Raw genomic sequence first — 57,671 nt, forward strand, 5'->3', positions numbered from 1 at the left:
GCCGGCCGGGCCCTTCCCGACCGCCGGCGGGCGCAAGGACCCCTGGATCGTGGGAGATTGCGCGCCCCCTTGACGCCGGCCGGCGGCCGCCCCGGGTCTACCGCCGTCCCACCACGGCGAACCCCAGCAGCAGGACGAAGCCGTCCCGCGCCACGAAGTTCTGCCAGGCGGTCATCGCCCGCAGATACGCGGTCAGGCTGAGCGCGCCCCGCTCGACCAGCGGCAGCAGCCGCTCGGGGGAGAGCTGCGGCGCCAGGGCGTCCAGCCCCACTTCGTCGCTGGTGTAGGCGAACGGCTGCACGGTCACGTCCGTGAACCCGGCGTCCCTGAGGATGCGGGGCAGTCGCCTGGCGATCAGCCGGTCCCCGCCGTCCGCGGACTGCGCGGCGCCGAGGGCGCGGTACGCCTCTTCCGAGAAGCCGGACAGATCGGGCTCCGCCGTCCCCCACAGTCCGGCATCGACGTCGATCACGGCAAGGTGCCCGCCGGGCCGCAGCACCCGGCGCAGTTCCCGGGCGACGCCGATCGGCTCCGGCAGGTGCTGGAAGACGTACCGGGAGAGCACCAGGTCGAACGTCTCGTCCGCGAACGGGGTGTCGCCGACGTCGCCCAGGAACAGTTCCGGTTCCGGTCCGCCCGTCCCGCGGGCACCCGCCCGCTCCAGGAGTCCGGGGTGCGCGTCCAGTCCGACGACCCGGGTCCCCGGCAGCGCGGCACTCAACTCGGCGGTCACCGCGCCGTTTCCGCAGCCCGCGTCCAGCACCGCCCCACCGCCGGAAGGCGCCAGGGGCCGCAGGATGCGCCACTCGTGGGCCCAGGTCAGCGCGGCCTGGTGGTCCAGCCGCGTGACCTCCTGCTCGAAGCCGCCCAGCTCCTCTTCGGGGCGGTAGCTGCGAGCGGCCGGTCCCACCTGCTGTGCCGCGTCATCCATGGCGCCGCTCCACCTGCATCAGCAGGCCGTCACGCGGCCGCAGGGTCACCAGCGCTTCGGGCACGACCGTGGTGCCGGGCGCCTGGGTCAGCCGGAGCCGTTGCAGGACGACCGTCAGCACGAGCATCGCCTCGGTCGTGGCGAACGCCTGCCCGATGCAGACCCGGGGACCCCCGCCGAACGGCAGGTACGAGTGGCCCGCGCGGGCATGCTGCTGCTCGGCCTCGAACCGCTCCGGCCGGTACTCCTCCGGCGCCTCCCAGTGGTCCGGATGCCGGTGCAGCGTCCAGGGGCTGACGCACACCAGCGTGCCGGCGGGGATACGGAGCCCGCCGAGCGTGTCCTCCTCCACCGCGAGCCGGGAGATCAGCCACACCGGCGGGAACAGACGGATGGCCTCGTCGAGGCACTGCCTGGTGTAGACCAGTCCGGACAGGTCCGCGGCGGTCGGCAGCCGTGTACCCACCACCCGGTCGATCTCCTCCCGGACCCGCGCCGCGTGCTCGGGGTGCCGGTCGAGGAGGTGGAGCGTCCAGCTGAGGGCCTTGGCGGTCGTCTCGTGACCGGCCATCACCATGGTCAGGACCTGGTCGTGCAACTCCTGGTCGGAGAAGGCGTTGGCGTGCTCGTCCCGGGCGCCCAGCATCGCGTCCAGCAGGTCCCCGGGGTGCTCGTCGGGGCCGGTCAGCCGCCGGGCACCGATCATGGTGCCGACCACCCGGTCCAGGAAGCCCTTCGCGCCCGTGTACGCCCGGAGCCGGGCCCGGAAGTCCGCGTCCTGGGGCGGGGTCCCGTCGAAGTGGCCGATGAACCGGTTGATGTCGTCGACGGCCTGCCCGAACCCGCGCCCGGCCGCGGTCAGTTCGGAGCCGAGCAGCGCGGAGGCCACCACCCGCAGCGTCAGCGCCGTGAAGTCGTGGTCCACGCGAACGGCCTCGCCCCGGTCGGCCGCCTCGCCCCAGGCGGTGGCCAGATCGACGGCCGCCTCGACCATCAGGCCGTCGAACGACTCGACCGCCACGCGGCGGAAGGACGGCGCGGACAGCCGCCGCTGGCGTTCCCACTGCGCGCCGTTGCTGGTGAGCAGCCCCTTTCCGAGCAGGGGGGTCAGCATGAAGTCGTCCGGCGTGCCGGCCTTGGTGTAGTTGGTGTAGTTGTCCTTGAGAATGTGCTGGACGAGTTCGGGCGAGTTGGCGAACCACACGTTCTGGCCGCGGGTGCGATGGCTGCACAGGTCGCCGTACTCGCTGACCAGGTCCTGCAGAAAGGCGAGCGGGTCCGCGCGGATGCCGGCCAGCTCCAGGTCCTCTGCCGGTCCTGGGGGACGATCGTCGGAGCCGGCTGCCGGGATGACGCCGGACGTGGAGGGGCGGGGCATGACAAATCTCCTTCGGAACGGGCAGGTCGGGGATCACGCGCCCGGCACGACCGGCCACCGGCCACGGCACCGGGCGGTGCCGGGCGCCGGCATGACGGCTCGGAGGCCGCATGCCGGCGCCCGTCGCACCGGCGGGCCGGGCCGGCGGGGCCGGGCAGGCCGCAGGTGGCAGCGGGTCAGGACATCTGCCGCTGGACGAGGCGGTAGAACATGCCGTCCTTGTCCTGAAGCAGCTCGTCCGGGCTGCCGGACTGCACGAGCCGGCCGGCGTCCAGGACCAGCACCCGGTCGGCCCGCATCACCGTCGACAGCCGGTGGGCGATCACGATGCGGCTCGCGTTCAGCCGCCGCATGCTCTGGGTGACGATCTCCTGCGTACGGTTGTCCAGCGCGCTGGTGGCCTCGTCGAAGAAGAGGATGCGGGGCCGGCCGATCAGCGCACGGGCGATCATGAGCCGCTGTCGCTGGCCGGCCGACAGCGTCGTCGCCCCTTCGGACAGGACGGTGTGCATGCCCATCGGCATCCGTCCGAGGTCCTCGTCGAGGCCGGCCATCTCGGCGGCCTCCCAGGCTTCGTCGAGCGAGTAGTTGCCCATGCCGCAGATGTTGGACAGGATGCTGCCGGCGAACAGCTGCCCGTTCTGCAGCACGACACCGCACTGCCGGCGGACGGCCGTCACGTCGAGCGAGGACAGGTCCATGCCGTCGTAGAGGACCGCTCCGGTGGTGGGCTCGTCGAAACCGATCAGCAGCCGCAGCAGCGTCGACTTCCCGCACCCCGTCGGACCGACGATGGCGACGAACTCCCCGGGCCGGGCCTGGAAGCTGACATCGTGCAGCACCGGCGGCGTGTCGTCGTGGTAGCGGAAACTGACGTTGCTGACCTCGATCTCGCCGTAGAGGTCGCCGGGCGACTCCTTGGCCGCCGACACCTCCGGCACCTCGGAGATCACCGGTTGCAGGCCGTCGAAGAGCGGTCCCACGGCCGATGCCATGGTGACGCTTCCGGTGATCTGGATGCAGGCCGCCAGCATCATGCCGTAGGCGCTGTTGAAGGTCAGGAACCCGCTGGTGGACAGCTGGTGGCTGGCCGGGCCGCCGACAAGCGCGAACAGCAGCAACGAGCACACCAGCAGATAGCCGGAGTTGAAGATCGTGACCACGTTCTGCAGGCGGCGGGCACGGGAGGACAGCCGCCTCGATCCGGCGAATCCCAGCGCCCAGTGGGAGAACGCCCGGTCCTCCGCCACGGCGACGCGCAGCTTGGACAGGCCGCCGAGCATCTGGAAGAGGATGCCGGCCAACTTGTGGTCGTGCTCGGTCAGCAGCTTCTGCCACTTGGTCTGCTTGATCCCCACGATCAGGCAGACCAGGCCGCCGCCGAGTGCCAGGGTCAGCGCCATCAGGGCCAGCGGGACGCTGTAGAAGAACAGCAGGCTCATGTTGGTGATGAACATCAGGCAGCCCAGCACCACTTGGGTGGTGATGCCGGACAGCACGTCCCGGATGGTGCTGATGCCCATCGCGGAGTTGCTCAACTCGCCGGTGGAGGTCTTGTTGAAGAAGGAGGTGGGAAGCCGCAACAGCCGGTCCCACACCGCGGCTTGGGCCCGCGCCTCGAAGCGCCCCTCCAGCCGGAGCAACGACAGGTTCTGTACCGCCGACAGGACCGCCGAGAGCAGGGCCGCGGCGAACAGCACCACGCACACCTGCGTCAGGGGCCCCCGGTCCGCATGGGGCACCAGGACGCCGAGCACCTTACCGGTGAGCACCGGGACCAGCAGGCCCAGCAGCGCCGCGCCCAGTCCGAGCCCGATCATCATCGCCGCGTCGCGGGCGCTGCCGCGCAGCCCGAAGCGGATCAAAGCGTTCCGGTCCAGGGGTTCGTCCGGCAGCGGCGGGTAGAACATCCACGCGATCGGCTCCAACCGGGCGGCGTAGGAGCGGCCGACCCTCGTGGTCCTGCCGCCCGGCTCGCGGACCTGGTACCGGCCACGGTGCCAGATCAGTGCCACCGGGGTGCGCTTGCTGACGTTGATGTCTGAGGGGCCGCCCGGCCCTTCGGTGGCATCCGAACCGAGGTGGGCGAAGAGCGGCCCCAGGTCGGTTTTCCACCAGTCGCCGTCCAGGCGGACCTCGCGGGTGCGGAAGCGCGAGGACACCGCGATCCGTTCCACGGGGCCCAGCCGGGAGTCGGATGCCTCCGACGTGGAGGTGCGGGTGACCTCGACGCCCGAGGCGTGCCCGACGACGCGGGCCACCGCCAGATAGGTGTCCTGGTCGGCCGGGTCGAAGTCGCCGCTCCCCGACAGGCGGAACGGGTCGAGCACCGATGCCAGAGCCTGCGAGGAACGCTGGAGCGTCTCGGCGTCCAGCCTCCGCCGCTGGTTCATCTCCCGGCGGGCCGTGGACCGCCGGCTGTGCATCCGATCGGTCAACCGGCGCATGAGAAGGCGCTGCTGGGACAGCACCTCCTCGGCGAAGCCCGGGTCTGCCATGACCTCCGGGGTGCGCAGTACGCCCACCGTCGCGCCGTCCGCGGAGCGCACCCAGTCCGACTCGGTGACCAGGAACCGCTTGGTGACGCCCCGGCCGGGCCAGCCCATGGTGGCGAACGGGTCATGGGCGGGCGGTGCGGACTGCGCGGGGGGCTGTGCGGGGGCGGGAGCCGGGGCAGGGGCAGGGGCGGGCCGGGCGGACCCGCCGGACTCGTCGAAGTCGGTCAGCGCCAGTGCGACGGAACCGCGGATCACCTCGATCCACACCACACCGTCGACCGAGCGCGCCATGGCACCGGGCGGCAGCAGGGCGCGGCGCGACCCGTCGGCGTTGTCCGTCTCCAGCGGGACGAACTCCCGCGGCGGCAGTTCGGTCCGCACCGCGTCGGCCAGTGCCACGAACCCGGCGTCCAGTCCGTCCGCCAGCAGCTTCGCCAGCCGGCTCGCCGGCGCGCCGGCACCGTATCCGACCCGCGGGAGCGCGACGTTGAGCGCCTCGCCCAGCGTGCAGGACTGCACGGCGCCCCCGGGCAGCGGTTTGCCGACCAGGGTCGGCCCGTCCAGCCGGGCGCCGCACAGTACGCTGCCGGTCCCGACCCGGCACAGGAAGGTCCAGCGTCCGCCCTCCTCCTCGCTGGCGGCGAAGAGGTCGAGCATGCCCTCGGTGACGAACCAGATGCGCCCGGGGTCGGCCAGCGCGAAGACGCCGTCGGTCCGGGGGCTGAGGACCGTTGCGAGCTCGGACAGATCCATCGCGTCCGGGCCGTAGTTGATCGAGAAGTGGGATGTGCTCACGGCTTCACTGCTCCCGGATCAGGTCGGCGTACAGTCCCTCTGCCTTGACAAGGGCGTGGTGCGTGCCGCGCTGCACGACCCGGCCGTGATCGAGCACGAGGATCTCGTCGCTGTCCCGGATCGTCGACAGCCGGTGGGCGATGATCACGCAAGCGCAGCCGAGCCGGCGGAGGTTGTCGTCGATGCGTTTCTCGGTCTCCGCGTCGAGGGCGCTCGTGGCCTCGTCGAGCACCATGACGCTGGGCCCGCGCACCAGGGCGCGGGCGATCTCCAGACGCTGCCGCTGACCGCCCGAGAAGTTGGTGCCGCCCTCGGAGACAAGGCTGTTGAGGGTGCCCGGCCGGGAGGCCACGACGTCGTAGACGGCCGCGTCGCGCAGCGCCGCGACGATCCTCTCGTCGGGGATGGAGGTGTCCCACAAGGTGACGTTCTCCCGGACGGTTCCCTCGAAGAGGAAGATGTCCTGGTCGACGAAGGCCACCGAGTTGCCGAGGGTGTCACGGGTGTAGGTCCGGCGTTCCCGGCCGTCGAAGAGGATCTGACCGGACCGCGGCTCGTACAGGCCGGCGATGAGCCGGCTCACCGTGGACTTTCCGCTGCCCGAGCCGCCCACCAGCGCCACCCGCTGGCCGGGCAGCACGGTCAGGTCGAAGTCGCGCAGCAGCGGTTCGCCCAACGGGCTGTAGCCGAAGGTGACATCGATCATCTTCACGCTGGCCACGCTGGTGGGCCGACGGGAGGACTTGCGGGAGGCGGGCCGGCCCGTGCCGGGCTGCCCGTGCGGGTCCTGCGGCACCGGTGGCTGGCCGGGCGCGCCGGCCGGCGCGGCGGCCGAGCCGGTGTCGATCACCTTGTTGGTGAAGTCGGAGGCCAGCGGGAACCGTTCGATGTCCTTGAGCCGGTTGATGTCGGCGGCCACGTCCTGCACCCGCGGCCCCAGGTTGCTCAACTGGGAGACGGGGCGGGTGAAGTTCGTCACCAGCGTCTGGAAGGCGACCAGCAGACCGATCGAGATGTGCCCGTCGATCGCCTTGGTCCCGCCGATCAGCAGGATGCAGCCGCTGTCCACCGCCGCCAGGAACGGTGGTACGACGGCGAGCAGCGCGGTGGGAGTGCCCAGGACCTGCGATCCCGAGGCCACCTTGGCCTGGAAGCCGGCCCAGCGGCCGAAGTAGTCGTTCTCCGAGCCCGACGCCTTCATCGTCTCGATGAGTTGCAGGCCGTTGAACGACGCGGCGGTCAACCGCGCGCGGTCCGCCCGGAGTTTGGACACCGCGTCGCTGCGGAGCCGGGCCACCAGGCGCAGCACCACGATGTTCAGCAGGGCCACCCCGACGCCGATCAGGGTCAGTTGGACGTCGTAGGTCCACAACAGGATCGCGTAGAAGACCACGAGCAGCGCGCTGACCGCCGCGGTCGCCACGTCCCGGGACAGGATCTCGGCGATCCGGTCGTTGGAGGCGACCCGTTGGGAGATCTCCGCCGGGTTGCGCTGGGTGAAGAAGACCACGGGTAGTCGTAGCAGGTGCCGCACGACGCGGGCGGAACTTCGGATCGCCGTCGACGACTCCACCCGCAGCAGATGCGTCTGTTGGAGCAGGGTCAGCACCACTGTCAGCACCGAGGCCGCGGCCATCGCGCCGATCAGCGGGGTGATGAAGGAGTGGTCGCCGTTGTTCAGCACCCGGTCGATGAAGGCCCGGGTGAACGCGGGAACCGCCACGCCGGGGATGATCAGCAGGATGCTGGCCAGGAGCGCGAGCATCAGCGCCCCGCCGTTGCGGCGGTAGCGGGAGTACAGGTCGGTGGAGATGCGCGGGGGACGTCCGCCGCGCCTGAAGTCGGGCCCGCGCTCGAAGGTGAGGACGACGCCGGTGAAGCTCTTGTCGAACTCCTCCATGCTGACCGTGCGCTTGCCGGAGGCCGGGTCGTTGAGGTGGACCACCGGGCGCCCGAGCCGCGTGCCCATGCCCTCGTAGACCACGAAGTGGTTGAAGTTCCAGAACAGGATCGTCGGCGGCCGCAGCTTCTTGAGCTTCTCCACCTCCATCTGCCGGCCGCTGGCCAGCAGGCCGTAACTCCGGGCCGCTCGCAGCAGGTTGACGGCCTTGGCGCCGTCACGGGAGACGCCGCAGGCGGTCCGCAGCTCCTCCAGCTGGACGAAGCGCCCGAAGAAGCCCAGCACCATGCTCAGCGAGGCCGCGCCGCATTCGACGGCCTCCAGCTGGATCACGGTGGGGGTCTTGACGCGCATCCGGTTCCTGGCGCGTTCGCTGCGATCGCGCCGGCGACCGCGGCCACGGGACGGTCCGCCCGGCGCCTTCGAGTCGGCCCTCCGGCCGGGTGCGGGCAGTGGGGGCGTGGATTGAGTCGTCATTTCGGCAACAGCCAATCGATGGGACGCTCACCGGGCAGCCGGCCGTAACCGGTCACCTGGGTCCACGAGTTGATCCGGAACGGGGGGCCCGAAGCCGAGGTCCAGCGGTAGCCGCTGGAGACCTTGGAGTCGGTTTCCAGGTCGACGGTGATGCGGACCGGACCGCCCTTTTTCAGGAGCTGGTTGGACAGCAGCTGGTTCCCGCCCAGGAAGTCCAGCACCTGCTGCTCGGTCTGCGGGAACGCGTCCACGGCGGTGACATGGCCGCGCATCAGGCCGAACGCCTGCGCGGGAGCCGACGACACGTCCATGTCCACGTCGTCGCCGATCTGCAGCTGGCCCGCCTTGTCCGCGGGGGCGAACAGGACGGCCACCAGCCGGTCGTTCTTGCTGTCGGTGCGCTCCACCGTCATGAACGTCGCGCCCGCGTTGACGTACTGCCCGTTGTCGACCAGCAGGGCGATGGTCCGGCCGGAGAAGGGGGCCCGGACGATCTGGGTGGCACCGTGGGCGTCGACCAGCGACAGCACCGGGGCGCCCTTGGTCACCGGGTTCCCGGTCTGGGCGAAGACGTCGGAGACCAGTCCGCTCTGCGGACTCTCGACCTTGGAGACCCCCAGCGGGTGGGTGAGGATGCCCGGTATGTTCACGTTGCGGGCCAGGGAGCCGTTGAAGGACCACACCAGGCCGCCCGCGATGAGCACCGCCACGAGTGCCAGCACCGCCCAGGCCCGCGGCCGGGCCAGGCGCAGGGGGCTGTCCAGGTCGTCGGGTGCGCGCAGGTTCTCCAGTGCCTTACGCCGGAACTCCACTGCCGTCCTCCTCTCCACGGCTGCCGAGCAGGAACTCGCCGACGGTCGACTCGCTCTCCCAGGCCACCCCGGAAGCCGCGGCGAACGCGTCGGAGTCGCCGCCGCCGAGCCCGCAGCCCGCGAGCCCCATCGCGGTGGCGACGCTGTACATCACCTGGTACAGCACCCCCACGTGCTTGAGCACCAGGGCGTAACCCATCGTGGAGTACTTCCACATCACCCGCCCGAAGCGGGCCGTGATCAGCAGCGTCACCTGCGGGGCGGCGGACATCTGCGCGGTCGCGCGGGACATCTCGGTGAGGCGGGTCAGCGCCGGCCCGGGCTCGGCGACGAGTTCCAGCCGGTGCCCCTCGGGGTCGTAGTGGTACAGGCCCGGTGCCACACCGTCCACCTGGTCGATCAGCGGGTAGATCTCCAGCTCGTACGCCCGGCCGCCGGACGGGTAGGGCCGGTCGCCGAGTTGCTGGGAACCGTCGTCGTACTGGGCCCGGTTGCGTGCGCTCCGGTACAGGAACTCGCCCAACTGCGCGGCGGTGAGCGGCGAGGAGCTGTCGTGCAGCCGCAGCGAGTGCCGGTCCTCCAGTACCTCGGTGAGGGTCCGGTCGCTCGCGCGCAACGCCTCCAGGTCCACCCGGGGCAGCTCCACCGAGACGCCCTCGAAGGACGGCCGGACCGCGGGCAGCGGCTCGGCGGTGCCCTTGGCCCAGTACGTGCCGCCGTACGGCATGTCGTGGCGTCCGACGCGGGTACGGCTGTGGAACCACAGCTCGTGCGGCGACCACTGGGCGAAGCGGAAGTCCTCCTCGGCGGCGCCGCTGCGCGGCACCAGGAAGCCGTGCCGGGCCAGGGCGCTCAGCAGCGCGGAGACCACTTCCGGCTGCTCCGGCAGGTGGGTCCGCGCGCTCTCGGTGTCCTGGGGAGCCTGCCCCGGGTCCTGCCGCGCGGGCAGCGAGGCCAGCAGCCCGGCGAGTGCGGGATCGTGCAGTTCGACGGCGACGTGCGCCAGCGGCGACTCCAGCACCATGCCGGTGCCCTCGGCGCGCAGGACGGCGAAGCGCGACATCCGCAGCTCGGCCGGGTCACCGTCGTGCTTGAGAACGGGCGGAACGGCAGGGCCGAGCGGCCGGAACGTCAACAGCGGCTTCCCCGCGGCCTCCAGGGTGACCGCGAGCCAGCCGCCCGCGCGCAGCCGCTGCAGCAGCTTGGGCGTCTTGAGCATGCCGAGCTCGCCCTCGTGGCTCCGGACGACCTCCAGCAGCTCGTCGTTGTCGACCGGCTTGGTGCCGAGCAGTTCGACGGCCGCCGCCAGTCCCGGTGACAGGGCGCCCAGCGAGGTGCCGCGTTGCCCGATGAAGATCTGGGTCGCGCCGCTGGGGACGGGGACGACCCGAGCGCCCGGGTGGAGCCGCAGGAGTTCACCGACCCGCACCGGACCGGGTGCGGGTGGGTGGTTGCTGATGACGCCGGAAGCGTCGGGACCAGTCATGTCATCTCCAGGGAGACTGCGGTGGGGAAAGCCCTGTCACTGGGCAAGGCCATGACGTTCAGGCCGCCGCCCCGGCGGGGGTCCGCTCGGGACGACGGCATGAGAGACGGATCAACGGACCGGCGGGCCGGCAGAGCGGCGGACCGGCAGACCGGGAGACCGGCGGATCAGCGGATCAAAGGAACGGTGGACCGGCTGATCGACGGACCGGCCGATCAGAAGAAGACGCTGCGCGGGTTCATCTGGTCCTCGGCGGTCGGCTCGGACAGCCAGCCCAGCTTCACCGGCACGTCGTAGAGTCGGCCCGGAGCCAGCCGGCGCCAGAAGTGGCGCATGCCCGGGACCATGACCTTGGCGACCTTCAACTCCAGGTCGGGCAGGCTCTGGTCGAGGACGATCACTTCGAGGCCGGCCTTCTCGACCCGCTCGACACCGTTGCGGATGTCCTTGGCCAGGTCGCCGGAGAACAGGCCGGCGTAGGTACTGGCCGACGTGGGGGTGAGGTTCGCGGCCGGAGCGACCCACGGGTCCTGGGCGACCGTCACCTCCTTCAGCCACGCGAGGGTGTCCGGGTCGTCCTCCCAGTAGTCGGTGGAACCGTCCGCGTTGCGGTTGATCACCGCCGGAAGGAACTGGTTGACCTCGGTCAGGGCCCGCAGGACGGCGATCCGCACGTCGAGGTGTGCCCCGAAGCCCAGGAGCACGTCCTCCACCGGGTGGTCGGTCCGGCGCGAGACCGCGGCGAAGGTGGGGATGCCCAGGTCGGTGGTGATGTCCACCACCTCAAGGCTGCGGTTCATGCCGGTGTAGAAGTCGCGCAGGGTGTCGATGTACGGCTCGCCCAGGCTGTCGAGGTCGAAGCCGGGTCGCAGCACCCGGTTGTACCACCACAGGGCGACCGCGTCGCGCTCGGAGATCTCGTAGAACGCCTGCAGGATCGCCTCCTCCAGGGTGTTCCCGGCGGCGTTGCCGTTGCCGTCGCTGAAGCAGTAGAAGTTGTCCACCAGGTCGGGGTGGCCGAACCAGGCGTATCCCGCCGGCACCAGGCGCTCCCGGTCGTGCGTCAGCGACCAGGCCGAGGTCCACTCGATCTCGCGGCTGGTGTCGAACGGGTCCGGCACGATGTGCAGCCGGCCCGCGCCGGTGTGGTTCCACACCTCCCGGCCGGCGTACTGCGCCTCGGAGTACTGCAGCAGGTCGTTGGCGTGCACCGCCAGGTCGGGACCGAGCGCGTCGAAGCTGGCCCGGCGGGTGCGGCGGTCACCGCGCCACACGCCCGAGTACCGCTCGATGGCCTCGCACACTCCGCTGACGCGCGCCTGGATGTCGCTGCGGCCCTTGCCGCCGCTCTGGCCGCGCAGGTTGCGGCGCAGCATGGCCAGGTTGTCGCCGGGCATCGCGAAGTTGTGGCCGGCCGAGTAGCTGTAGGTGACGCCGTTGTCGACGTCGTTGAGCAGCCGCAGCGAGCTGACCGCGCCGGTCAGCCGGCTGATGTGCTTCTCCAGCCGCTTGTAGGTGTCGTCGGGGCGCATCGTCCGGTGCCCGCCGTCCGCGCTGAACTGCACGGTCTGCTCGGTCAGTTCGATCCGGGGGTCGATGTGCAGGACCGCGGGGTCACCGCAGCCGGGACACTGCGGCTGCCGGATCAGCTGGTGGCGCTCGGTGCGCATGGTCGGGACGTGCACCGAGACCAGGACGCCCTGGTGGTCGGACGCTTCGGCCCCGATGATGTTGGCCACGGCGCTGGCGACCAGCTGCGCCGAGAGCCCCACCGACCAGGGGGAGGCCGCCAGCGAGGTGAGGAGCGGAGCGTCGTCGCCGCGCTTGCGCTTGAGGTACGCCTCCACCTGCCGGTTGCCGTCGAGGCGTTGGGCCAGGCAGCGCCAGCATCCGGTGGCCTCCGGCACCATGTACGGGCCGGTCCAGACATCGGCGCCGTTGGGCTTGGCCAGCAGCCAGGGGATGCCGGCTTCGCGCAGGCGGGCGTCCACGGCCTCGAGTTCGGGGTTGCAGTAGTCGTCGGCGAGTACGACGACCATGGTGGGAGCGGCGGCACCGGCCTTGGCGGCGGTGACCGGCCGCACCTTGATGCCGGTGGTCCGCAGCGCGGACACCACCTCCGCCTCGTCCACCGCGCCCACCGAGGTGATCTCCACCTGGGCCTCGTCCAGTCGACGGGCGGCCTCGGCGGCGTCCACTCCCCGGGACTCCCAGACGGCCACCGCGGCGCGGTCGGTCCCGACCGGACCCTCCGCGAGGTGGTTGAACCGCTGGAACTTGCTGATGGCGAAGACGACTTCACCCAGCGTGAATCGGTCGGAGAGCTTCTGGGCTATCTCGGCGATCGTGTGGGTTCCGTCCAGGAAAGGCACGACCTCGGCCACGGCCTTTCCCTGGACCAGGTAGTGGCCTTCCTCCGAAACGAGAAAGACCCGGTCCGAGCCGACGGCCTGCGGGACAAGGTGTGCCTTGAAGCGGGGCAGATCCACCGCGACCTCCAAAAATTATTCGACTTGATCGGACACTTTAATACCCGCCGGGATGGGTAGAGCAAGGAAGTCGAGACGACCGTCGGCTATCTTTTCGGTGCTCGCGACTTCCCCCCGTCGGGGGGCCTTCTTATCTGTAGGGGGGTCCCCTACTAGTCCTAAGGGTCCCCTACTTCAGACCACTCTGAGCTGCGGCAACCGTACGAGGTGGCGGGTTCTGCGGGTGCGGGGAAGGCCGCAAAAAGAATCGGGTCGAAATGCAGAAGAGCGCAGTTGACTTGCGGGGGGTCAGCTCTGGATGATTTCCGCATCAACCCGAAGCTGGTTTGATACCGAAATCGACAAGTAAGGGGTGCTCATGGAGCCCAGGGAAAGGTCGGCATTCGTCAGTGCCTACACCAAGGTGCTGACAGCTGCCTGGTCGAACGAGGACTACGTGTCGCGGCTGCAGGCGGACCCGCGTACCGCGCTGGCCGAACAGGGTCTGGAACTGCCCGCGAATGCCACGGTGCACGTGGTCCGGGATGTCGGCGGCGATCCCGACCTGGAGGCCCAGGTTTCGCTCTGGGGCGCCGGCAAGGCGACCGGCGTCTACGAGCTGAGGGTGCCCGCCTCGCCCCAGATCGAGGACCGCGAACTGTCGGAGGCGGACCTGGAAGCGGTCTCCGGCGGCGACAACACCTACTGCTGCTGCTGCTGCCCCTGCTGCACCTGCACCTGACAGGTTGGGCGTCGCGGCGACCGGTGGAGCCGCGGCGCTCTCCACCTTCGGCCTTCGATCCACCCCCGGCCTTCGTTCCACCTTCGGCCTTTGATCCACCTTCGGTCTTCGATCGCGCACAGCACCAGACAGAGCAGACCCGCGGAACCTCGAGGTGATACCCATGCCCGGACCGGAAGTGATCGGGGTGTCCGGACTACGCAAGTCCTACGGAGCCGTACCCGTGCTGCACGGGGTCGACCTCCACGTGGGACGCGGCGAGATCTTCGGTCTGCTCGGCCCGAACGGCGCGGGGAAGACCACCACGCAGGAGATCCTCACGGGCTTCAGCAGCCGCAGCGCGGGGTCGGTCAGCGTCCTCGGCCAGGACCCCGCAGGCGCGGGGGCGCAGTGGCGCGCCCGGATCGGCATCGTCCCCCAGGACATGGGCTCGTTCGACCAGCTCACCGTCAAGGAGGTCGTCTCCCACTTCGCCTCCCTGTACCCCGACCCCTTGCCCGTCGGCAGCGTGATCGAGCGGACGGGACTCGGCGAGAAGGCGAACGAACGCACCGGCCGGCTCTCCGGCGGCCAGCAGCGCCGCCTGGACATCGCGCTCGGCATCGTCGGACGCCCCGAACTGGTCTTCCTCGACGAACCCACCACGGGCCTGGACCCGCAGGCACGGCGCGTCACCTGGGACCTGATCCGGGCGCTGGCGGCGGACGGCACCACGCTGATGCTCACCACCCACTACCTCGACGAGGTCGAGGTGCTCTGCGACCGGGTCGCCATCCTGCTGCGCGGAAAGGTCGCCGAAGAGGGCGCACCCGCGGACATCGGCGGGCGCGCCGACGGCGAGGCCGTCATCGAGTTCCACGCGGCGGGCGCCCTGCACGGAGCTGAACTGCCGGCCGTCCAACCGGCCGGCGCGGCACCGCTCGGACGGGCGGAGGGCCAGGTCCGGATCGGCACGGCAGCACCGGCCGCCACCTTGCGGGTCCTGCTCGACTGGGCGGCCCGGCTGGGGAGCGACGACCTGCCGGGACTGACCGTCACCAGGCCCACGCTGGAGGACGTCTATCTCCGGATGATCGCGGCCGACACCGCGACCCCGGCGCCCGAACCCGAACTGGAGCACGTCGCATGACCGGTGGAACGGAAACCACGGCCCTGGAGTACCGGTCCGAGCCCCGCGCGCGCGAGCGGCGGACGCCTTCGATCGGCAGGGTGGCGGCGGCCCGCGCCGGCATCGAGCTGAGGAGCTACTTCCGCAACCGGCAAGCGGTGGTCTTCACCTTCGCCCTGCCGCTCGTGCTGCTGCTGATCTTCGGCGCCATCTACTCGGGCAACGCCCCCGGTACCCACACCCCCATGAAGCAGGTGCTGATCGCCGGGATCATCGCCTCCGGCATCATGAGCACCACCTTCTCCAGCCTCGCCGTCGCCATCGCGGTCGAGCGCGACGACGGCACGCTGCGCCGGCTGGCCGCGACGCCGATGTCGCCGGTGTCGTACTTCCTGGGCAAGGTCGTCCAGGCGTTCGTCATCGGGGTGCTCGAGACCGTGGTGCTGCTGGCGGTCGGCGTGGGCCTGTTCGGCCTGCACCTTCCGGACACCGGGGCGCGCTGGTTCACCTTCGTGTGGGTGGTGGTCCTCGGCATCGTCGCCTGCTCCTTCCTCGGCATCGCCTACAGCCGGGTGGCCCCCAACGCGCGTGCCGCGGCGCCGGTGGTGCAACTGCCCTATCTCGGGCTGCAGCTCATCTCGGGCGTGTTCTTCGTGTTCACCTCCCTCCCCGGCTTCATGCAGGTGATAGCGGGATGCTTCCCGCTCAAATGGATGGCCCAGGGACTGCGGTCGGCGTTCCTGTCCGACTCCTTCCAGCAATCCGAGGCAGCCGGCAGCTGGGAGCACGGGCGTACGGCCCTGGTTCTCGGCGGGTGGTGCCTGGCCGGGCTCCTGCTGAGCCTGGCGACCTTCAAGTGGGGGCGGGCCAGAAAGTGAACGCACTCGGCAGGATAAGAACGTGGACGGCCGTGGCAGGTCTCGCGGTGCTCGTCGCCGGATGCGGCAGCGGATCGTCCACGCCCAAGGCAACCGCTTCTCCCGCGGCCCCCCCGCCGGTCGGAGTGCCCCTGGCGACCAAGTTGCTGGAGCAGTACTCATCGACCAGCAACGCGATCACCCTCAAGAACGTCAAGACGCTGTCCACCATCGAGGAGCCGCCGGCTTCCGTGGCGAGCAAGGCCGCTCTGACGGTCGCGAAGGCGCAGAAGATCCAGGTGACGGACCGGAGCTTCGTCACGCCCAGGTTCGTCTTCCCGCGAGTCACCAGCTACCCGCACTACTTCCTGGCGATCGCCCCGATGCTCCAGTCCGACCGGGTCACCCCGGAGCCGGTGTACACGCTGTTCGTCCAGGACCAGCCGTCGGCGAAGTACAAGGTCGCCTACTACCCGTTGGCCACCGACACCACCACCGGGCCGCCGACGCTGGAAGAGGACAGCGCCGACGGCGCGCCGGAAGTCACCAGCAGCGACGGCCTGCTGGCACCGCCCAGCGAACTGGCCAAGGCATACAACGACTTCGCGCAGGGCCACAAGGACGCCGACGTGCCGCTGGCTCCGAGTCAGGCGCTCACCGTCGATCTCGCCGGCACCTTCAACGCCAACGCACAGGAGTTGAAGTCCCGCGGCGGCGTGCTGAACCGCGTCCTGCTGTCGCACGAGTACCCGTCGTACATGCTGCGCACCCGGGACGGAGGGGTACTGGCGTTCAGCGCGGTCAAGGTGCAGGACACCATGACCTCCTCCTCCGGCTACGGGACGGTCGCCCTCGACCCGGGCAGCCCGGAGGCGGCCATGGCGGGCAGCCCCCAGGGCGCGCACTCCTCGCAGTACGTGATCGACCGGCTCGAGGTGTACCTCAGCGTCATCCCGCCCGCCTCCACACCGGGCCCCGGGGTCCAACTCCTCGGCTTCAGCGACTACCTGCTGTCGGTCGACGGATAGGTTCCCCGCCCTTGCGGCCCGCACCCCAGAATTCCCGGCCTTCCCGGCAGGGATCGTCCCGGCCTCACCGGCAGGGACGCCCCGGACGTCGACTGTGACGCCCGGTAGTTGATCAAGAAGGAGATCCATGGAACCGCGAGAAAGGTCAGCGTTCGTCAGCGCCTACACCAAGGTGCTGACGGTTGCGTGGTCGGACGAGGACTACGTGAACCGGCTGGAGGCGAACCCGCGTACGGCGCTTGCCGAGCAGGGCCTGGAGCTGCCGGCGGACGCCACCGTGCGCATCGTCCGGGACATCGGGGGCGACCCCGACCTGGAGGCCCAGGTGGACCTCTGGGGCGCCGGCAAGGTGACCGGTGTGTACGAGCTGCGGGTGCCGACCTCGCCCCAGATCGAGGACCGCGAGCTGTCCGAGGCCGACCTTGAGGCCGTGGCCGGCGGCGACAGCTACTGCTGCTGCTGCTCGCCCTGCTGCACCTGCACCTGATCCGAAGGTGGTTGCCGGAATCAGTCGGCCGCGACGGACGAGTTCCTCGTCGGTCCGGCCGGCTGATTCCGGCGGTGCCGGTCAACGCAACCGAACGTCGAGAAGGGTTCGAGAAATGACGTCAGCCGACCTGTCTGCCGGGCCCGGTGCGCCCCCTGCCGCGGCTGCACGGCGCCAAGTGCACCTGGTCGAGCTGACCGTGATGCCCGGTGTCCGCTACAGCGCCGTACTGGGCTACCTGCAGGCCGCCGCCGAGGCGGCCCCGGACCTCGCCGAAGCCTGTTCCTTCGCCAAACACGTGTACATGCAGGGCGGGGACGCCTTCGAGACCGCCTGCGCCAAGGTGCTGGACGCGCTGGACGATCCCCTGGCGGTCGCGTTCACCGTCTACTTCTGGAACCGGCCCGGCACGCTCGAACTGGCCCGCCGGATCAAGGAGCGCTGGCCGCGCTGCCGCATCGTGGTGGGCGGCAACGACGTGACGCACCAGCCGGTGGTGTTCGACGAGGCGCCCTGGGTGGACGTCCTCGTCCACGGCGAGGGCGAGATGCGCTTCCGCGACCTGCTGCGCGTCTTCCTGCGCCACGAGGAACCGGCCACCGCGGAGAGCGAGTTGGGCGCCCTGCCCGGCATCAGCTACCGCTGCGCCGACGGCGAGGTGGTCACCACCGCCGCGGCCCCCCGGATCGAGGACCTCGCCGAGCTGCCCTCACCGCTGCTCGGGAACACCTGGGCCGACGAGGACATCGCGCAGTCCCGGATGCTGGTGTACGAGACCAACCGGGGCTGCCCCTACTCCTGCGCCTTCTGCTACTGGGGCGGGGCCACCAACTCCAAGATCCGCCAGTTCCCCATGGACCGCATCCTGAGCGAGCTGGATCGGATCGTCCGGGTCGCCGCCAACGGCACGCAACTGTTCATCGCCGACGCCAACTTCGGCATCGTCGCGCGCGACGTCGACATCGCGCGCCACATCGTGGAGCTGTGCCGGCGCCACAACAAGCGTCTGCTGGTGATGACGAACTGGGCGAAGAACACCAACGGCCGGGTGGTGGAGATCGCGGGAATCCTGTACCGGGCCGGGCTGACCGGGGCGATCACCCTGTCGGCACAGTCCTTCGACCCGGATGTCCTGCAGATCGCCAACCGCCGCAACATCCGCGTCGACAACTACCGCCGTATGCAGACCCAGTTCCGGGCCCAGAACATCCCCACCTACACCGACCTCATCTGGGGTCTGCCCGGCGAGTCCCGCGCCACCCACATGACCGGGATCGAGGAGGCGATCACCTCGGGCGGCTCACCGGTCATCTACCCGCTGCTGCTGCTCAACAACACCGACTACACGCATGACCGCTTCCGGGACGATCACGGCCTGCGCACCAGGCACCTGCCCTGCGACCCCGGCAACACGGACCTGATGGCCGACGTCGTCACCGAGCACTCCCGGGTGACGTTCGACGACTGGCTGAGCGGGATGGCCTTCCGGATTCCGCTGACGCTCTTCCACAAGTGCCTGCTCCGCTCGACGATCCGCGTCCTCGCCGAGACCTCGGGTGCGCGCACGGTGGACCTGATCGAACTGCTCGGCACGTTCCTGCGCGAGGGGGCGGTGGAAGACCCGCTGATCTCCTTCCTGATGGCCGACTACGACCGTGTCTGGCGGGAGCCCGAGAGCTTCGACCGCGACCTGCTGTACCGGAACATCGGGCGTCCCGTGATCCACGAGGAGCTCCACTACCAGGCGATCCTGCGGCGCATGGTCGGCGATGCGGACCGCGCCGCCCGCTATGCTCGAAGTGCCGTGGACTTCCTGTACGAAGAGCTCACCTCCCAGGGGCGCCCGTTGCCGGACCGCAGCGACCTCGACATGGTCACCGGCCTGGACCTGGCGGCGGCGGCGGTCTTCCGCGCGGGAATCCACGGGAAGGCGGAGCAGCACGACTTCGCGCTGCCGGAAGCGCTGTTCGACCTGCTGAGGTCGTACGGCGACGTGCCGGGCGGCGCCCCCGCCGCCGTTTCCGGCGAGAGTCTGGTGCACGGCCGGATCGAGGTACCCGAGTCGAGGACCCGCTACCCCTTCAGCCCGTACTCGCTCTCGGTCTGGCACGGCAGCGGACGTCCTCTCCACGATGTCGGCATGCGCCTCGATGTCCAACGCCTGCCGCAACGCGAGACGGTTCAGCCGATCGCGGTTCCCCACACTGCCTAGCCACCCCCGTCGACTCCGCCCCCCGAGCCCACCCCCCCAAGAAGGACCCCTGCCGTGAACCGAAACGTCCGCAACGCCACCCCGCCGATCTACGCCTTGCTCATCCTCGGGGGCTTCCTCATCAACACCACCGTCGGGATCGCCGTGATCATCGTCGGCGGCGTGCTCACCAGCATGGTGTACACCATGGCCAGGGGCGGTGGCGCCGAGGGCACGCCGCGCCGGGCTCCCCGGCAGCGCAACCGCCGCTGAGCCCGCGGGGGGCGGTGCGGTCGGCAGCCGGCAAGGGCGGGTTCGGGGGGCCCGGTCCGGCTGCCCCCGTTCGCTATCCTGCCGCCATGCGAGGGGGGACCGGGGACGAGGTGCGCCGCGGGGCGGCGGGCCCGTACACGTACCGACCGGGACGGTGACCGCCGTGCCGCTCGGTGCGGTCGGGGGTGTCGCCGCGTCGGGAGCGGCGCTGATCGGGCTGTACGTGCTGGCGCTGCGGCGCACCGCGGGTCTGGCCGCCGCGGGGGCGGCCCTGGCCGTCTCGGTGGCCGCCGCGACCGCCGCGGCGGCGGGCCTGCGGCCGTGGAACGTCGCGGGCACCGCACTGGTGGCGGCGGGCGCCGCCGCCGTCGCGTGGGTCCTGGGCCGGTCCCGGCGGCGCAGGCGCGCCGAGCGGTCCGCGCTGGCCGCGTACCGTACGGGCGCGCCCGAGATCCCGCGGTTCGCGGCGCTCGCGGAACGGGACCGGCTCGCCGTCGAGTTGCATGATGTGGCCGCCCACCGCCTGACAGCGATCGTCGTCTCCGCCGCGGCGGCGCGACGCCTCGCCGACCCCGGGCGCGCGGCCGCCGCGCTGAGCCACGCGGCGGCCGCCGCCCGCCAGGCCATCACCGAACTCGACGTCCTCACCGACCACGACGAGGCGGACCTCGACGTCATCGCCGCCCTGGCCGCCGAGTCCGGTGCCCGTTACCGCTCCACCGCGACCGCGGTCCCCCCGTCGACCGCCGCCCTCGCCCACCGCGTCGTGCGCGAAGCCCTGACCAACGCGGCCCGCTACGCCCGGGGTTCGGCGACGCGCGTGACCGTCGAGGCCGCGCCCGGCCTGCTCACCGTCACGGTCGGCGACAGCGGCGGCACCGCGCTCGAACCCCACCTCGGCACGGGCCACGGCCTGCTCGGCCTCCGTACGACCGTCGCCGCGGCCGGGGGCGTCCTCAGCTACGGCCCCGACGGCGCCGACGGTCCCCACGGCCCCGGCTGGACCGTCCGGGCCGAACTCCCCTTCCCACCGGACCCGCCCGGCAGGACACCGGGTGGGGCACCCGGCCCCCGTCGCCGTCCGCTGTGGCGGGGGCCCACCGCGCTCGACTGGGCGCTGGTGGTCCTCGCCGTCGCGCTGTCGCTCGGCGCGAGTCTGCTGTCGGACGACGTGCCCGACGCGTTTCGCGGGGTGCTGCCGAGCGTGCCGGTGGTGGTGCTGTCCGGGCTGCACGCGGTGCCGTTGGGCTGGCGGTCGCGGGCGCCCGGTGCGGGGCTGGTGGCGGTGCTGTCGGCGCTGGTGCTGTGGTGGGGCTGCGACCGGGCCGGGTGGACGAGGCCGCCGGTCAGCGACATCTTCCTGGTCTACTGGTGGGTCGAGCTGACGTTCCTCTACAGCGCGGGCGCGTATCTCGCGGTGCGGCGCGGCGTGGTGGCTCCGGTGGCGGTGGCCGCGACCGGGGGTCTCGCGCTGGCCAGCGCCGACGGCATCACCGGGAGCAGGGCGGCGGCCTGGGCCGCGCTGACCGGGCTGCTGGCGGTGCCGTCGTTCGCGCTGTGGTGGCTGGGCCTGGTCACCGCGCGGCGGCGGGAGCGGCGCGCGGCCGCCGCCGCGCGGGGGCGGGAACTGCTCGAACGGGACGCCGACGCGGCCGTACGCGACCAGCGCCGGCTGATCGCGGCGGGCCTGCTGCGTACCGCCCGGCAGCATGCGGCGAACGTGGCGGACGCGGCCGACGCGGGACGGCTCGACGCCGTTCTCGACGAAGCGCGTGCGGCCCTGGGCGCGCTCCGCGAACTCCTCCGCGACCTGCGCGGCCCGGACGGCGCGAGCACCCCGCCGCCCACGGTGGCCGGGATCGCCGCGCTGGCCGGCCGGTACGGCGCGACCGTCCGCTACCGCGGGCCGCACCGGGCGGTGACCGTCGTCGTGGGCGTGGCCGCGTACCGGATCGCGGCGCTGCTGCTCGCCGAGGACATCACGCTCACCGTGCTGCGCCTGGACGCGGGAGTCGAACTCACCGCGCCGCCGCCCGGGAGCCCCGGCGCCCTGCGGCAGGTACGGGCGGTGGCCGATGCCGTGGGCGGTACGCTCACCAGGACCGACGACGACGCGGTACGCGTCTGGCTGCCGGAGGTGTTCCCATCACCATCAGGGTGACTGTCGCCGACGACCAGGCGGTCGTACGCGCGGGCATCGCGGCGATCGTCGACGCGGAGCCGGGCCTTGCGGTCGTCGGCCAGGCCGGCGACGGGGAGTCGGCCGTGGCGCTCGCCCTGGAACTGCGCCCGGACGTCGCGCTGATGGACATCAGGATGCCCGGCACCGGCGGTCTGGCCGCCACCGCCCGGATCACCGCGGCGGCCCCCGCCACCCGCGTCATCGTCCTCACCACCTTCGACCTTGACGAGTACGTGTTCGCGGCGCTGCGCGCCGGGGCCGTCGGCTTCCTGCTCAAGGACGCCGAGCCGGAACGGGTGGTCGACGCCGTACGGGTGGTCGCCGGTGGGGCCGCCCTGCTCGACCCCGCGGTGACCGGGCGGCTGATCGAGCGGTACGCCGCCGGGCCCGTCCCGGCCGACCCGGCGCGGCTGGCGCGGCTCACCCCGCGCGAGACCGAGGTGCTGCGGCACGTCGCGCGCGGCCTGGCCAACGCGGAGATCGCCGCGGCGCTGGGCATCAGCCCGGCCACCGTCAAGGACCACGTCGCGGTGGTCCTCGGCAAGTTGGGCGTCCGCGACCGGGTCCAGGCGACGATCACCGCGTACGAGACGGGTCTGATCCGCCCCGGGGTCGGCTGAATCCCCGGCCCGCGGCCGGGCACCCCCGCCGTGCGGCGGGGGTCGACACCCCGCCGACCAGCGGATTCCGGCGCGGGCCGGTCGTCCGGTCGCACGACGACCCGGTGACCGAGGCGTACCTAGCCTCAGCGGCATGGCACTGAGACTTCCCGCGCTTCCCGCGCTCGCGCGCCGCGTACTCGGCGGCGTCCTCCTCGTCGGCACGGTGGTGCTGACGCCCGTCACCGCCGCGGCCGGATTCCTCGCGGCGGCGTTCGCGACCGCGAACATACCCCTGCTCGCCCTGTGCGGCCTGGTGGTTGCCGCGGGGACGGCCGCGCTGCTCGGCCGCGGCGCGTTCGCCCTGCTCGGCAAAGGCGGCCTGCGGGCGACATGCGTGCTCACGGGCGTGCTGCTCCTCGCCGTCTCGGCGCTCGCCGCCGGTACGATCCTGCGCCCGATGCCGACCTCTGCCGCGGCCCTGGCCCCGCCGGGCGTCAGCTTCTGGAACCTGCCGACCGGCTCACGGATCGCCTACGTGCACGCGCCCGCCGTCGGCACCCCGAAGCCGACCCCGGTCGTCTTCCTGCACGGCGGCCCCGGCACCCCGACCGAGGGCATCCCCACGGGCGGCAGGGAACTGGCCGCGGCCGGCTTCGACGTCTACTCGTACGACCAGGTGGGCGCCGGACGCTCCACCCGGCTCTCCGACATCACGCAGTACACCGTGGCCCGCCAGGTCGCCGACCTCGACGCGATCCGCCGCACGATCGGCGCGGACCGGATCATCGTCGTCGGCCAGTCGTGGGGCGGTTCGCTGGCCGCCCAGTACCTGCTGGCGCACGGCACGCACGTCGCCAAGGCCGTGTTCACCTCGCCGGGCGCGCTGTGGGGCCACGAATACCCCGGCTCCGCGGCAGGAGATCCCTGGCAGCACCTGACGGCGGCTCAGCGCTCGGACCGTGACCGGCTCGACAGCAAGCCGCGGCTGATCGCCGCCGACCTCCTGCTCCAGGTCAACCCGAACGCCGCGCACGCCCTGGTGGGCGACCGCGAAGTCGACCACTGGATGCACGAGATGGCCCTGCTCGGCAAGGACACCACCTCGTGCGCGGACGCGGCGCCCACCGAGGCGCACGCCAACCCCCAGGGCTTCTACAGCAACCAGATGACCGTCAAGGACTTCGAGCGGCTCCCCGACCCGCGCCCCCGGCTGCGCGCGGTCCACGTCCCCGCCCTGATCATGCGAGGGGACTGCGACTTCATCAAGCCCGCCGTGACCCAGGAATACCGGCAGACCCTTCCGGACTCCCGCATCGTCCACATCAAGGACGCCGGCCACGCCATCTCCCACAGCCGACCCGCCCTCTACACCGCCCTCCTGCGGTCCTTCCTCCTCGACCGCCCCCTGCCGGCACCCGCGTCGTGAACCCGCTGCCCGGCCGGCCGTCGCGCGTGCGCCCGAACGGTCGTGCCGGACGGCGGTGCCGAACCCTCGTGCCGGACGACGGCACCGACGCGAGCGAGACCCGAACCGAGGACGCCGCGGGGTTGTCCTTCAGATCGCCGTCTTTCGGATCGGCCGCGTGGCGTGGACCTGGACGAGGCCGTACGTGCCGCTGGTGCGCCATCGCTCGCCCGTGGCGTCGAGCCTGGCGACCACCGGTCGGTCGAGGCCGACGACGACGTCCGACTTCAAGGTGCGCAGGGCCGCCACGGGGGACGGGAAGTGGCTGACCCTCTCGGCGAACGATGACGTGGCGGCCCAGCGCCGGTCGCCCACGAGACGGCGGTAGTTGAGGTCGCCCTTGACGATCGTCATCGTGGCGCCGGAGAACCCGGCCACGAGGTCGGCCGGCATGTCGTGGAAGGGCAGCGGTGCGCAGAGGAACGGGTGCGTGCGGATCGCGAGGGTGCCGCTGTTCATCGCTTGCCAGAGCCGGCGGCCGATCCGTTCCGCCTCCTGGCCCGCCTGGTTGCGGAGGCGGTCGAGCGTCGCGAGGACGTCGGCGGTGGTCGCGTCCGACACGTAGTACGGGGCGGGCTTGACGTACAGGACGACCTCGGCGGCCAACCCGCTGGTCAGCAGGTGGTCGATCAGGACGAGGTCGGGCAGCAGCTCCCGGCCGGCGTTGTCCGCGAGGACGCAGACCGTCGGGCTGCTCGAAGCGGCGAGCGTCGACCACAGGAGCGGGCTGTCGTCCGCGACCAGGGCGGCGGCGGCGGGGTGGGCGTCCCCGGCATCCCCGGCGTCCCCGGCCGAGCCGGTGATCTGGAAGCCCAGGTCCGCCCGGTTGCCCCAGAGCGCTGACGTGAGCAGTACCTCGGCCCGCTTCTCGGCGGGCAGGGAGGGCAGTTGGTCGAGAGCCGCCAGCTCGTCGGTGACTGCCGGGCCGGACAGTTCGGCGTTCTTGAACGGCGCGAACGGGTCGATGCCCTGCCAGGTCCCGGGCCGGAAGTAGCCGGTGGCTTCGAGCAGCCTGCGGTAGAAGTAGCTCTCGGCCCACAGGAACGGCGCCTCGTCCCACGGCCGCCCGAACAGGCCCTCGCCCCACTCCCGCCACTGCCGCTGATCGTGGGCCCCCGTGCCGAGCGGCTCCAGCACGCCGTCGGTGCTCTCGACGAGGAGTTCCTCGACCGCCACCCGCTCGACCGGCCCGTACGGCAGGGCGTCGAGCACCTGCCGGACGAGCTTCGGGTGCCGCTCGTGGAAGACACCCCAGGCGAAGGAGCCGGGGGTGTTGCTCAAGATGGTGGGTGCGGTGGGCATGTTCAGGCTCGTCCCTCTCCTCGGCGTACCCCCCACGACAGTGTGGCGCCGGTGCCGTCGTGCCCGCATGCTCACCGATCGGCGTTGCCGGGCGGGACGACCCATTCGGTGGGCTGGCCGGTGAGCGAGGCGATCATGTCGAAGCCGCCGTCGTAGTGGAGGACGGTCCGCCGGTTGACTTCGGCGGTGGCGGCGATCAGCAGGTCCGGGAGGGACCGGGCCCGGTGGAAGCCGGCGTTGAGAGCTCATGAAGACGGGGTCGCGAAGGGGCGTGGCGCCTGCCGGCCGCAAGGCTTGCGTCGGGGGATGTAGGCGTCGATGGATAGGTCGGATGTCTTTTTAGCGCGCGGGCGTCTCCGTGTCCAGATGTGGCGCAGGAGTCTGGTCGGCTGGAAAATGAGGGAAGATTCGTAGGATCTATCACCGCAGCCCGCCGACCTGGGAACGCTCTCTTGCGGTGAGTGTTTTTGTTTTTTCTTGTGCAAAGTCGAACCTTGCGATCAGGTATCCGGCTCTGTACGGTCGGTGCGATTCGCGCTCGCGTCATGTATGCGTCAACCCGCATGCCGGCCCCCACGGAGCGCCGAACACACCCCCCCACGTCCCAGGAGCATTCGATGCACGGGTTCCCCAGAGGCTCACGGCACCCAGGGGCGACGGCGGTCGGCGCCGTCGCCACGCTCGGCGCCGACTTCGCCGACCACTTCCCCGACCGCGCCGAGCGCCGTATCGGCGGCCGGCTCTGCGCGCCGCCGGCGCGCCCGCGCTGAGCGCTGAGCGCCGAGCGCTGAACGAGGACAGCACCGCCCGAAATCAGGGTCACGTTGGCCCGGCCGAGGAGGTCTTGTGTCGTCACGTCCGATCATCCTGAGGTGGACGCCGCTCGTCGCGGTGCTCTCCCTGATCTCTCTGTTCCTGTCCGTGCTCGTCGATCCGCCGACCGCGTCGGCGGCCACCACCACGACGGCATGGCAGAACGGCAACTTCAACCTGAACCCCGGCGGGGTCGTCAGCCGCTCCGACATCGTGCTCGGCACGCCGAACACGCAGGCCGCGCAGTCGCTCGGCCTGGGCAACGGTTCGCTGGGGGTGGCCGCTTGGGCGGCGGGCGGGTTCACCGCCCAGCTGAACCGCACCGACACCATGCCGGACCGCAAGTCGCCCGGGCAGGTGCAGATCCCGGGGCTGAGCACGATGACCTCGGCGTCCGACTTCACCGGCCGGCTGGACCTCTACAACGGGGTGCTCACGGAGTCCGGCGGCGGCCAGACCCTGAAGGCGTGGGTGCCTTCGGGCAAGGACGAGTTGATCGTGGACGTGACGGGCGCGAACCCGAACACCACGCAGACCGCCGACGTGCACCTGTGGTCGGGCCGCAACCCGACCGCCGCCACGTCCGGCACGATCGGCACCCTGGCGGAGACCTGGGTGGACAACGCCGAGCAGGAGCCGTCGGGTCGGACCTTCGGCTCGCTGGCCGCGATCACCGCCGGCGGGCAGGGAGTCAGCACCTCGGTGGTGAACTCCACGACGGTGCAGGTCAGTTTCAAGCCCAACGCGGACGGGTCGTACCGGATCGTGGTCGGCGCGCCCAGCTGGACCGGGGGCAACGCCGCTACGACGGCGGCCGCTCTGCTGGGCGGCGACGCGACCGCGGCCGAGTCAACCCTGCTGAGCAGCCAGTCCACTTGGTGGAACGGGTTCTGGGCGAAGAGCGGCCTGATCGAGCTGAACTCCTCGGACGGCTCCGCCCAGTACATGGAGGCGCTGCGGACGATCTACCTCTACACCGAGGCGGCCTCGATGCGGGGCACCTACCCGGGCAGCCAGGCCGGCGTCACGGACATGTTCAACTTCGGCCAGGACCAGCAGAACTGGACTCCGTCGTCGACCTGGTTGTGGAACCTGCGCACCCAGATATCGGCCAACATGACGTCGGGCAACTACGCCCTCAACACCCCGATCTTCGACCTCTACCTGAACAACCTCGCGGCGATCGAGACCTGGACGAAGGCGCAGATGAGCGGGCACGCCGGTGCCTGCGTGCCGGAGGTCATGCGCTTCAACGGCAACGGCGGGGACCCGTCCGCGGGAGCCAACGCCGCCTGCAGCGAGCCGGGCAGCCCGAACTGGAACGCCCTGGACATCACCAGCGGGGCGGAGATCTCGCTGTACGTGTGGCAGCAGTACCAGGCGACCGGTGACACCGCGTTCCTCACCAAGTACTACCCGCTGATGCAGCAGTCGGCGATCTTCCTGCTCGGCTACCAGACCAAGGGCTCCGACGGCCTGCTGCACGCCACCGCGAACGCGCACGAGACGCAGTGGGCGGTCACCGACCCGACCACCGACATCGTCGCGGACCAGGCGCTCTTCCCGGCGGTGATCAGCGCGGCGCAGAAGCTGGGCACCGACGCCTCGCTGGTGTCCCAACTGCAGACCGCCCTCGGTGAACTGCCGCCCTACGCCCGCACGGACGAGGCGACCAGGACCCAACTGCTCACCCCCGCGGACGACGCGGCCGGCGCGGACGTGATCGCCGACTCGTACCAGCCGGCGGCGACGATCAGGAACTCGGAGAACATCGGGCTGGAGCCGGTCTGGCCCTGGAACGTGATCAGCGACACCTCCAGCATGCTGGCGCTGGCCAAGCGGACGTACACGTACCGGCCGGTCACCGGCGGGAACGACTGGAGCCTGGACGCCATCCAGGCGGCCCGACTCGGCCTGGCCGGCGAGGTGCAGAACCGGCTGGTCGGGATCACCGAGTCGCACCAGGTGTACATCTCCGGAATGGCCGACCTGGGCAGCACCGTCGGCACCGAGTCGTACATCGAGCAGGCGGCCGGGGTGGCGGCCGGGGTCGACGAGGCCCTGGTGCAGGACTACGACGGCCTGCTCCGGTTCGCTCCCGCCTGGCCGAGCGGCTGGGACGCCGCCGGCACCGTGTTCATCCAGGACGGCGGCAAGGTCGACGTCCAGATGGAGGGCGGCACGCTCGCCACGGCCGCGATCCACGCCGGCACCACCGAGACCATGAAGGTGCGCAACCCGTGGTCCGGGAAGTCGGCCGAGGTCGTCAACGGGTCGACCGGCGCCGTGGTGGTGGCCGCCACGACGGCCGGCACCCTCAGCGTCCCGGTCACCGCCGGCCAGAGCTACCTGGTGGAGCAGCCTTCGGCACTCACCACGTCGTTGCCCTACGCCCAGGTGACCGGAACCGCCGCGACCACCGCCAAGCACCTGGGCGGGGTGAAGATCGGGCTGGACGGCGCCGGCGGCGTGGCCGGGCCGACGTTCTACCCGAACACCAACTACGGCGGAACCGGCGTGAAGTTGGGCGACGGCAGCTACACGATCTCCCAGATGGAGGCCGCGGGCATCACCAACGACGCGATCTCCTCGATCCGGGTGCCGGCCGGATTCACGGTGGTGGCCTACGCCGACGGCGATTTCACCGGCGCCTCGTGGACGTTCACGGCGGACAACGCGGACCTGACGGGCCTGGGTGCCAACGACACGATCTCCTCGTTCAAGATCACCGGAAGCGCGGCGGGGTGATCGTCCCGGGGCGAGCCCGGCGAACGGCCGAAGGCCGGTCAGTGCTGTAGGGGTCGCGTGCACCTCCTGCTCCACGTGTCGCGTGGAGCAGGAGGGCCGCCTGGTGGAGGTGGTGCGACGGGAGCGGCGCGGCGGGTCGGTCACACCTTTGCCACGGGCGCGGGAGGACCCGTATCGGGGGGTGGCGGGGCTGGGATGATGCGGGTATGGCAACCAACGGGGGCACGGGCGGGCAGCCCGAAGACGAGGCCACACGGACCGTGACGAGCTACGAACTCAGCCCGCCGGGGGCGTCGGAGGCCGCGGCCACGCCACCCGTGGGAGCCCTGTCCGCCCCCGCCCCGACCGGTGCCGGTGGTACGGGCGGCGGGCGGCTGGTCGGTGAGCGCTACCGCCTCGTCGAGCGGCTCGGCTTCGGCGGCATGGGCACCGTGTGGCGGGCGCACGACGAGGTCGTGGACCGCGACGTGGCCGTGAAGGAGCCGCGGGTCCCCGAGCACATGACCGACGCCCAGCGGCAGACCGCGTATCTGCGGATGCAGCGCGAGGCGCGTGCCGCCGCCCGGATCGACCATCCCTCCGTGGTCACCGTGCACGACGTGGTCGTCGAGGACGACCGGCCCTGGATCGTCATGGAGTTGGTGCGCGGCCGGTCGCTGGCGGAGGTGCTCGCCGAGGGGACGGTCCCGGCGCGGGAGGCGGCCAGGATCGGGCTGGCGGTCCTCGGCGCCCTCGTCGCCGCGCACGAGGCCGGAGTGCTGCACCGCGACGTGAAGCCCGCGAACATCCTGCTCGGCCGGCACGGCCGGGTGGTGCTCACCGATTTCGGCATCGCCCATGTCGAGGGCGAGGAGCCGCTGACGGAGACCGGGGCGTTCATCGGGTCGCCGGAGTACATCGCCCCCGAGCGGGTGCTGGGGCAGCGGCCGGGGCCCGAGTCCGACCTGTGGTCGCTCGGGGTCGTGCTCTACCAGGCGGTGGAGGGCGTGTCGCCGTTCCGCCGGCAGGCCACACCGTCGACCTTCCAGGCCGTCCTGCTCGCGGAGTTGCCGCCGCCGCGCGCGGCGGGGCCGCTCGCCGGGCCGATCCTGGGGGTGCTGCGCAAGGAGTCGTCGGCGCGTACGACCGCCGCGCGGTTCGGCGACGAGCTGCGCTCCGTCCTCGACCCGCCGCGCGTTCCGTCCCAGGCCGGGGGCACGGCCGTGGCCACCGCGGTCGGCGGGATCGGCGGGGCCGGCGCGGTGGTCGGGGCCGGTTCGGCCGGCGGGGGCGGCGCCGTCGAGCCCGCCGCCGGCCGGGCGATACGGGCACTGCGCCGCAGCCGCCGCGCGCAGGCGGTCACCGCGGTGGTGGTCGCGGCCGCGGTGGCGGGGGCGGTGATCGCGATCGTCTCCCCGTTCGGCGGTGGCCTGCCCAAGGGCTGGAAGTCGTACCAGGAGCGGGGCGTGGACGCCACGGTCGCGGTGCCCGGCGACTACGTGCGCAGCATCGCCGACAAGAAGGTGACGTACACCGACCCGCACGGGGTCTTCACGGTGACGCTGTCCAAGAAGCAGGGCGAGAAGGACAGCGCGGCGGGCGTCGCCAACGCCAACCTCCAGTGGTACAAGGACGGCGGCCAGATCAAGTACTCCGACACGGTGCAGGACGCCGACGGCCGGGTCGTCGAGGCGACGCAGCAGGGCCAGACCGCGGCCCGGCTCGACGTCCACTACACCGACCTGTCGGTCGACGCGCACACGGCCGCGCGCGAACTCGAACTGGACGTGGTCAGCGGGGACGGCGACCTGTACACGCTGGATGTGGTGATGCCAGCCGCCGCCACCCAGTCCGCGCAGGGGCAGCGCATCTTCGACCAGGTCAAGAAGCATCTGACGATCCACACCTTGTGAGTGCGCCCGTCGCCCGTGGCGGCCGCGCACCGAAGGATCGTCCCGGCAGGCGAGAAGGAGAGTCATGACCACACCTCCCGGAGGACCGGGCCCCTACGGCAACCCCGGCGGCGCCGGAGCCGACCCCCGAGTCGCCGGCGGCTACGGGCCCCAACCCGGCGGCTACGGGCCCCAGTCCGGTGGATACGGTGCCCCACCGGGCGGGTATGGCGCCCAACCCGGCGGGTACGGGCCGCCGCCTACCACCGGGTACCCGCCCCAGGGGCCGGGGCCGGGGCAGAGGCCGGGGCAGGGCGGGGCGCTTCCGCAGGACGACGGCCGTACACCCGGGAGCGGTGGCTGGCAGCCGCGCGGCGCCGAGGCGTACCGCAAGCAAGAGCCGCCCCCCATACGGCAGTTCGACGCCGCGCCGCGCCGCTCGCGGTTCGGGCTGGTGGCCCAGTTCGTGTTCCAGTTCCTCTACATACCGGTGTGGGCGCTGATCGCGCTCGCCCTGCTTGCCCTGGTGATCTGGATCGACACCGGCTCCAGCGCCAACGTCGGCCTGTCGGAAGGGGTGTTCGGTTTCACGAAGACCGGGATCTCCTGGCGGCGGCTGCGCGCGGAGTGGAGCGGCCGGGCCGAGAGCTGGGCGCCGTTCACCGACTCCCGCCTCGCGGAGCGCTTCACGAAGGCGGAGAAGAGCAGCGGCTGGGCCGTCTCCGAACTCCCGCCCAGCGGCGTACGGCGCGCGAAGTGCGAACTGCCGGTGGAGCACTACCGCGGCCTGGACTCGGCCGCGCTCGACCAACTCGCCCGGCGACGCGGCTGGTCGATGGACTGGGACGCCACCAGGAAGCCGGCCGAGGCGGTGCACTTCTTCCGGCTGATCCCGCCACCGCAGCACACCGGTGTGCCGGACCCGTACGGGCCCGCGCCGTACCCGGGAACGCCGTGGGGGCCGCTGCCGCGCCGGTTCGCGATGCCGCTGCTCACCTTCGTCTTCCTGCCGCGGCTGCGCGCCCTGGAACTGCGGGGCAGCGCCGACGCCTACCTCGCCCACCTGCGGGCGTACCTGCCCGAGCAGATCCGCACCGAGACCGAGAGGAACCCCGCCAGGGGCTACCAGGCCGACGAGTCCGGCCGCGTCCTGCGCCGGATCGCGGTACGGCCCTGGCACTTCCGCGGCGCGGGCGCGCACGCCGTCCTGCGCGTGGCGGCGGAGCAGGGATGGCGGCTCGACCACTCCTTCCCGGCCCGCCCCGCCGGCACGGTCCACCTCTGCTGCCCGGAACTTGCCACGCCCGTCGTCCCCGGATGACCCGCGCGACCCGGGAGCGCCGCTTCAGGGAGCCGAGTTGAGGAACGGGTTGGGCAACCCGGTTACCGGCGCGAAGACTTCGGGGAGAAGGGGGACGATGGCGTCGTGAGGCGGATCTTGGTGGTGGGGGTCACCGGTGCCGGGAAGACGACGCTCGCGCGGGCTCTGGGCGGCCGACTCGGGCTGCCCTGCCACGAGATGGACGCGCTGTACTTCAACGGACCCGGCTGGGCGGTCAACGGCAGGTTGGCCGAGGACGTGTCGAGCCTTGTCGCCGAGCCGGGCTGGGTCTTCGACTCGCTCGGCTATCCGGAGGTCCGCGATCTGCTGTGGGACCGGGCCGGCACCGTGGTGTGGCTGGACTATCCCCGGCGGGTCGTCATGCCCCGCGTCCTGTGGCGTTCGTTGCGGCGTACGGTCACGCGCGAGGTGCTCTTCGGCGGCAACAGGGAGACGTGGGCGGGCTGGTTGAGCCGGGAGCACCCGGCGTGGTGGGCGTGGTCCCAACACGCGCCCCGGCGGCGCGAGATCGGGCGCCGTGCCCGCGATCCCCGCTTCGCGCCTCTCGACGTCATTCGCCTCGGCCACCCCAAGGACACCGCGGCCTGGCTGGCGTCGCTCCGACCGGGCGGCGCCTCACGCGGCGGACCGGCGGAAGGCAACGGGCGCGTGCCGTAGGCGCGTTGAGGTGCCCCCACCCCGATCGTCCTCTCGACCGTCTTCTCGATCGTCGAGGCGCCGTCCGAACGGAGCCGCCCGCCGCCCGCTCAGCCGGCTGACGGGCGCCGCGGCGGCGGGTCCACCGCGGCGGCTACGGTCGCCATCGCGGCCAGGGCCCGAGCGGCGGACCCGAGCCGGCGGGTGTCGGAGACGGCCAGCGACACCGGCCAGCGCAGGTCGGCGTCCGTGACCGCCAGCTGCCGTATGTCGTCGCGCGCGGGGATGACGAACCGCGGCAGCAGGGCGATGCCCAGGCCCTGCCGGACGAAGGCCGCGCCGGTGGAGATGTCGGTGATCTCGATGGCCACCTGCCGGCTCAGCCCGGCGGTGGCGAACGCCCGGTCGGTGACGCTGCGGTTGCCGTAGCCGAGGGGGAAGTCCACGAACCGCTCGTCGGCCAGCTCGGCCATCGCCACCGACGCCCGCTCGGCGAGCCGGTGCCCGGCCGGCACGACCAGGTCCAGCGGGGCGAAGGTCAGTTCGTGCAGGCGCACGCCCGCCGGGGGCGGCCCGGGAAGGGAGACGAAGGCGAGGTCGAGGGCTCCTTCGGCGAGCGAGGCGACCAGACCGCCCGAGCCGGTCGGGGCCGCCGTCAGCCGCAGTGCCACGTCCGGGTGGCGGCGGTGGAACTGCCCGAGCAGGCCGGGCAGGTCGATCAGCGCGACGGATGTCAGCGTGCCGATCCGCACGGTGCCGCGCAGGCCCCCGGTCACCTCGCCCACGGTGTCGCGGGCGTCCTCGACGGCGTCGAGCGCGGCCCGGGCCTTGGGCAGGAGCGCGGTCCCGGCGTCGGTCAGCTCCACCCGGCGCGAGGTGCGGTCGAGCAGCGGGACGCCGAGTTCCCTCTCCAGTGCCTTCACGGTCGCGGACACCCCGGACTGCACCACGTGCAGGCGCTCGGCGGCCCGGGTGAAGCTGAGCTCCTCCGCGACGGCCACGAAGTACTCCAGATGCCTGAGCTCCATGGCCGCGATCCTCTCATATTCATCATCCGATGTGCTGATTGCCAGCAGAAACGATTGTTGGACGTGATGGACCCGCGAGGCGCACCGTGGTGTCGTCGAGCCACGGAGGACAGACATGACGACCCAGACGGCACCCAAGACGGCGAGCGAGACGGCACCCCGGACGGCACCCGAGACGAAGACCGGCACGACCGGCAAGGCGCCCGGGCCCGCCCCCTCACCGGAGGCGTACCCCGAAGCCGATCCGGCCGGCCGCGGCTCCCGCCGGCACTCCGTCGGCTTCTGGCTCATCGCCGCCGTGTTCCTGACCTCGATGGCCTTCTCGACGGTGCCGACCCCGCTCTACCCGCTCTACCAGCGGCGCGACGGCTTCTCGACCTTCACGATCACCGTCGTGTTCGCCGTCTACGCGGTCGGTGTGGTCGCGAGCCTGATGCTGGCCGGGCACATCTCGGACTGGGTGGGCCGCAAGAGGGTGCTGATCCCGGCGCTGGCCCTCGAAGCCGTCGCCGCCGTGCTGTTCTTGTCCTGGCCGGCGCTGCCCGGCCTGATCGTGGCGCGGTTCGTCACCGGACTGGGCGTCGGCATGATCACCGCCACGGCCACCGCCCACCTGCACGAACTGCACGCGGCCGGCCGTCCCGGTGCCGGCCGCGGGCGCTTCGAGGTGGTCTCGACGGCCGCGAACATCGGCGGTCTCGGGGTCGGCCCGCTGGTGGCCGGCTTCCTCGCCCAGTTCGTCACCGAGCCGCTCCGCACGCCGTACCTGGTCTTCGCGATCCTGCTGCTCCTGGGCATCGTCGCCGTGGCCGCCGCCCCCGAGACCGTCGAGGAGTTGCCGCAGCGGCCGGCCTGGCGGCCGCAGACCGTCTCGGTCCCGTCCGGCGGCCGGACCGGCTATCTCGCCGCCGTCGTCTCCGCGTTCAGCGCCTTCGCGGTGTTCGGCATGTTCTCCTCGCTCGCCCCGGCCTTCGTAGCCGGCCCGCTGCATCACCCCAGCCGCCTGCTCGCCGGGGTCGTCGTCTTCATGGTCTTCGGCACCGCGGCGCTCGCCCAGTCCGCCACCACCCGTATGACGGCGGGCATACGGCTGGCCGTCGGCCTCCTCGGCGAGGCGGCCGGGCTGGTCGTCCTGGCCGCCGGCATGGAGCGGGCCGACCTCGCCGCGTTCCTGGCCGGCGGCGCGCTGGCCGGCGCGGGCGCGGGCGTGCTGTTCAAGTCCGCGATCGGGACCGTGATCGCCAAGTCCGCTCCCGCGCAGCGCGGTTCCGCCCTGGCCGGGCTCTTCCTGATCGCCTACCTCGGGCTGATCGTCCCCGTCGTCGGCCTCGGCGTCGCGACCCGCTCCCTGCCGGTCACCACGGCGATGCTCTGGTTCACCGGTGCGCTCCTGGCCGTCATGACCGGGGCCGCCGCCCTGGCCGGTACGGCCCGCCGTACCGCCGCGGGCGCCTGACCGGCCGCCTGACCCGCCGCCTGACCGGCCGCCTGAGCCGCCGCCGTACGCGGGAGCCCGGGCGTCCCGATCACGTCCGTCCCGGAGCGGTCCGAGCGCACGGCGAACGCGCCCGGGCCGTACGGGACATGGGGCCGCGCGCCGTCGGCTCCGGCATGACACGGCGTACGGGCTTGACTAGCCTGCTGCGCATGACTGCGTACGGGGGAGACGGAAGTGGTCCGAGTGGGATGGGAGCCGAGCCACTCGCGGAGAACGACCCGAGCCGGATCGGCCCCTTCACGCTGCTGGGCCGGCTCGGGTCGGGCGGGATGGGGCGGGTCTACCTGGGCCTGGCCGGCGGGCGGTTCGCCGCGGTCAAGCAGGTGCACCCGCATCTGACCGACGACGAGGGGTTCCGGCGGCGCTTCGGCCACGAACTCGACAACCTGGCCCGCCTGCCCGCGGGAGTCAGCGCCGAACTCCTGGACAGCGACCGGGAGTCGCGGCCACCCTGGCTGGCCACCGCGCACATTCCCGGTATCACCCTGGACGAGGCGCTGCGGGTCAACGGCGGACCGATGCCCGTCGCGGACGTCTGGCTGCTGCTGCGGGAGGCCGCGGCGGGCCTGGCGGTGGTGAACGAGGTCGGCATCGTGCACCGGGATCTCAAGCCGTCGAACGTGATGCTGCGCGCGGACGGGCTCACCCTGATCGACTTCGGGGTGGCGATGGCGCTGGAGCAGAGCCGGTTGACCCAGTCCGGGATGGTGATCGGCACCCCCGCGTACATGTCGCCGGAACAGGCTTCCAGCCAACGGGATTTGACGGGTGCCACGGACGTGTTCGCCCTGGGCTGCCTGCTGGGGTACGCGGCGACCGGGCAGCCGCCGTACGGGGACGGCGGCGGCGTGCAGATGCTCTACCGCATCATCCACCAGGAGCCGGACCTCGCGCCGCTTCGTGCGGTCGACGCGGAACTGGCGACGGTGGTCGCCGACTGCCTCGCGCGCGAGCCTCAAGACCGGCCCACCGCAGCGGAGTTGGCGGCGCGGGCCGCGTCGCACGTCGCCGCCGGCGTGCCGCCCTGGCCGCCGCGCGTGCGCGAACTGCTGGCCACGCGCCGCGAGTCGGCGAAGCGGGTCCCCGAACCGGAGGCGGGGGAGCGGGCGACGGAGGCCGCCGCTGAACTGCCCCCGGGTTCCGAGCCCGGACCCGGCCCCTCGGGCCCGAAGCCCGGACCCCAGCCTGATCCGGAGCCCGCGCCCGAACTCGCGCCCGCGCCCGTGCCCGAGCCCGAGCCCGAGCGGCGCAGGTTGCGGCTGCCGCGCGTCCTGGTGATTCCCCTGGTGGTCGTCGCGACCGGCGGTGCGGTGGCGCTCACCCCGTACCTGCTCACGCCGAAGGACCACGACGCGCACTCACCGTCCGCTGGCGGCGGCACGGCGGCCGCCCTGCCCAGCACCGGCACGTCGACCGGCTCCGCGACGCCCTCCGGGTCCAACTCCGCTGTCAGGAGGGGGCCTTCACCCTCCAAGGGCGCGACGTCCCCCTCGGGCGGCACGCACGCCGGCGCGGCCGGCACCGGGACCTCGGGCACGCGGGCCGGCTCGGGATCGGCCGGCCGTTCCGGCGGGTCCTCGTCGGGCTCGGGCGGGTCCGGCGGCTCGAAGTCCTCGGGCAGCTCCGGCGGCTCGGGCGGCGCTTCTTCGGGTTCCACCGGCTCGTCCGGCTCGGGCGCCACCATCACCGCGAGCGGCACCCACCGGCTGGTGTCCGCCCTGGACGGGCACTGCCTCGCCTACGACGTCAACCACAGCACCTCCGCCTACCTGGCGAGCTGCGGCTCCAGCGGCCCCTTCAAGTGGACCTACGCCGCGGTGTCCGGCGGCACCTTCGAACTGCGGAACGCCGGCAGCGGCAACTGCCTTGCCGGCAGCGGGGACAACTTCAGCTACGTGGTCTCCTGCGGCAGTTCCGACGCCGACCGGTGGAAGCTCGGCCGCTCGACTTCCTCCGGCACCACCCTCCAGAACGTCTCGGCCGGCCAGTGCCTCCAGAACGACACCACCGTCGGCGCGTACGCGACCACCACCGCCTGCGGCAGCTCCGCCGACCTCCTCTGGTCCAACGACTGACCGTCCGCCCCCGCGCCACCGCACCGCCCGAACGCCCCGCCCGAACGCCCCGCCGCCATCGGAGCCCGACCGCACGGCAGGCGGCGATGGCGACGGGAACGCGAACGGGACGGCGTGCGTGCGTTCCGCGCCGCCGAGGTGGGGCCTACACGGGTGACAGCAGCCACTGCTGCGAGGTGCTCCCGGTGTTGCCCTGCTGCTGGAGCGTGGCGCTCCGGCTGGTGGAGGCGTCGGTGACGCCGAGGACGAGGCCGCTTCTGACGCTGGTGAGGGTGACGTAGCCGTTGCCCACGGGGGCGGTGGTCCACTGCTCGTTGGTGCTGCCCTGGAGCGGGTACTGGATGATCGCGGCACCGGGCGACCTGCTGCCACCGGCGACGTTCATGCCGAGGCCGGAGGACACGTTGACGAGGTTGTGGACGCCGCCGGGCAGCGGGACGAACCTCCAGCTCTGGTTCGCGCCGCCGTCGACCGGCCACTGGATGAGCGCGGTGCCGGCGGCCTTGGAGGCGGAGGGGTCGTCGATGGCCAGGCCGCTGTTGCGGTTGACCAGCACATGGGTGGCGGCGGGGGCGGGTGACCCCGACGTCGCGTAGAGGCGGCCGGCGAAGCGGCGGGCGAAGCCGTCGCCGGTGGAGGCGGTGACGGTGTAGTCGTAACGGCCGGCCGAGGTGGCCTTCAGCGTGGTCCGGGAGCTTCCGCCGGCCGCCACGGTGAGGGTGGTGGCGGCGGCGCCGGCAGGGGCGAGGTAGGCGGCGTTGGGCTGGACGGTGAAGTCGGTGGGGACCGAACCGGCGTTGCTGACGGTCAGGGTCAGCGTGGCGCCGTCCTGGTTGTCGACGACGCGGGCCTCGGGGTGGGCCTTGGTGGTGTCCGTCCAGGTCAGGACGTTGCCCTGGAAACCGCGGAGGTAGCCGTCGGGGCCGTGCAGGTCGATGTCGTAGGGGCCGCCGCCGTAGGTCTTCGCGGAGAAGTAGTCGGTGAGGCTCCCGCCGACCGGGCAGTTCAGGTTCCACGCCTGGAAGGTGCGGTGGTTGACCGTGTAGGCCGTGAAGCTTCCGGCCAGGGTGCCCGCGTTGTCGGTCTCGAACCAGACGCGGTTCGTCGAGGTGTCGGTCCAGGACGCGGTGTCGAAGACGTAGCCCAGCGGCTGCGCGGGGCGGTCGCCGGACTCCTGCGCGGGCAGCGCGCCGGTGGCGGGCAGCGTGGGGGCCGGCAGCGACTTCTGCCGGTCGGCGGCGGCGACCAGGGCAGCGGTGTCGGGCAGGTCGGTCGGGAACGCGACGGGACCGGTGCCGAAGGTGAAGGCGCTGGTGAGGTCGCCGCTGACCGCGCGCCGCCAGTCGGAGATGTTGACGCAGCGCACGCCGGTGACCAGTTCGGCGAACCGCACGGGGGAGGTGTGGTCGAACACCTGGGAGCAGACCCGGCCGCCGGTGGACCAGGGGGAGATGACGGTCATCGGGACGCGCGGGCCCATCCCGATCGGGGTGCTGCCGACGAACTCCGCGGCGGTGCCGGGGGCGGGGACGGGCGGCGCGACGTGGTCGAAGAAGCCGTCGTTCTCGTCGTAGTTGTAGAAGACGACGGTGGAGTCCCAGGTGGCCTGGTCGGCGGCGATGGCGGAGAGCACGCCGCTGACGAAGTCGGCGCCGTCGGCCGGGCGGTAGGCGGGGTGTTCGGACTTGGCGGTGGGGGCGACCACCCAGGAGACGGTGGGGAAGGTGCCGGCCGCGATGTCGGCGCTGATCGCGGAGGTGATGCTCGCGACCCGGGCCATGCCGCGGGTGTACAGCGGGGAGGTGGTGGGGGCGTTCACGAACTGGGTGAACCAGGCGAGCGGGTTGCAGTCGTAGTTGTCCGCCTCCTGGTAGACCCGCCAGGAGACGCCGGCGTCCTGGAGCATCTCCGGGTAGGTGGTCCAGGAGCAGCCGCTCTCGACGTTGACGGTGACCGGGCCGCCGGCCGTGCCCGCCGGGTCGATCATCCCGGTCCACAGGTAGAGCCGGTTGGGGTGGGTGGGGCCCTGGACCGAGCAGAAGTACTGGTCGCAGATGGTGAAGGCGTCGGCCAGCGCGTGGTGGAAGGGCACGTCGGCGCGGGTGTAGTAGCCCATGGCGTAACCGGACTTGTTCGGGACCCAGTTGTTGTTCAGGCCGTTGTTCCAGGCCGCGTGGGTGCCGGACCAGGAGTGGTCGAGGTCCTTGACCTGCTGGGCGTCGCAGACCGAGGTGTCGAGGTGCCAGGGCTGGAGGATGCCGCCGCCGCCCGCCGAGCCCTTGGTGTCCTGGTTCCAGACGTTCGAGCCGCTCGGGAAGCGCAGCGGCGAGGTGTCGCCGAAGCCGCGTACGCCTCGGAGGGTTCCGTAGTAGTGGTCGAACGAGCGGTTCTCCTGCATCAGGATCACGACGTGCTCGACCGAGGAGAGCGAACCCGATCCGGTGGAGGCCGCCATGGCCTTCTGGACGCCGAGGGGCAGCCCGCCCAGCGCGGTGCCCGCGCCGACGGCGGCGGCCGAGCCGAGCAGGGTTCTGCGGGTGATCGGGGACATGGACAGACCTTTCGTCGGGCAGCGCGGGGGTGGGGTCCCGCGGCTGCTGGGATCTGGCTATGCAGAACTTGGCGCATCACACCTTCACCTGTCATGACACATTGGCTGTCCGGCAGGTGAACGGCTGTCGAGCGGATGGCCGCCACGATCGGCGTCAATTCCGTTGCTGGGCGCGGTTTTCCCCCGTAGGGCGCGGTGCGGCGGGGGCTCGGCGGTGCATGGCGGCGCATGGTGGGCGAGGGGGGATCGAGGCGGTCCGGTGCTGACAGGGTGAACAATAAGCCAAGCTGTAGCTATAGGTCTTTGATTTCTGCCTGCCGTCATGACAAGTTCAGACCATGACGTCTTCGATGGATACCGTCCCGGTCCGCTATGCCCGCTGGGACGGGGTGGGGAGCCCGTTCTCCGTGGTCTCGGACCGCACCTCCGTCGTTCCGGGGTCCGGAGAGCTGCTGGTGCGGATCGACCTGGCCACGGTCTGCGGCAGCGACCTCCATACGGTGTCGGGCCGGCGTCCCTCCCCGGTGCCCGCGCTGCTCGGCCACGAGCAGGTGGGCACGGTGCTCGGGGTGGGCGCGGGCGGCGTGCGCTGCGTGGACGGGTCGCCGGTGACGCCCGGCACGCGGGTGGTCTGGTCGGTCACCGCGTCCTGCGGCAGCTGCGAACGCTGCGCGCGGGGACTGCCGCACAAGTGCCTGGGTCTGCGGAAATACGGGCACGAACCGCTGGTCGAGAGCGCGCCGTTGACCGGCGGGTTCGCCACCCACTGCGTCGTGCTGCCGGGCACGGCGGTCGTCGCGGTGCCCGCCGACCTGCCGGACGAGGTGGCCAGTCCGGCGTCCTGCGCGACCGCGACCGTCGCCGCGGCGATCGCCGCCGCGGGTCCGCTGGAGGGCCGGCGGGTGCTGGTGACGGGAGCCGGGATGCTCGGTCTGACGGCGGTGGCCATGGCCACCACGGCGGGCGCGCGGGTGGCCGCGGTGGACCCCGATCCGGCCCGGCGCGACCAGGCACTCACCTTCGGCGCGGCCGAGGTGCACGACGGTTCGTCCACCCCGGGGGAGGCCGACGTCGCGATGGAGTTCTCCGGCCATTCGACCGCGGTGCAGCGGTGTTTGGACGCCCTCGCGGTGGGCGGTACGGCGGTGCTGGTCGGTTCGGTGTCACCGGGCGCGACCGTGGCCCTCGACCCGGAGCGGGTGGTCCGCGGGCTGCACACCGTGGTCGGCGTGCACAACTACCGCCCGGTGGACCTCGCGGCCGCCGTACGGTTCCTCGCCGCACACCACCGCGGCTATCCGTTCGCCGACCTGGTGGGGGGAACGTACGGGCTGGACCGGATGGACGCCGCGCTCGCGGCCGCCCGCGGCGCCGCGGCGCCGCGGCAGGCCGTGGCGCCGCGGCAGGCCGTGGCGCCGCGCCTTTGAGGCGGTTCGCGCCTTGCCCGTGAACCGGGGCCCTGGCGCCGAAGCCGGGGACCCGCGCGGTCAGAGCCTCGCGGTGCGCGTACTACGGGTGTTGGTCACCGTCACGGTGGCCACGTCCGGCCGGTAGCGGTCGTCGGACCACTCGATCGGCACGCCCTGGGAGTCGGTGGTCAGACGCCGCTCCCGCAGCAGCGCCGACCCCGGTGCCACGTCGAGCAGTTCGGCGTCGGTGGCGTCGGCGGCCACCGCGTCGAAGGTGTGCCGGGCCGAGGCGAGATCCGTACCCAGTTCGGTGAGCAGCGCGTAGATCGAGCCCGCGTCGAGGTCGGCGCTCATCAGCGGCCGTCCGACCGACTCGGTGTAGGTCATCCGCTCCAGCATGGCCGGGCGGCCGTTGAGCAGGCGCAGCCGCAGGAGCTGGACCACCAGGTCGTCGGCGCCGATCTGGAGAGCTGCGGCCACCGCCGGGTCGGGGCGGCGCAGGGCGATCTCCTGGAGGCGCTGGCCCGGGACGTGTCCGGTCAGCTCGGCGCGCATGGTGAAGGACAGGAACGACCCGAACGGCTGGGACGGCACGGCGTCCAGGACCATGGAGCGCTTCCCCTGGCCGCCGCTGATCAGGCCCTCCTCGCGCAGCGTCGCCAGCGCCTGCCGTACCGGGGTGCGCGAGGCGGAGAACTCCTCGCAGAGGTCGGCCTCCGAGGGCAGTGACTCCCCGACCCCGATCTCGCCGCTTCGGATGCGCCGACGCAACTCGGCTGCCATGGCGCTGTGCAGAGACTCCTTCACACGCCTGACCCTACAGGCGGGCGAATTCTCCCGATCCGTGGCCCCGGATCGCTGGCGTAACCGATCTTGTCATCATAGGGCGAGGCGTCGTGTGCGATCGGTGTGATCCAAGGGGCCGATGGGGTCGATTGGTCCGGATTCATCGCGTTGGTTCCAGGTGAACAGTCGATGACTTGTAAGTACAAGACGTTGACGCCCTTCTGGGCCGCTGCGACAGTCCTACTCAACCGCGAGCCGGCGCACCCCGTGACCGTCCCCGCCCGCAGTCCGCGGCCTCCGCACGCGAACCCACCACCTCGCGCACACCACCACGAAGGACGACTGTGCGAACTCCGCTCCCATCGGCCTGCCCCGACCGCACCCGCACCCACCTCCGCGACAGCGTGGCGGCCCTGCCCGCGCTCATGGACGCTCATGACCAGGGGGACACGCTGTGACCGCCGCCGCCACCACGACCATCGCCCGCCCCGCCGGCGTCCAGAAGACCCTGGACGACGCCCCGCTCAGCACCTTCCACCTGAAGGCCGCCGTCGTCGCCGGCGCCGGCTTCTTCACCGACTCCTACGACCTGAACGTGATCGGCACCGTGATGCTGCTGGTCAAGCCGCAGTTCGGGCTCGACTCCGGCCAGGTATCGCTGGTCACCAGCTCCACCCTGCTGGCGGTCGCGGTCGGCGCCCTCATCTTCGGCCGCCTCGGCGACCTCCTCGGCCGGCGCCGGATCTACGGGCTCGAAGCGGTGCTGATGATCGTCGGCGCCCTGGTGTCGGCGTTCGCCCCGAACTTCGCGATCCTGCTGGCCGGACGGCTGATCCTCGGCCTGGGCATCGGCGGCGACTACCCCGCGAGCGGCGTGATCATGACCGAGTTCGCCAACCGCCGCAACCGGGGCCGGCTGGTCGGCACGACCTTCCTGTTCTACGTGCTCGGCCAGGTCGCCGCCTACCTGGTGGCGCTGCTGATCCTCGCGGTCGGCACCCCCGACCACATGGCCTGGCGGATCGTGCTGGGGCTGGGCGCGCTGCCCTCGCTCTTCGTCCTGTGGAACCGCAGGCACATGCCCGAGTCGCCCCGCTGGACCCTGAACGTGGCCGGCGACGCGGCGCGGGCCGCCGACGACCTCGCCGACTACTCCGGGCACACCGTGGCCCGCGAGACCCGGAACTCCGGCACGCCGCGCCCGTCCCTGACCTCGGTACTGCGCGGCCGGCGCTTCCTGCTCGCCCTGCTCGGCACCGCCGGCGCCTGGTTCTTCTTCAACGTCGCCGTCTACGGCAACTCGGTCAGCCAGCCGCTGCTGATCGCCAGCATCACGCCGCAGGCCACCACCATCCGCAACATCGCCATCAACGCGGTCCTCGTGGTCTGCTTCAGCCTCACCGCCGCGATCGTCGGCCTCGCGCTGCTCGACCGGATACCCCGGCGCCGGCTCCAGATCATCGGTTTCGGATGCAGCGCCCTGTCGATGCTGCTGATCTCCGCCATCGGCGGGCTCACCCACACCGTCGTCCCGTTCGCCCTCGTCTTCGGGATCTCCCTGTTCGGCATCGCGCTCGGCCCGAACTACACCACCATGCTGCTCGCCGCCGAGACCTACCCCACCGCCGTCCGCTCCACCGGCCACGGCCTGTCCGCGGGCATCGCCAAGATCGGCGCGTTCCTGGGCGCGCTCATCACCCCGATCGCACTCGACCACTACGGGCTGCGGGTGGTCACCCTGATCGCCGGCATCTGCTTCGTCCTCGGCATCGCGACCACCCTGGTGCTGCGCGAATCGAAGGACCTGGCCCTCAGCGACCTCGACGAGACGCCGGCGGGCCGTCCCGAACCCGAGCCCGTACCGAGCTGAGCCGGGCGGCCGGCGCACGTCAGTTGTTCGCCGCCTGGGCGGCGCGGGCCGAGGAGAGGGCGCCGGTGACGCCCTTGGTGACCGCCCGGACGGCCTCCCCGACCGGTTCGCTCGCCCAGGGACCCGCGGCGAACTTCCGCAACCGGTCCTTGCGGGTGCGCCGGTCGATCCGCGGGAAGACCCGCGTGGACAGTTCGGAGGCGTCCACGAGCAGGACGAGGGCGACGGTGCGTTCGTCGGCGTCGCCGCCGCTCACCGCCCGGGCGACGCGGTCGCGGATCTCGACGCCGGGCACGGGGTCCGCCTCGGTCCAGCGCGTGGCGGGGAACAGGCCGAGGACGCGGTGGCGTTCGGCGTGCACGATGCCGCGGTCGCGGAGCCCGGTCCGCACTTTCTGGTACGCCTTGTCGTTCCTGGCGGAGCCCACCCACCGTGCGGCCCGCCGCGGGCGCCGCTGCTCGCGGATGCGCTTCCACAACTCCTCCGCGGCCGGCCCGGCCTGGCGTACGGCGAGCGCGCCGGACCCGCCGTCGAGCGCGACCAGCCGGTTGTCGCGCACCCCGATCCGCCCGTCCAGCGCCAGTTCCATCAGCACGGCCCCCGCCACGCCGAACGACACCGCCTCGCCGGCGGCGAGCCGACCGGACTGCTCGTTCCTGGAGAGGAGCAACAGCTCTTCCGCCAACGTCAGTTCCATCTGTTCCGCCTCCCCTGGAATAGCTTGGACGCCGTCCGCGGGGCGCCCGGTTCGCCGCGCACGGCACCCGTTTCGCCGTACCCGGCGTATCCGGCGTACCCGGCACCGGCACCCGGTACACCGCACCCGCTTCGGCCCCCGCGAGGCCCCGCGGACCCGCGCCGGATCACTCGCGGGTCCCGGCCGCCCCGACCGGGCCGCGGCGCAGCAGGACCGCCGCCGGGACCAGCGCGGACCCCACGGCGAGCACCGCGCACGCCCCGGCCACCGCGCCGACCGTGCCCCACGGCACCACCACGGCGGACCGTACCGACAGCAGCGCGAGGGCGACCCGGACACCGGCGAGGTCCAGGCCCGTCACCAGGCCGCCCAGCAGCACGCCGACGGCGACCACCAGCAGCGACTCCGCGGCCAGAAGCCACAGCACCTGCCGTACGGTCGCGCCCGCGAGCCGCAGCGCCGCGAGGTCGCGGAAACGGTCGGCGGTCGCCATCACCGTCGTGTTCGCCAGCGCGATGCCCGTGTAGAGCAGGGCGATGCCGAGCACCAGCCAGAAGCCGGTCAGGGTCTGCCGGCCGGTCCGCGGGTACCGCGCCGACGTCCACCGGTCCGCCGTCCGTACCAGCCCGCCGGCCGGCGCCACCGCGTCCCGCAGCGCCGTCACGACGGTGGCGCGGTCCGCGCCGGGCCGCAGCCGCACGTCGATCCGCCGCACGGCGGAGCCCGCACCGTTCGCGGGCGTGACGTACACGCCGTTGTCGCCGGTGCCCTGCCGCAGCACCGCCGCGATCCGCAGCGACCTGCGCGTGCCGTCGCCCAGCCACACCCGCACGCGGTGACCCACCGTGTGGTCGGCCCACTCCTGGTTGACGACGATCGAGTCGTCGTCGAGCGCCGCCAACCGGCCCGCGACGACGGGCGGGCGCGCCACCGCCGCCAGCCCCGCCGGGGAGACCGCCTCGGCCTGGTCCGCGACCAGGGCCACCCCGTCCTCCAGGGTGTGCACGGTGGACGGGGCGAACGCGGCCGCGTCGGCGCCGGGCACCGCGGCGACCCGGGCGACGGTCGCCGGGGCGAACCCCTCGCCGTCGGCGGCGGTGACCACGAAGTCGGCGGCGCTCTGCCCGCGCGCCTCCGCCGCCTTGGCCGCGTCGACGGTCGCGGCCGCGCCCAGCAGCGACCCGGCCAGCGCCACCGACATCAGCACCGGCGCCGCGAGGGCCGCGCTGCGGCGGACGGCCGCCGCTGCGCTCTCCCCGGCGAGCATCCAGGTCGCGCCGGGCAGCCTGGCCGGCAGCCACGCCAGCAGCCGGACCAGCGGTCGCACCACCGCCGGCGCGAGCAGCGCGACCGCGGTGATCAGCACCATCGGCTGCACGGTGTACGCCTTGCGGTGCAGCGCCCCGCCCGGGTCGGCCACCAGGCCCGACACCAGGAGCCAGCCGCCGCCCAGCAGCATCGCGCCGCCCGCCACCAGGCGGCCGGGCGCCATGACCCGGTGGTCCAGGGCCGCGTCCCGCAGCGCCTCGGTGGGCGCGACCCGTCCCGCCCGCCGGCCGGCCGCCCACACCCCCGCCAGGACGACCAGCAGGCCGGTGCCGAACGCCGCCCCGTACGGCCAGGCCGCCCCGCCGATCGCGAACCACCGCGGCGCGACCCGCTGCCCCACCAGCGTCCGGGCCAGCCACGGAGCGCCGTATCCGCCGAGGACGCAGCCCGCGGCCGACGCCGGCACTCCGACCGCGAACGCTTCGGCGCACACCATCCGGCGGACCTGCCGCGGGGTCGCCCCCGCGGTCCGCAGCAGGCCGAACTCCCGCCTGCGCAGGGCGACGGAGAACGCGAACGTCGACGCCACCACGAACACCGACACGAAGCCGGTGACCCCGCCCGCGGTGCCGAGCAGGGCGTAGACGGCGATCATCGCCTCGTGGTCGCCGTTCCGGTCGGGGTCGGCCAGCCGCCGCCGGTCGCCGGTCAGCACCTGGACGCTGGCGGCCGCCGGGTCCGCGGCGACCGCGGAGGCCACCGCGCGGGCGGGCGCCGCCACCACCACGTCGTGGACTCGCGGCGAGAGCCGGGCCGCCTCGGCGCCGGTGAAGAACACCGCCCGCTCGAAGGGAAGAGCGGCGACCGTGCCGACCACGGTCCTGGTCCGTACGCTCCCGGCCGCGCGCATCGCGATCCGCTGCCCCGGGCGGGCCCAGGCGCCGGAGACGACGACCTCGTCCGGCGCGGCGGGCGCGCGGCCCGCGGTGAGCCGGTAACCGGCGAAGCCGGCGGAGGCCCAGGGGTGGCCGGTCAGTTCGGTCGGGCCGTCAGCGCCGTCAGCGCCGTCAGCGCCGTCAGCGCCGTCCGCGCCGTCCGCGCCGTCCGCGCCGTCCGCGCCGTCCGCGCTGTCCGCGCTGTCGGGGCTGCCGGAGTCGTCGGGGAGGACGAGGCGGTCGGCGCCGGCCCGGCCGCGCGCGGCGCTCACCGCGAACGACCGGTCCGCGGTGACCCTGCCGAGCTTCGCCAGCGCGGCGATCAGGCCGGGCGGCACCGGCCGGGGCTGCGACAGTTCCGCGGTCCGCACCCCGATCGGCGTCGGCACCCGCAGGGTGTCGGCGCCGTGCACGACCACCGGCGCCGAGGGGGACGCGAACCGCTCCGGGCCGCGGTGCGGGGCGTGCGCACCGGACGCGAGCGCCAGGCCCGTCGTCGTGATCAGGCCCACCCCGATTGCGAGGGCGACGAAACTGCCGGCGAAGGTGACCCAGCGGGCCCGCAGGGTCCGCAGCGCGGTGCTCAACACGCCGCCGCCTCCAGCCGGGCCATGCGGGCGGCGACCGACTCGGCGGTGGGGGAGTCCAGTTCGCCGCTCGGCCGGCCGTCGGTGAGGAACAGCACCCGGTCCGCGAAGGAGGCCGCGACCGGGTCGTGGGTGACCATGACGACGGTCCGGCCGTCGTCGTCGACCATGGCCCGCAGCATGGCCAGCACCTGGCGGCTCGCCGCGGAGTCCAGCGCGCCGGTCGGCTCGTCGCCGAACAGCACTTCGGGCCGGGTGATCAACGCCCTTGCCAGCGCGACCCGTTGCTGCTGGCCGCCGGACAGCTCGGCCGGGCGGTGCCGGGCCCGCTCGGCGAGGCCGACCCGGGCCAGCGCCTCCGGCACGGCGCCCTTCGCCGGGCGCCGCCCGGAAAGCCGAAGCGGCAGCGCGACGTTCTGCTCCGCGGTCAGCGCGGGCAGCAGGTTGAACGACTGGAAGACGAAGCCGACCCGCCGGCGGCGCAGCAGCGTCAACTCCGTCTCGCTCAGCCCGGTCAGGTCGGTACCGCCGAGCAGCACCGCCCCGGACGTCGGCCGGTCGAGCCCCGCCGCGCACTGCAGCAGCGTCGACTTGCCCGACCCCGACGGGCCCATCACCGCGGTGAAGGTTCCGGCCGGAAAGCCCAGTGTCACGTCGTCGAGCGCGGTGACCCGCGCGTCCCTCGACCCGTATGTCCTGCTCACCGCGCGCAGTTGGACCGCTTCGTTCGCCATGCCTCTCACCCAAGCGCCGGGCGCGGCGGGGCGCAGGAGGGCAGGACCGAGTCCTGGGGTGGGCCCAGACCCACCGGACACGGCCGTACGGCTGGTATTACGGCTGGGGGGCCGGACATGCCCTGAACAAGGGGAAGTTGACGGTCACGTAGGCCACGCGGCGTGCGGACGGGATGGGTTCGGGGTAGGGCAGGCACTACCCCGGAGTTCGGTCCAGCGGGATCGCCTGGCCCCGAACCGCTCTTCTACGGTGGGCGGATGCGCTCCCGCAACGTCTGGCAGGCCCTGGCCCGGCCCGACTACCTGCTGACGTCGTGGCCCTGGCGGGCGGCGGGCTACCTGCTGAGCAGCGCTCCGGTGGGGCTGGCCGCGCTGGTGGTGATCGCCGGGTACGCGGTGGTCGCCGGCGGGCTGACCCTGGTGCTGGTCGGGCTGCCGCTGCTGGCCCTGCTCGGCCTGGTGGGCATTCCGGTGGCGGCCGTCGAACGGTGGCGGCTGCGGCTGATCGACGCCGACCCGGCGCCGAGCGGCCACCGGCCGCCGGGCCGGCCGGGCGTCGTCGCGCTGCTGCGCACCCGGTACCGGGAGCAGGCGACCTGGCGGGAGCTGGCGTACACGCTGCTGCTCGCGGTCGTGCTGTGGCCGCTGGACCTGCTGGCCGCGGGCGTCGCGCTGGCCGTGGCGCTGGGCCTGATCGCCACCCCCGTCCTGATGGCGACGGTCGGCCACGGACGCCAGTACAGGGTGCTCAAGACGTGGAGCGTGTCGTCGTATCCCGAGGCGCTCGGCGCGGCGCTGCTGGGGGTGGTGCTGCTCGGCGTCGTCGGATACGTGCTCGGCCCGCTGGCCGGCGCACGTGCCGGGCTCACCCGGCTGCTCACGTCGCCGCGCGACGACGCGCTGGGCCGCCGGATCGTGGAACTCGCCAGCTCCCGGGGCCGGTTGATGGACGCCTTCGAGGCGGAGCGGCGCCGTATCGAGCGCGATCTGCACGACGGCGCCCAGCAGCGGCTGGTGGCACTGACCATGACCCTCGGCCTCGCCCGCCTGGACGCCCCGCCGGGTCCGGTCGCGGACCTGATCGCGAAGGCACACGACGAGGCCGGCGAAGTCCTCCTCGCGCTGCGGGAGTTGATCCGCGGCATCCACCCCAAGGTGCTGGCCGACTACGGCCTGCCGGCGGCGATCCCGGATGTCGCCGACCGGTCGGCGGTGCCGGTGGACGTCTCCCTCGACCTGCCGGGCCGGCTGCCCGACGCGGTCGAGGCCACCGCGTACTTCGTGGTGTGCGAGGCGCTCACGAACATCGCCCGGCACAGCGGCGCGACCCGGGCCGGCGTGGTGGGCAGGTACGCCGCGGGCCGCCTCACGGTCGAGGTCGGCGACAACGGGCGCGGCGGCGCCTCGGCCGGCCGGGGTTCGGGCCTGATCGGCCTCGCCGACCGGGTATCGGTGCTGGATGGAAGACTCGAACTGTCCAGCCCTCCCGGCGGACCGACCCTGCTGAGAGTGGAGCTGCCGTGCGAGATGACGCCGTCGACCGTCCGCTCCGGGTAGTGCTGGCCGAGGACAGCGTGCTGCTGCGCGAGGGGCTGACCGGACTGCTGGCGCGCTTCGGCCACGGGGTGGTCGCCGCGGTCGGCGACGGCGACGCGCTGCGCGCCGCTGTCGCCGCGCACCGCCCGGACGTCGTGGTGACCGACGTCCGCATGCCGCCCGGCTTCACCGACGAGGGGCTGCGCGCCGCCGTCGCCCTGCGCCGCGCGACGCCCGCGCTCCCGGTCCTCGTGCTCAGCCAGTACGTCCAACGCTCCTACGTCACGGAGCTGTTGGAGACCGGGGACGGCACCGGCGTCGGCTACCTGCTCAAGGACCGGGTCGGCCGGGTCGAGGAGTTCGTGGCAGCCCTCCACCAGGTCGCCGACGGCGGCACCGTGGTGGACCCCGAGGTGGTCCGCCAACTGCTGCGCCACCGCCGCGATCCCCTGGAACGCCTCACCCCGCGCGAACGGGAGGTCCTCGCGCTGGTCGCCGAGGGCCGCTCCAACGCCGCGATCGCCCGCGGGCTCGTGGTCTCCGAGGCCGCGGTCGGCAAGCACATCGGCAACATCCTCGCCAAGCTCGACCTGCCCCCGGCCGAGGAGACCCACCGCCGGGTCCTGGCGGTCCTGGCGTTCCTCCAGTCCTGACGGCATTGCGTTGGCGGTCCTGACGGCCTGCCGCTGAACCGCCGAACCGGATCAGGCCGGGTCAGACCGCGCTGGGCTGCCGGAGTCGGCCGAGCAACTGGTCCCCGATCCGGGCCACTTCCGTGCGGTAGGGGGTGTCGGACAGCACGAAGTGGGTGATGCCGAGTTCGCCGTACCTGCGCAGCGCCGCGGCCACGTCGTCGGGCGAGCCGACCAGCCAGCTGCTGCCCGCGCCGACGCCGCCGACGCGGCCGGGCGCGGTGTACAGGCAGGAGTCCAACACCTCGCCGCGCTCGGTGAGTTCGCGCAGCCGACGCTGCCCGACGGCGCTGTGCCAGTAGGCGGCCGTGGTGTCGGGCCGGTCCGCCATCGCGGCGACCTTCGCCTCGGCGTCGTGCCACGCCTGCTCGGTCGTGTCCCGGATCAGCGTGGTGATCCGCAGCCCGAACTCCAGCGGGGCGTGCCGCCGTTCGAGCGAGGCGCTCAGTGCCTTGAGCCGGTCGATCCGCTCGGCCAGGCCGTCGAGCGGCTCGCCCCAGAAGAGCTGGACATCGGCCTCGGCGGCCGAGACCCGCTCCGCCGCCGCGGAGGCGCCGCCGAAGTACAGCCGCGGGGTCCTGCCGTCCTCGGCACCGTACGGCGGCGGGCTCACCGTGGAGTCCTCGACGCCGAAGAACTCGCCGCGGAAGGTGACGTTCTCCTCGGTCCACAGCCGGCGTACGAGCCGCAGGAACTCGCGGGTGCGGTCGTAGCGGCGGGCCGGGTCGCTCTCGCCGTCGCCGTACGCGGCGGCGCTGTCCAGGCCGCTGACGATGTTGACCAGCAGCCGCCCGCCGCTGAGCCGGTCCAGGGTGGCCGCGGAACTCGCGAAGTGCGCGGGCTGCCAGTAGCCGGGGCGCACCGCCACCAGCGGCTTGAACGTGGTGGTGCGGGCGGCCAGCGCGGTGGCCACGGTGAAGGCGTCCGGCCGGCCCCACCCCGCGCCGATGAGGGCGCCGCCCCAGCCGTGCTCCTCGGCGGCGAGGGCGAGTTCGGTGGAGAATTCGAGCGTGCCCCAGCCGGTCGTGGTGTCGTCGCCCCGGTGGCCGGGTTCGACGGTGTTGGGGATGTACCAGAGGAATTCCGAACTCACGGCGGGACTCCGATTCGTTGCGTCATCGTGCGTTTCCGCGCGTTTCCGTGTGGGCGGCGGCGGGGCCGGCGGGATTCCGGGAAAGTCCCTACGGGGCACCGGAATCGGCCCGGGCGCGGGTGGGTGCGTTGCGCAGCGGGGGCACCGCGGCTGCCGGGGACGGGAACATCTCGGAAGTGCGGTTGCCGGTGCGGGCGCGAGCACGGCCCGGAACGGGCGAAGGGGGCTGCGGGCCTAACGACACAACGCGCTTGCCGACCGCAACAGGTCGACGTACACGCGGGTCACCAGCCTCGTCCTTTGCCGCACACCCGCCAAGCTATGCGCCCCGCGGACCGCTGGCAATGCGCGCACGCGTGACGGCTGTGTGACATCTGCACGCGGCACCCGGCTGGGGCCTGTCGTGTGGATCTCCGTGGGTGAAGGACCGGCTTCCGGTGCTCCCCGAAAGGCTTCGACGGGGGAGGCGCCCCCAGATCGCAGGACATCCCCCGCCGAGGTCAGGGGGGTGGGACTTCCTCAACAGGGCCTCAGCGTCCTCGGGTCGCCGTGACGGCAGCGGCGCCTCTTTGGTTCCCCGATGATGGCGAGTTGGCGCAGCTTTGGTGAACTCATGGTGTGGTCATTGCGAAGATCATGTCAGGATCTCCCCGCCGACAACGCGGTGCGAGGCGCGCACTGCCGTGCACGTCAAGGGCGGGAAACGATGGAGACGTTGGAGGGCGGCCGCACCGCCGCGGGCGCGATGGACCGGGCCGCGCGGCGCGAACGGGCCCGCGAGGGGCAGCGCATGAGGCACCCGCTCACGGCGGAGCCTCCGGAGGGCTCCCGGACGGCGTACGCCTGCGCGGGTCTGGCCGGCCGGGCGCCCGTCGGCGGCGGCGAGGTCGCGACCGTCGAACTGGCGTCCACCGGAAGGCGGTTCGCCGCCATGGTGATCGACCTGGCGATCGCCGCGATCTCGCTCGCCGCGCCGGGAACGCTCGCGTCCGGAATCCAGTACGCGGTGGACCCGGACGGCCAGGGGTACTTCCTGCTCGCGTTCTGGCTGCTCGGGTGCGTCTGGCTGACCTTCTACGGCGCCGTGTTCGTGGCCCTGTGGGGCGGCACCCCCGGGCTGCTGCTGACCGGTCTGCGCGTGGTCCGGCTCTGGGACGGCCACGAGCGGCCGACCTGGAAGCAGTCCTTCCGGCGGGCGCGCCTCCTCGCGGTCGTGGGCTGGCTGATCCCGCTGGTGAACCTCGTGGCGTTCCTCAGCCGGCCCCTCCGCATCCTCACCGAACGCCCCTACCACCACAGCGTGATCGACATCGCCGCCCGTACGGCCATAGCCCGCCGCCCGGCCCGGTGAAGTCCCGGCCCGCTGAAGTCCCGGCCCGGTGAACCCCCGGCCCGCCGAACCCCCGGGCCGTTGACCCGCTCAGCCCTCCGAATCCCCGTCGTCCTCAGCCGTGTTGGCGATGGAGATCGCCTTCCGGTAGCGGAGGTTCACCGCCAGCATCAGAGGCACGATGCCGATCCACACGTAGGTCGCCGCATCGGTGTCGAACGGTGCGAGGGCGGCAGACGTGGCCAGCGCGGCGGACACCGCGAGGGTGCGGGCGAGCACCCAGCGGCCGTAGGCGATGGGGAGGTAGTCGGTGAAGTGGCCGACGTGGCGCAGCCGTAGCCAGAGCAGCACGAAGACCGCGGCCACGGCGAGCACGGCGAGGTTGAAGAAGACCACGGCCGCCGCGTTGGAGCCGTACCGTCCGACCAGGGCGGAGGGGAACGGCAGGAACGCGATCAGCAGCAGGAAGAAGGAGTTGAGGCGGCCCACCCATTCGTCGTGCCAGGCGGAGAGGTGGAAGAGCCGGCGGTGCTGCTGCCAGAAGGCGGCGATGATGACGAACGTGGCCGCGTAGCTGAGGAACTGGCCCTCCAGACGGGACAGCGCGGTGCGCATCTGCCGGGCGGAACCGCTGTCGGCGAGCCGCGGCACCGGGATCTGGAGCACCAGGACGGTCAGGGCGATCGCGAAGACCCCGTCGGTCAGGGCCGTGAGCCGGCCCAGGGAGTGCCTGTCCTGCGCCACGCCACCGCCTTGCTCGCACACCGGGTACCTGGGAGAACCAGAGCTTCCCGTGCGGGCGGCCCGGGTCCGGCCCATTGGTCCGTACGCGGCGTGTCACCGCGGATCGGCGCGGGGCGGCGAGGACCCTGCGGCGGGAGGGGCCCGTGTGCCAGACTGAGCCGCACTTTTCATACCGGGGGGTTGAGCGTACGTGTCCCTGTTCCGCGGCCGCCGCAAGGTCCGCCTCACCCGGCACCGCACCGTCGACAGCCCGTTCGGGCAGCTCCGGATCAGCTACGACGGCTGGCCGTCGGTCATCGCGGTGCTCGACGGGCCGAACGTGCCGACGGTGACGACGCTGCCCGGCCGCGACCTCGGCGGCATGACGTTCGACGGCCGGCCGATACCCCTCCAACGCGCCGGCCGGGCCTGGTCGATGAGCCGCGCGAGCCGTACCCGCACCGCCCTGGTCGGCGACCGCGGCTACGAACTGCGGCCCACCGGCCTGCGCCGCGCCCTCCTCCTGCGCGACGGCACGCCCATCGCCGCCGCCCACGGCACCCTGCGGTCGTACTCGCCCTTCCGGGAGATCCCCGGGCTCGACGCCCGCCTGCGCTGGCAGCCCGGCATCGACCCGACCGACGTGGCGATCGGCCAGGCCCTGGTGATCGCCTTCGGCGCGGGCGCCCCGGGCGCGCTGGCGAACGTCTTCCTCTTCTGGCTCGACTGGATCTAGGCCGGGCCCCGACCAGGCCGCTCACCGACCAGGCCGGTCCCCCGACCGGCGCAAGGGGGTCCGGCGAGCTCCAGGGAGGCCCCCGGGAACGAACGCCGCGGCGTTTCCGTCTACAGTCCTGTAGTCAGACATGGATCGTAGGGCGGCGCCCGCGTGGCGCCAGGAAGGCGGCGGCTTCGTGAAGCGGTCCCGACACGGCGGCGGTGGCGCGGCGAGGGCGGCCGGCGCGGCCATGAGCAAGGTACCCGAAGTGACCGTGCTGTTCTGGCTGACGAAGGTGCTCACCACCGGTATGGGTGAGACCACCTCGGATTTCCTCGCCCGGGTGCTGAGCCCGGTCGGGGCCGGAGCGATCGGGCTGCTCGGGCTGGTCGGCTCGCTGATGCTCCAGTTCCGCGCGCCACGCTACTCGGCCTGGACGTACTGGTCGGCGATCGTCATGGTGAGCGTCTTCGGCACGATGGCCGCCGACGTCGTGCACGTCGTGGTGGGCATCCCGTACGCGGTCTCCACCGTGGCCTTCGCCGTGATCCTCACGGCCGTGCTGATCGCCTGGTACCGCAGCGAGGGCACCTTGTCGATCCACAGCATCCGCACCCGGCGGCGCGAGAAGTTCTACTGGGGCACCGTGCTGGCCACCTTCGCGCTGGGCACCGCCGTCGGCGACCTCACCGCGGGCGGTCTGCACCTCGGCTACTTCTCCTCCGGCGTGATGTTCGCGGCGCTGATCGCCGTACCCGCCGTCGCCTGGCTCGGCTTCCGGCTCAACCCGGTCGCCACCTTCTGGGCCGCCTACGTCCTGACCCGCCCGCTCGGCGCCTCCTTCGCCGACTGGATGGGCGCCTCCACCGCCCACGGCGGCCTCGGTTGGGGCACCGGCCCGGTCAGCCTGGTCCTCGCCGTCCTCATCGCCGGCCTCGTCGCGTGGCTCGCCGCCCGCCAGCGCTCCACCGCCCCCACCGACCAGCCCCACCACTCCACCGAGACCCCCGCCCCGGCATCCGCTCCCACCCGCTAGTGCGGTGGCCCCGCACCGGAGACGAGCCGGACGCGCACCGCCGCCGCGGCGCCGCGGGACGGTTCGCCAGGGGGTCAGTTCCTCGGCGGTGCCGGGAACGGGGCGCCGGTCAGCTGTTCGCTCAACTCGCGCAGCCGGCGCCGCGCTTCGGGGTCGTAGGCGTCATGGGCGGCGCGGGTACGGCGGGCGCCGTCGAAGTACTGGCCGGAGACGCCGTCCAGGGCCGGATCGGTGATCAGGCGCAGCGTGTTGCGCATGCCCTCTTCGAGGGTGCTGTGCGGGGCGATGCCCATGAGGATCTTGGTCGGCATGAAGGTCGCGGGGTGCAGCGCGTTGGCCGTCACGCCCTGGGGCGCCAGCGTCTCCGCGAGGTCCACGGTGAGCATGATCTGCGCCAACTTCGCCTGGCAGTACGCCTGCATCACGTCGTAGCCGCGGGTCAGCATCGGGTCGGCGAAGTCGATCGGCGCCTGGCCGGCCGAACTGACGTGCACGATGCGGGCGGGGGCGGAGCGGGCCAGCAGCGGGGCGAGGCGCACCGCGAGGACGTAGCCGGCCAGGTAGTCCACCTGGAACGTCAACTCGTGGCCGTCCGCGCTGACCTGGCGGTCGGGGGAGGCGATCCCGGCGTTGTTGACCAGTACGTCCAGCCGGTCGAGCCCGGCCGCGCGTTCGGCCAGCGCGTGGACGTCGGCGAGGTTCGCGAAGTCCGCGCGCAGGAAGCTCAGCCGGTCGTTGCCGGTGGCCGCGCGAAGCTCCGCGAGGAGGTCCTCGCCCTTCCGGTCGCTCCTGCCGTGCAGCACCAGCGTGGCGCCCCGCGCGGCGAGTTCACGGGCCAGCGCCCGGCCGAGGCCGTCCGTCGCCCCCGTGATCATGATCGTCTGCTGTTCGATGGCCCGCATGGTCCCGAGCCTACTCTTGTTTCGAGACTTTCCGTCTCGGATTTACGGGTGCGCGGATGGTCGAGGGCGCGCCCCGCGAACGTACGGCACTCCGCGAACGTACGGCACTCCGCGAACGTACGGCACTCCGCGAACGTGCGGCGCCCCGCGAACGTGCGGCGCCCCGCGAACGCGCGGTTCCCCGCGAACGCGCGGTTCCCCGCGCCCCCTTCCGAAAGGGTGCGCGGGGAACCAGGACGACGGGACGCCCGAACGCCTACAACTCCGTGCTCGCCGCCGACTCCGCCTCGGCCTGCGCGCGGGCCTGCGCACCCGAGAGGCTGCGCAGCGGCACCTCCTTGATGGTGAGCATCAGCAGGAACGCCAACAGGGCCACACCGGCGACGATGATGAACACCAGGTGCATCGAGTCGGCGAACCCCTGCTTGAAGGGCGCGGCCAGCGCGGGGTCGAGGTGCTTGAGGAACGACGAGTCGGTGACCACGGACTTCGCGCTCTGCGGCGACAGCGCGTGCGGATGCGCGGCGACGGCCTTCTGGAAGTCCGGGTGCGACTGCGCCTTGCCCAGCGCCGTGGTGATCTTGCCGCCGACCGTGCTGAACAGCACCGACAGGAAGATCGCGGTGCCGGCGGTACCGCCGAGCTGCCGGAAGAACGTCGCCGACGCGGTGGCGGTGCCCATGTCCTGCGGCGGCACCGCGTTCTGCACGGACATCACCAGCGTCTGCATGGTCAGACCGAGCCCGACCCCCATCAGCGCCATGAACGCCATGGTCTTGGGCAGCGGGGTGTCCCACTGCACCTGGTAGTGGAAGAGCAGCATGGTGACGAACATCAGCGCCGTGCCGACCACCGGGAAGATCTTGTAGCGCCCGGTCCTGGAGGTGGCCTGGCCGGCGGCGATGGAGGCGACCATCATGCCGAGCATCAGCGGCAGCATCTCCAGGCCGGACCTGGTCGGGCTCGCGCCCTTCACGATCTGGAGGTACTGCGGGATCATCAGCAGCCCGCCGAACATCACCATGCCGACGATCAGGCTGAGCAGGCTGGTGCGGCTGAAGACGTTGTTGCGGAACAGCCGCATCGGGATCAGCGCCTCGTCGCCCATGCCGCGCTCGACGAAGATCCAGGCGGCCACCCCGATGACGCCGACCGCGTAGCAGAGCACCGCCCGCGCGGAGAGCCAGCCCCACGCCTCGCCCTGCTCGGCGATGAGCAGCAGCGGCACCAGGCCGATCACGATGGTCACCGCGCCCCACCAGTCGATGCGGTGGTTGCGCTTGATGTGCGGCACGTTGAGCACCCGGGCGACCACGAACAGCCCGATGATGCCGATCGGCACGTTGACCAGGAACACCCAGCGCCAGCCGGCGATGCTCAGGATGGTGGACTGGCCGGCGAGGAAGCCGCCGATCAGCGGACCGGCCACGCTGGAGGTGGCGAAGACCGCGAGGATGTACCCCTGGTACCTGGCCCGTTCGCGCGGCGGCACGATGTCGCCGATGATCGCCAGCGCCAGTGACATCAGACCGCCGGCCCCGATGCCCTGGAAGGCGCGGAAGACCGCCAGTTCCACCATCGAGGTGGAGAAGGTGCACAGCACCGAGCCGACGATGAAGATGCTGATCGCGGCGATGAAGTACGGCTTGCGCCCGTGGATGTCGGAGAGCTTGCCGTACAGCGGGGTGGCGATGGTCGACGTGATCAGGTAGGCGGTGGTGGTCCACGCCTGCTGGTTCAGGCCGTGCAGGTCGTCGGCTATGGTCCGGATCGCGGTGCTGACGATGGTCTGGTCGAGCGCGGCCAGGAA

The 57,671-nt window shown here is 72.5% G+C and carries 43 protein-coding genes and 1 pseudogene (1 of these 44 running past the window's edge); 24 read left to right on the forward strand and 20 right to left on the reverse strand.

Annotated features, from left to right (window positions below):
- Positions 1-97: 97 nt before the first annotated feature.
- From AB0399_RS24155 to AB0399_RS24185, 7 genes are all read right to left on the reverse strand, one after another.
- Complete coding sequence (locus AB0399_RS24155; RefSeq protein ID WP_329367947.1) at positions 98-931, reverse strand: methyltransferase domain-containing protein; 834 nt, start codon at positions 929-931, stop codon at positions 98-100.
- Positions 924-2,309, reverse strand: a complete 1,386-nt coding sequence (locus AB0399_RS24160; RefSeq protein ID WP_366412758.1) for a cytochrome P450 — start codon at positions 2,307-2,309, stop codon at positions 924-926. The genes AB0399_RS24155 and AB0399_RS24160 overlap by 8 nt, the downstream gene beginning before the upstream one ends.
- A gap of 176 nt (positions 2,310-2,485) precedes the next feature.
- Positions 2,486-5,602 (reverse strand): NHLP bacteriocin export ABC transporter permease/ATPase subunit, encoded by a 3,117-nt coding sequence (locus tag AB0399_RS24165; protein WP_366412759.1) that lies wholly within the window; start codon positions 5,600-5,602, stop codon positions 2,486-2,488.
- Positions 5,603-5,606: 4 nt separating this feature from the next.
- Positions 5,607-7,856 (reverse strand): NHLP family bacteriocin export ABC transporter peptidase/permease/ATPase subunit, encoded by a 2,250-nt coding sequence (locus AB0399_RS24170; protein WP_366412760.1) that lies wholly within the window; start codon positions 7,854-7,856, stop codon positions 5,607-5,609.
- 119 nt (positions 7,857-7,975) lie between these two features.
- Positions 7,976-8,791: an HlyD family efflux transporter periplasmic adaptor subunit gene (locus AB0399_RS24175; RefSeq protein WP_329367956.1), complete on the reverse strand. Its 816-nt coding sequence runs from the start codon at positions 8,789-8,791 to the stop codon at positions 7,976-7,978.
- A complete protein-coding gene (locus AB0399_RS24180) occupies positions 8,775-10,277 on the reverse strand; it encodes a SagB family peptide dehydrogenase (protein ID WP_329367958.1) in 1,503 nt (500 codons plus the stop codon). Before AB0399_RS24180 ends, AB0399_RS24175 begins: the two co-directional genes overlap by 17 nt.
- 215 nt (positions 10,278-10,492) lie before the next feature.
- Positions 10,493-12,766 carry a TOMM precursor leader peptide-binding protein gene (locus AB0399_RS24185; RefSeq protein ID WP_329367960.1) on the reverse strand — a complete coding sequence of 758 codons (2,274 nt, stop codon included), beginning with the start codon at positions 12,764-12,766 and terminating at the stop codon, positions 10,493-10,495.
- Positions 12,767-13,124: 358 nt separating this feature from the next.
- Between AB0399_RS24185 and AB0399_RS24190 the strand changes: the two genes are divergently transcribed.
- From AB0399_RS24190 to AB0399_RS24235, 10 genes are all read left to right on the forward strand, one after another.
- The gene (locus tag AB0399_RS24190) at positions 13,125-13,487 is read left to right on the forward strand and encodes a hypothetical protein (RefSeq protein WP_328465467.1); all 363 of its coding nucleotides are present in this window, start codon (positions 13,125-13,127) and stop codon (positions 13,485-13,487) included.
- A 163-nt stretch (positions 13,488-13,650) separates the two neighbouring features.
- Entirely contained in the window at positions 13,651-14,616 is a 966-nt protein-coding gene (locus AB0399_RS24195; protein WP_366412761.1) for an ABC transporter ATP-binding protein, read from the forward strand.
- Positions 14,613-15,473 (forward strand): ABC transporter permease, encoded by an 861-nt coding sequence (locus AB0399_RS24200; protein WP_329367965.1) that lies wholly within the window; start codon positions 14,613-14,615, stop codon positions 15,471-15,473. The genes AB0399_RS24195 and AB0399_RS24200 overlap by 4 nt, the downstream gene beginning before the upstream one ends.
- Positions 15,474-15,505: 32 nt before the next feature.
- Positions 15,506-16,480: a hypothetical protein gene (locus tag AB0399_RS24205; protein WP_366412762.1), complete on the forward strand. Its 975-nt coding sequence runs from the start codon at positions 15,506-15,508 to the stop codon at positions 16,478-16,480.
- Between the two features lie 127 nt (positions 16,481-16,607).
- Entirely contained in the window at positions 16,608-16,967 is a 360-nt protein-coding gene (locus AB0399_RS24210) for a hypothetical protein (RefSeq protein WP_329367969.1), read from the forward strand.
- Positions 16,968-17,082: 115 nt separating this feature from the next.
- Positions 17,083-19,179: a radical SAM protein gene (locus AB0399_RS24215; protein ID WP_366412763.1), complete on the forward strand. Its 2,097-nt coding sequence runs from the start codon at positions 17,083-17,085 to the stop codon at positions 19,177-19,179.
- A 54-nt stretch (positions 19,180-19,233) separates the two neighbouring features.
- Complete coding sequence (locus tag AB0399_RS24220; protein WP_328465455.1) at positions 19,234-19,431, forward strand: hypothetical protein; 198 nt, start codon at positions 19,234-19,236, stop codon at positions 19,429-19,431.
- 154 nt (positions 19,432-19,585) lie between these two features.
- Positions 19,586-21,592 (forward strand): histidine kinase, encoded by a 2,007-nt coding sequence (locus AB0399_RS24225; RefSeq protein ID WP_366412764.1) that lies wholly within the window; start codon positions 19,586-19,588, stop codon positions 21,590-21,592.
- Positions 21,589-22,233, forward strand: coding sequence for a response regulator transcription factor (locus AB0399_RS24230; protein ID WP_366412765.1), 645 nt, complete (start codon positions 21,589-21,591; stop codon positions 22,231-22,233). Before AB0399_RS24225 ends, AB0399_RS24230 begins: the two co-directional genes overlap by 4 nt.
- Before the next feature lie 133 nt (positions 22,234-22,366).
- Positions 22,367-23,641, forward strand: a complete 1,275-nt coding sequence (locus AB0399_RS24235) for an alpha/beta fold hydrolase (RefSeq protein ID WP_366412766.1) — start codon at positions 22,367-22,369, stop codon at positions 23,639-23,641.
- Between the two features lie 129 nt (positions 23,642-23,770).
- Here the strand turns inward: AB0399_RS24235 and AB0399_RS24240 are convergent, their stop codons facing one another.
- Together AB0399_RS24240 and AB0399_RS24245 are read right to left on the reverse strand one after the other, a co-directional pair.
- Positions 23,771-24,982, reverse strand: a complete 1,212-nt coding sequence (locus AB0399_RS24240) for a damage-control phosphatase ARMT1 family protein (RefSeq protein WP_366412767.1) — start codon at positions 24,980-24,982, stop codon at positions 23,771-23,773.
- Positions 24,983-25,053: 71 nt separating this feature from the next.
- Positions 25,054-25,227 (reverse strand): annotated as a pseudogene (locus AB0399_RS24245) (VapC toxin family PIN domain ribonuclease); the annotation flags it as partial.
- Positions 25,228-25,599: 372 nt separating this feature from the next.
- Between AB0399_RS24245 and AB0399_RS24250 the strand changes: the two are divergent.
- The 5 genes from AB0399_RS24250 (at position 25,600) to AB0399_RS24270 (ending at position 32,413) form a co-directional block, all read left to right on the forward strand.
- On the forward strand, positions 25,600-25,752 hold the full coding sequence (locus tag AB0399_RS24250; RefSeq protein WP_366412768.1) for a hypothetical protein: 153 nt from the start codon (positions 25,600-25,602) through the stop codon (positions 25,750-25,752).
- Between the two features lie 76 nt (positions 25,753-25,828).
- Positions 25,829-28,543, forward strand: coding sequence for a hypothetical protein (locus AB0399_RS24255; protein WP_366412769.1), 2,715 nt, complete (start codon positions 25,829-25,831; stop codon positions 28,541-28,543).
- A 206-nt stretch (positions 28,544-28,749) separates the two neighbouring features.
- Positions 28,750-30,435, forward strand: a complete 1,686-nt coding sequence (locus AB0399_RS24260; protein WP_366412770.1) for a serine/threonine-protein kinase — start codon at positions 28,750-28,752, stop codon at positions 30,433-30,435.
- Between the two features lie 64 nt (positions 30,436-30,499).
- A complete protein-coding gene (locus AB0399_RS24265) occupies positions 30,500-31,735 on the forward strand; it encodes a hypothetical protein (protein WP_366412771.1) in 1,236 nt (411 codons plus the stop codon).
- Between the two features lie 105 nt (positions 31,736-31,840).
- A complete protein-coding gene (locus AB0399_RS24270; protein ID WP_366412772.1) occupies positions 31,841-32,413 on the forward strand; it encodes an adenylate kinase in 573 nt (190 codons plus the stop codon).
- A gap of 89 nt (positions 32,414-32,502) precedes the next feature.
- Here the strand turns inward: AB0399_RS24270 and AB0399_RS24275 are convergent, their stop codons facing one another.
- Positions 32,503-33,420: a LysR substrate-binding domain-containing protein gene (locus AB0399_RS24275; protein ID WP_366412773.1), complete on the reverse strand. Its 918-nt coding sequence runs from the start codon at positions 33,418-33,420 to the stop codon at positions 32,503-32,505.
- Between the two features lie 115 nt (positions 33,421-33,535).
- On the opposite strand from AB0399_RS24275, the gene AB0399_RS24280 reads away from it, so the two are divergent.
- Both AB0399_RS24280 and AB0399_RS24285 read left to right on the forward strand, forming a co-directional pair.
- Entirely contained in the window at positions 33,536-34,876 is a 1,341-nt protein-coding gene (locus tag AB0399_RS24280) for an MFS transporter (protein WP_366412774.1), read from the forward strand.
- Positions 34,877-35,106: 230 nt separating this feature from the next.
- Positions 35,107-36,993 carry a protein kinase gene (locus AB0399_RS24285; protein ID WP_366412775.1) on the forward strand — a complete coding sequence of 629 codons (1,887 nt, stop codon included), beginning with the start codon at positions 35,107-35,109 and terminating at the stop codon, positions 36,991-36,993.
- A 145-nt stretch (positions 36,994-37,138) separates the two neighbouring features.
- Here AB0399_RS24285 and AB0399_RS24290 read toward each other — a convergent pair whose 3' ends face one another.
- A complete protein-coding gene (locus AB0399_RS24290) occupies positions 37,139-39,544 on the reverse strand; it encodes a phosphocholine-specific phospholipase C (RefSeq protein ID WP_366412776.1) in 2,406 nt (801 codons plus the stop codon).
- A 350-nt stretch (positions 39,545-39,894) separates the two neighbouring features.
- Here AB0399_RS24290 and AB0399_RS24295 point away from each other — a divergent pair, with 350 nt between their 5' ends.
- Complete coding sequence (locus tag AB0399_RS24295; RefSeq protein ID WP_366412777.1) at positions 39,895-40,971, forward strand: zinc-binding dehydrogenase; 1,077 nt, start codon at positions 39,895-39,897, stop codon at positions 40,969-40,971.
- A 60-nt stretch (positions 40,972-41,031) separates the two neighbouring features.
- Here AB0399_RS24295 and AB0399_RS24300 read toward each other — a convergent pair whose 3' ends face one another.
- Positions 41,032-41,760 (reverse strand): GntR family transcriptional regulator, encoded by a 729-nt coding sequence (locus AB0399_RS24300; protein ID WP_329368001.1) that lies wholly within the window; start codon positions 41,758-41,760, stop codon positions 41,032-41,034.
- Between the two features lie 433 nt (positions 41,761-42,193).
- On the opposite strand from AB0399_RS24300, the gene AB0399_RS24305 reads away from it, so the two are divergent.
- Positions 42,194-43,609 (forward strand): MFS transporter, encoded by a 1,416-nt coding sequence (locus AB0399_RS24305; RefSeq protein ID WP_366412778.1) that lies wholly within the window; start codon positions 42,194-42,196, stop codon positions 43,607-43,609.
- Positions 43,610-43,628: 19 nt separating this feature from the next.
- Here the strand turns inward: AB0399_RS24305 and AB0399_RS24310 are convergent, their stop codons facing one another.
- The 3 genes from AB0399_RS24310 to AB0399_RS24320 all read right to left on the reverse strand — a co-directional run bounded on the left by AB0399_RS24310 (position 43,629) and on the right by AB0399_RS24320 (position 47,831).
- The gene (locus tag AB0399_RS24310; protein ID WP_329368005.1) at positions 43,629-44,306 is read right to left on the reverse strand and encodes a GPP34 family phosphoprotein; all 678 of its coding nucleotides are present in this window, start codon (positions 44,304-44,306) and stop codon (positions 43,629-43,631) included.
- Between the two features lie 166 nt (positions 44,307-44,472).
- Positions 44,473-47,100, reverse strand: a complete 2,628-nt coding sequence (locus AB0399_RS24315; RefSeq protein ID WP_366412779.1) for an ABC transporter permease — start codon at positions 47,098-47,100, stop codon at positions 44,473-44,475.
- Positions 47,094-47,831 (reverse strand): ABC transporter ATP-binding protein, encoded by a 738-nt coding sequence (locus tag AB0399_RS24320; protein WP_366412780.1) that lies wholly within the window; start codon positions 47,829-47,831, stop codon positions 47,094-47,096. The genes AB0399_RS24315 and AB0399_RS24320 overlap by 7 nt, the downstream gene beginning before the upstream one ends.
- Positions 47,832-48,089: 258 nt before the next feature.
- Between AB0399_RS24320 and AB0399_RS24325 the strand changes: the two genes are divergently transcribed.
- A complete protein-coding gene (locus AB0399_RS24325; protein WP_366412781.1) occupies positions 48,090-49,388 on the forward strand; it encodes a sensor domain-containing protein in 1,299 nt (432 codons plus the stop codon).
- Positions 49,388-50,020 carry a response regulator transcription factor gene (locus tag AB0399_RS24330; protein WP_366412793.1) on the forward strand — a complete coding sequence of 211 codons (633 nt, stop codon included), beginning with the start codon at positions 49,388-49,390 and terminating at the stop codon, positions 50,018-50,020. Before AB0399_RS24325 ends, AB0399_RS24330 begins: the two co-directional genes overlap by 1 nt.
- Positions 50,021-50,081: 61 nt before the next feature.
- On the opposite strand, the gene AB0399_RS24335 is transcribed toward AB0399_RS24330, so the two are convergent.
- Positions 50,082-51,152: an LLM class flavin-dependent oxidoreductase gene (locus AB0399_RS24335; RefSeq protein ID WP_366412782.1), complete on the reverse strand. Its 1,071-nt coding sequence runs from the start codon at positions 51,150-51,152 to the stop codon at positions 50,082-50,084.
- 234 nt (positions 51,153-51,386) lie between these two features.
- Positions 51,387-51,539 (reverse strand): putative leader peptide, encoded by a 153-nt coding sequence (locus tag AB0399_RS24340; protein WP_366412783.1) that lies wholly within the window; start codon positions 51,537-51,539, stop codon positions 51,387-51,389.
- 319 nt (positions 51,540-51,858) lie between these two features.
- On the opposite strand from AB0399_RS24340, the gene AB0399_RS24345 reads away from it, so the two are divergent.
- Positions 51,859-52,503, forward strand: a complete 645-nt coding sequence (locus AB0399_RS24345; protein WP_366412784.1) for an RDD family protein — start codon at positions 51,859-51,861, stop codon at positions 52,501-52,503.
- A 69-nt stretch (positions 52,504-52,572) separates the two neighbouring features.
- Here AB0399_RS24345 and AB0399_RS24350 read toward each other — a convergent pair whose 3' ends face one another.
- Complete coding sequence (locus AB0399_RS24350) at positions 52,573-53,226, reverse strand: TMEM175 family protein (protein ID WP_366412785.1); 654 nt, start codon at positions 53,224-53,226, stop codon at positions 52,573-52,575.
- Positions 53,227-53,416: 190 nt separating this feature from the next.
- Between AB0399_RS24350 and AB0399_RS24355 the strand changes: the two genes are divergently transcribed.
- The gene (locus tag AB0399_RS24355) at positions 53,417-53,941 is read left to right on the forward strand and encodes a hypothetical protein (RefSeq protein WP_328465408.1); all 525 of its coding nucleotides are present in this window, start codon (positions 53,417-53,419) and stop codon (positions 53,939-53,941) included.
- A 232-nt stretch (positions 53,942-54,173) separates the two neighbouring features.
- Positions 54,174-54,959, forward strand: coding sequence for a hypothetical protein (locus AB0399_RS24360; RefSeq protein ID WP_329368019.1), 786 nt, complete (start codon positions 54,174-54,176; stop codon positions 54,957-54,959).
- A 74-nt stretch (positions 54,960-55,033) separates the two neighbouring features.
- Here AB0399_RS24360 and AB0399_RS24365 read toward each other — a convergent pair whose 3' ends face one another.
- Both AB0399_RS24365 and AB0399_RS24370 read right to left on the reverse strand, forming a co-directional pair.
- Positions 55,034-55,861, reverse strand: a complete 828-nt coding sequence (locus AB0399_RS24365) for an SDR family NAD(P)-dependent oxidoreductase (RefSeq protein WP_366412786.1) — start codon at positions 55,859-55,861, stop codon at positions 55,034-55,036.
- Positions 55,862-56,117: 256 nt separating this feature from the next.
- Positions 56,118-57,671, reverse strand: partial view of an MDR family MFS transporter gene (locus AB0399_RS24370; RefSeq protein ID WP_329368022.1) — the 3' portion only. Its footprint extends 135 nt past the window's final position; 1,554 of the gene's 1,689 nt are visible here — the last part of the coding sequence; its start codon lies beyond the right edge, outside the window — the gene reads right to left on this strand; its stop codon occupies positions 56,118-56,120.

This window comes from Streptomyces sp. NPDC088194 (assembly GCF_040702025.1).
Classification (GTDB): domain Bacteria; phylum Actinomycetota; class Actinomycetes; order Streptomycetales; family Streptomycetaceae; genus Actinacidiphila.

What these genes read in the sequence shown, in the direction of transcription:
- AB0399_RS24265 (WP_366412771.1), top strand. Translation starts at nt 30,500, where the DNA reads ATGACCACACCTCCCGGAGGACCGGGCCCCTACGGCAACCCCGGCGGC.
- AB0399_RS24155 (WP_329367947.1), bottom strand. Translation starts at nt 931, where the DNA reads ATGGATGACGCGGCACAGCAGGTGGGACCGGCCGCTCGCAGCTACCGC.
- AB0399_RS24235 (WP_366412766.1), top strand. Translation starts at nt 22,367, where the DNA reads ATGGCACTGAGACTTCCCGCGCTTCCCGCGCTCGCGCGCCGCGTACTC.
- AB0399_RS24365 (WP_366412786.1), bottom strand. Translation starts at nt 55,861, where the DNA reads ATGCGGGCCATCGAACAGCAGACGATCATGATCACGGGGGCGACGGAC.
- AB0399_RS24345 (WP_366412784.1), top strand. Translation starts at nt 51,859, where the DNA reads ATGGAGACGTTGGAGGGCGGCCGCACCGCCGCGGGCGCGATGGACCGG.
- AB0399_RS24260 (WP_366412770.1), top strand. Translation starts at nt 28,750, where the DNA reads ATGGCAACCAACGGGGGCACGGGCGGGCAGCCCGAAGACGAGGCCACA.
- AB0399_RS24170 (WP_366412760.1), bottom strand. Translation starts at nt 7,856, where the DNA reads ATGCGCGTCAAGACCCCCACCGTGATCCAGCTGGAGGCCGTCGAATGC.
- AB0399_RS24320 (WP_366412780.1), bottom strand. Translation starts at nt 47,831, where the DNA reads ATGGCGAACGAAGCGGTCCAACTGCGCGCGGTGAGCAGGACATACGGG.
- AB0399_RS24190 (WP_328465467.1), top strand. Translation starts at nt 13,125, where the DNA reads ATGGAGCCCAGGGAAAGGTCGGCATTCGTCAGTGCCTACACCAAGGTG.
- AB0399_RS24195 (WP_366412761.1), top strand. Translation starts at nt 13,651, where the DNA reads ATGCCCGGACCGGAAGTGATCGGGGTGTCCGGACTACGCAAGTCCTAC.
- AB0399_RS24285 (WP_366412775.1), top strand. Translation starts at nt 35,107, where the DNA reads ATGGGAGCCGAGCCACTCGCGGAGAACGACCCGAGCCGGATCGGCCCC.
- AB0399_RS24250 (WP_366412768.1), top strand. Translation starts at nt 25,600, where the DNA reads ATGCACGGGTTCCCCAGAGGCTCACGGCACCCAGGGGCGACGGCGGTC.
- AB0399_RS24215 (WP_366412763.1), top strand. Translation starts at nt 17,083, where the DNA reads ATGACGTCAGCCGACCTGTCTGCCGGGCCCGGTGCGCCCCCTGCCGCG.
- AB0399_RS24360 (WP_329368019.1), top strand. Translation starts at nt 54,174, where the DNA reads ATGAGCAAGGTACCCGAAGTGACCGTGCTGTTCTGGCTGACGAAGGTG.
- AB0399_RS24310 (WP_329368005.1), bottom strand. Translation starts at nt 44,306, where the DNA reads ATGGAACTGACGTTGGCGGAAGAGCTGTTGCTCCTCTCCAGGAACGAG.
- AB0399_RS24295 (WP_366412777.1), top strand. Translation starts at nt 39,895, where the DNA reads ATGGATACCGTCCCGGTCCGCTATGCCCGCTGGGACGGGGTGGGGAGC.
- AB0399_RS24210 (WP_329367969.1), top strand. Translation starts at nt 16,608, where the DNA reads ATGGAACCGCGAGAAAGGTCAGCGTTCGTCAGCGCCTACACCAAGGTG.
- AB0399_RS24290 (WP_366412776.1), bottom strand. Translation starts at nt 39,544, where the DNA reads ATGTCCCCGATCACCCGCAGAACCCTGCTCGGCTCGGCCGCCGCCGTC.
- AB0399_RS24180 (WP_329367958.1), bottom strand. Translation starts at nt 10,277, where the DNA reads ATGACTGGTCCCGACGCTTCCGGCGTCATCAGCAACCACCCACCCGCA.
- AB0399_RS24200 (WP_329367965.1), top strand. Translation starts at nt 14,613, where the DNA reads ATGACCGGTGGAACGGAAACCACGGCCCTGGAGTACCGGTCCGAGCCC.
- AB0399_RS24160 (WP_366412758.1), bottom strand. Translation starts at nt 2,309, where the DNA reads ATGCCCCGCCCCTCCACGTCCGGCGTCATCCCGGCAGCCGGCTCCGAC.
- AB0399_RS24280 (WP_366412774.1), top strand. Translation starts at nt 33,536, where the DNA reads ATGACGACCCAGACGGCACCCAAGACGGCGAGCGAGACGGCACCCCGG.
- AB0399_RS24275 (WP_366412773.1), bottom strand. Translation starts at nt 33,420, where the DNA reads ATGGAGCTCAGGCATCTGGAGTACTTCGTGGCCGTCGCGGAGGAGCTC.
- AB0399_RS24325 (WP_366412781.1), top strand. Translation starts at nt 48,090, where the DNA reads ATGCGCTCCCGCAACGTCTGGCAGGCCCTGGCCCGGCCCGACTACCTG.
- AB0399_RS24240 (WP_366412767.1), bottom strand. Translation starts at nt 24,982, where the DNA reads ATGCCCACCGCACCCACCATCTTGAGCAACACCCCCGGCTCCTTCGCC.